General features: G+C 66.7%; 42 protein-coding genes (1 of these 42 cut by a window edge). 20 read left to right on the top strand and 22 right to left on the bottom strand.

All coding sequences use genetic code 11. The annotated features are described in order from the left end of the window. Positions 1-434 (bottom strand): outer membrane beta-barrel protein (locus AB4Y92_RS12280; RefSeq protein ID WP_441819895.1); only part of this gene is annotated, 434 nt, incomplete at its 3' end. Between the two features lie 246 nt (positions 435-680). After that, the gene (locus AB4Y92_RS12275) at positions 681-2,138 is read right to left on the bottom strand and encodes a bifunctional 2-methylcitrate dehydratase/aconitate hydratase (RefSeq protein ID WP_441819894.1); all 1,458 of its coding nucleotides are present in this window, start codon (positions 2,136-2,138) and stop codon (positions 681-683) included. A 232-nt stretch (positions 2,139-2,370) separates the two neighbouring features. On the opposite strand from AB4Y92_RS12275, the gene AB4Y92_RS12270 reads away from it, so the two are divergent. After that, a complete protein-coding gene (locus AB4Y92_RS12270; RefSeq protein WP_441819893.1) occupies positions 2,371-3,162 on the top strand; it encodes a DODA-type extradiol aromatic ring-opening family dioxygenase in 792 nt (263 codons plus the stop codon). 1,103 nt (positions 3,163-4,265) lie between these two features. Here the strand turns inward: AB4Y92_RS12270 and AB4Y92_RS12265 are convergent. Next, complete coding sequence (locus tag AB4Y92_RS12265; RefSeq protein WP_441819892.1) at positions 4,266-5,180, bottom strand: LysR family transcriptional regulator; 915 nt, start codon at positions 5,178-5,180, stop codon at positions 4,266-4,268. A gap of 100 nt (positions 5,181-5,280) precedes the next feature. Between AB4Y92_RS12265 and AB4Y92_RS12260 the strand changes: the two genes are divergently transcribed. Next, a complete protein-coding gene (locus tag AB4Y92_RS12260; protein ID WP_441819891.1) occupies positions 5,281-6,561 on the top strand; it encodes an MFS transporter in 1,281 nt (426 codons plus the stop codon). A 220-nt stretch (positions 6,562-6,781) separates the two neighbouring features. Here AB4Y92_RS12260 and AB4Y92_RS12255 read toward each other — a convergent pair whose 3' ends face one another. Then, the gene (locus AB4Y92_RS12255) at positions 6,782-7,687 is read right to left on the bottom strand and encodes a LysR substrate-binding domain-containing protein (protein ID WP_441819890.1); all 906 of its coding nucleotides are present in this window, start codon (positions 7,685-7,687) and stop codon (positions 6,782-6,784) included. A 131-nt stretch (positions 7,688-7,818) separates the two neighbouring features. On the opposite strand from AB4Y92_RS12255, the gene AB4Y92_RS12250 reads away from it, so the two are divergent. Together AB4Y92_RS12250 and AB4Y92_RS12245 are read left to right on the top strand one after the other, a co-directional pair. Further along, on the top strand, positions 7,819-9,066 hold the full coding sequence (locus tag AB4Y92_RS12250; RefSeq protein WP_441819889.1) for an SGNH/GDSL hydrolase family protein: 1,248 nt from the start codon (positions 7,819-7,821) through the stop codon (positions 9,064-9,066). Between the two features lie 108 nt (positions 9,067-9,174). Beyond that, positions 9,175-10,191: a zinc-binding alcohol dehydrogenase family protein gene (locus AB4Y92_RS12245; protein WP_441819888.1), complete on the top strand. Its 1,017-nt coding sequence runs from the start codon at positions 9,175-9,177 to the stop codon at positions 10,189-10,191. A gap of 254 nt (positions 10,192-10,445) precedes the next feature. Here the strand turns inward: AB4Y92_RS12245 and fusA (AB4Y92_RS12240) are convergent, their stop codons facing one another. The 4 genes from fusA (AB4Y92_RS12240) to AB4Y92_RS12225 form a co-directional block, all read right to left on the bottom strand. Beyond that, positions 10,446-12,494, bottom strand: a complete 2,049-nt coding sequence (fusA, locus tag AB4Y92_RS12240) for an elongation factor G (RefSeq protein ID WP_441819887.1) — start codon at positions 12,492-12,494, stop codon at positions 10,446-10,448. A 1,142-nt stretch (positions 12,495-13,636) separates the two neighbouring features. After that, a complete protein-coding gene (locus tag AB4Y92_RS12235) occupies positions 13,637-16,441 on the bottom strand; it encodes an AAA family ATPase (RefSeq protein ID WP_441819886.1) in 2,805 nt (934 codons plus the stop codon). Beyond that, entirely contained in the window at positions 16,434-17,420 is a 987-nt protein-coding gene (locus AB4Y92_RS12230) for a hypothetical protein (RefSeq protein ID WP_441819885.1), read from the bottom strand. Before AB4Y92_RS12230 ends, AB4Y92_RS12235 begins: the two co-directional genes overlap by 8 nt. Continuing rightward, the gene (locus AB4Y92_RS12225; protein WP_441819884.1) at positions 17,417-18,952 is read right to left on the bottom strand and encodes a hypothetical protein; all 1,536 of its coding nucleotides are present in this window, start codon (positions 18,950-18,952) and stop codon (positions 17,417-17,419) included. Before AB4Y92_RS12225 ends, AB4Y92_RS12230 begins: the two co-directional genes overlap by 4 nt. A gap of 214 nt (positions 18,953-19,166) precedes the next feature. Here AB4Y92_RS12225 and AB4Y92_RS12220 point away from each other — a divergent pair, with 214 nt between their 5' ends. The 3 genes from AB4Y92_RS12220 (at position 19,167) to AB4Y92_RS12210 (ending at position 23,238) form a co-directional block, all read left to right on the top strand. Next, entirely contained in the window at positions 19,167-21,272 is a 2,106-nt protein-coding gene (locus AB4Y92_RS12220; RefSeq protein ID WP_441819883.1) for an oxidoreductase, read from the top strand. Between the two features lie 715 nt (positions 21,273-21,987). After that, a complete protein-coding gene (locus AB4Y92_RS12215) occupies positions 21,988-22,446 on the top strand; it encodes a cell wall hydrolase (protein ID WP_057942040.1) in 459 nt (152 codons plus the stop codon). Between the two features lie 180 nt (positions 22,447-22,626). Next, positions 22,627-23,238: a glutathione S-transferase N-terminal domain-containing protein gene (locus tag AB4Y92_RS12210; protein ID WP_441819882.1), complete on the top strand. Its 612-nt coding sequence runs from the start codon at positions 22,627-22,629 to the stop codon at positions 23,236-23,238. Positions 23,239-23,359: 121 nt separating this feature from the next. Here AB4Y92_RS12210 and AB4Y92_RS12205 read toward each other — a convergent pair whose 3' ends face one another. From AB4Y92_RS12205 to AB4Y92_RS12170, 8 genes are all read right to left on the bottom strand, one after another. After that, on the bottom strand, positions 23,360-23,878 hold the full coding sequence (locus tag AB4Y92_RS12205) for a hypothetical protein (protein ID WP_441819881.1): 519 nt from the start codon (positions 23,876-23,878) through the stop codon (positions 23,360-23,362). Between the two features lie 295 nt (positions 23,879-24,173). Beyond that, on the bottom strand, positions 24,174-25,325 hold the full coding sequence (prpC, locus tag AB4Y92_RS12200; RefSeq protein ID WP_441819880.1) for a bifunctional 2-methylcitrate synthase/citrate synthase: 1,152 nt from the start codon (positions 25,323-25,325) through the stop codon (positions 24,174-24,176). 199 nt (positions 25,326-25,524) lie between these two features. After that, on the bottom strand, positions 25,525-26,412 hold the full coding sequence (gene prpB, locus AB4Y92_RS12195; RefSeq protein ID WP_441819879.1) for a methylisocitrate lyase: 888 nt from the start codon (positions 26,410-26,412) through the stop codon (positions 25,525-25,527). 265 nt (positions 26,413-26,677) lie between these two features. Beyond that, positions 26,678-27,760, bottom strand: coding sequence for a suppressor of fused domain protein (locus tag AB4Y92_RS12190; protein ID WP_441819878.1), 1,083 nt, complete (start codon positions 27,758-27,760; stop codon positions 26,678-26,680). A gap of 108 nt (positions 27,761-27,868) precedes the next feature. Next, positions 27,869-29,764: a propionate--CoA ligase gene (prpE, locus tag AB4Y92_RS12185; RefSeq protein ID WP_441819877.1), complete on the bottom strand. Its 1,896-nt coding sequence runs from the start codon at positions 29,762-29,764 to the stop codon at positions 27,869-27,871. A 277-nt stretch (positions 29,765-30,041) separates the two neighbouring features. Next, a complete protein-coding gene (locus AB4Y92_RS12180) occupies positions 30,042-30,728 on the bottom strand; it encodes a glycine zipper 2TM domain-containing protein (protein WP_441819876.1) in 687 nt (228 codons plus the stop codon). Positions 30,729-30,831: 103 nt separating this feature from the next. Further along, positions 30,832-31,548 carry an alpha/beta hydrolase gene (locus AB4Y92_RS12175; RefSeq protein ID WP_441819875.1) on the bottom strand — a complete coding sequence of 239 codons (717 nt, stop codon included), beginning with the start codon at positions 31,546-31,548 and terminating at the stop codon, positions 30,832-30,834. 166 nt (positions 31,549-31,714) lie between these two features. Beyond that, positions 31,715-32,146, bottom strand: coding sequence for an OsmC family protein (locus AB4Y92_RS12170; protein WP_441819874.1), 432 nt, complete (start codon positions 32,144-32,146; stop codon positions 31,715-31,717). Positions 32,147-32,567: 421 nt separating this feature from the next. On the opposite strand from AB4Y92_RS12170, the gene fusA (AB4Y92_RS12165) reads away from it, so the two are divergent. From fusA (AB4Y92_RS12165) to AB4Y92_RS12125, 9 genes are all read left to right on the top strand, one after another. Beyond that, positions 32,568-34,616: an elongation factor G gene (gene fusA, locus AB4Y92_RS12165; RefSeq protein ID WP_441819873.1), complete on the top strand. Its 2,049-nt coding sequence runs from the start codon at positions 32,568-32,570 to the stop codon at positions 34,614-34,616. A 19-nt stretch (positions 34,617-34,635) separates the two neighbouring features. Continuing rightward, positions 34,636-35,553 carry a hypothetical protein gene (locus AB4Y92_RS12160; RefSeq protein ID WP_441819872.1) on the top strand — a complete coding sequence of 306 codons (918 nt, stop codon included), beginning with the start codon at positions 34,636-34,638 and terminating at the stop codon, positions 35,551-35,553. 139 nt (positions 35,554-35,692) lie between these two features. Further along, on the top strand, positions 35,693-36,148 hold the full coding sequence (locus AB4Y92_RS12155) for a DUF4087 domain-containing protein (protein ID WP_441819871.1): 456 nt from the start codon (positions 35,693-35,695) through the stop codon (positions 36,146-36,148). Between the two features lie 31 nt (positions 36,149-36,179). Beyond that, entirely contained in the window at positions 36,180-37,451 is a 1,272-nt protein-coding gene (locus AB4Y92_RS12150) for a mechanosensitive ion channel family protein (RefSeq protein ID WP_441819870.1), read from the top strand. 88 nt (positions 37,452-37,539) lie between these two features. Beyond that, entirely contained in the window at positions 37,540-37,920 is a 381-nt protein-coding gene (locus AB4Y92_RS12145; RefSeq protein WP_441819869.1) for a thioredoxin family protein, read from the top strand. 289 nt (positions 37,921-38,209) lie between these two features. Then, on the top strand, positions 38,210-39,607 hold the full coding sequence (locus AB4Y92_RS12140; RefSeq protein ID WP_441819868.1) for a hypothetical protein: 1,398 nt from the start codon (positions 38,210-38,212) through the stop codon (positions 39,605-39,607). Between the two features lie 164 nt (positions 39,608-39,771). Next, positions 39,772-40,404 (top strand): LysE family translocator, encoded by a 633-nt coding sequence (locus AB4Y92_RS12135; protein WP_441819867.1) that lies wholly within the window; start codon positions 39,772-39,774, stop codon positions 40,402-40,404. A gap of 148 nt (positions 40,405-40,552) precedes the next feature. After that, a complete protein-coding gene (locus AB4Y92_RS12130; RefSeq protein WP_441819866.1) occupies positions 40,553-41,074 on the top strand; it encodes a hypothetical protein in 522 nt (173 codons plus the stop codon). A 192-nt stretch (positions 41,075-41,266) separates the two neighbouring features. Next, positions 41,267-41,974: a hypothetical protein gene (locus AB4Y92_RS12125; RefSeq protein ID WP_441819865.1), complete on the top strand. Its 708-nt coding sequence runs from the start codon at positions 41,267-41,269 to the stop codon at positions 41,972-41,974. Here AB4Y92_RS12125 and AB4Y92_RS12120 read toward each other — a convergent pair. The 6 genes from AB4Y92_RS12120 to AB4Y92_RS12095 all read right to left on the bottom strand — a co-directional run bounded on the left by AB4Y92_RS12120 (position 41,964) and on the right by AB4Y92_RS12095 (position 50,048). Then, complete coding sequence (locus tag AB4Y92_RS12120) at positions 41,964-43,196, bottom strand: type III PLP-dependent enzyme (protein WP_441819864.1); 1,233 nt, start codon at positions 43,194-43,196, stop codon at positions 41,964-41,966. The two genes, AB4Y92_RS12125 and AB4Y92_RS12120, sit on opposite strands and share 11 nt — an antisense overlap. Next, complete coding sequence (locus tag AB4Y92_RS12115) at positions 43,193-44,956, bottom strand: IucA/IucC family protein (protein WP_441819863.1); 1,764 nt, start codon at positions 44,954-44,956, stop codon at positions 43,193-43,195. The genes AB4Y92_RS12120 and AB4Y92_RS12115 overlap by 4 nt, the downstream gene beginning before the upstream one ends. Beyond that, a complete protein-coding gene (locus tag AB4Y92_RS12110; protein WP_441819901.1) occupies positions 44,934-46,112 on the bottom strand; it encodes an MFS transporter in 1,179 nt (392 codons plus the stop codon). Before AB4Y92_RS12110 ends, AB4Y92_RS12115 begins: the two co-directional genes overlap by 23 nt. Beyond that, positions 46,109-47,944 (bottom strand): IucA/IucC family protein, encoded by a 1,836-nt coding sequence (locus tag AB4Y92_RS12105; protein WP_441819862.1) that lies wholly within the window; start codon positions 47,942-47,944, stop codon positions 46,109-46,111. Before AB4Y92_RS12105 ends, AB4Y92_RS12110 begins: the two co-directional genes overlap by 4 nt. Further along, positions 47,941-49,146 carry an ATP-grasp domain-containing protein gene (locus tag AB4Y92_RS12100; RefSeq protein WP_441819861.1) on the bottom strand — a complete coding sequence of 402 codons (1,206 nt, stop codon included), beginning with the start codon at positions 49,144-49,146 and terminating at the stop codon, positions 47,941-47,943. The genes AB4Y92_RS12105 and AB4Y92_RS12100 overlap by 4 nt, the downstream gene beginning before the upstream one ends. Before the next feature lie 173 nt (positions 49,147-49,319). Then, positions 49,320-50,048: an HpcH/HpaI aldolase family protein gene (locus AB4Y92_RS12095; protein ID WP_441819860.1), complete on the bottom strand. Its 729-nt coding sequence runs from the start codon at positions 50,046-50,048 to the stop codon at positions 49,320-49,322. Positions 50,049-50,391: 343 nt separating this feature from the next. Here AB4Y92_RS12095 and AB4Y92_RS12090 point away from each other — a divergent pair, with 343 nt between their 5' ends. The 4 genes from AB4Y92_RS12090 to AB4Y92_RS12075 all read left to right on the top strand — a co-directional run. After that, positions 50,392-50,856 (top strand): PIN domain-containing protein, encoded by a 465-nt coding sequence (locus tag AB4Y92_RS12090; protein ID WP_441819859.1) that lies wholly within the window; start codon positions 50,392-50,394, stop codon positions 50,854-50,856. 45 nt (positions 50,857-50,901) lie between these two features. Beyond that, the gene (locus tag AB4Y92_RS12085; protein WP_441819858.1) at positions 50,902-51,729 is read left to right on the top strand and encodes an AraC family ligand binding domain-containing protein; all 828 of its coding nucleotides are present in this window, start codon (positions 50,902-50,904) and stop codon (positions 51,727-51,729) included. Positions 51,730-51,787: 58 nt separating this feature from the next. Beyond that, a complete protein-coding gene (locus tag AB4Y92_RS12080; RefSeq protein ID WP_441819857.1) occupies positions 51,788-52,762 on the top strand; it encodes a DMT family transporter in 975 nt (324 codons plus the stop codon). Positions 52,763-52,963: 201 nt separating this feature from the next. Beyond that, positions 52,964-53,045 carry the 5' end (the start) of a TonB-dependent receptor family protein gene (locus AB4Y92_RS12075; protein WP_441819856.1) on the top strand. Its footprint extends 1,982 nt past the window's final position, so 82 of the gene's 2,064 nt are visible here — the first part of the coding sequence; it begins with the start codon at positions 52,964-52,966; the stop codon falls past the right edge of the window.

Below are 53,045 nucleotides of genomic sequence, written 5' to 3'. Positions count from 1 at the left end.
CCCACGCCGACCTTGGCGGCGAGGTTGCCGTCCTTACGGTTGCCCGGCGACAGCAGCGACGGCAGGAGGTATTCCTCTTCCGAACGCTGATAGCCCAGGCCCATCAGGATGTAGGGGTTCCAGTTACGGCCGTCGGTCACGAAGTGGCGGCGCAGGTCCAGCGAGATGCCGTACTGGCTCCAGTTGGCGTCCTGGTTGTCGTCGAACTTCGGGTTCTGATAGTTCAGCTCACCGTCGAGCGACCAATTCTTGTTCAGGAACTTACCCAGGCCGATGGCGCCGAACGGAGCATTGCGGGTGCCGCGATCGTTGTCCTGGATGTTCATGCCGGCCGCGCCGGTGATGTACCAACGGTCGTCGAAATCCTGGGCGCTGGCGACCTGCGCAATGCTCAGGCCACCCAGCAAGGCGGCACAGAGGAGTTTCTTATTCATTGTTGTAGCTCCTGGTTCTAAAAATATGGAAACCGCGTCTGCGAGGTTTCTACCGTTCAGGACGGCTGCCTGGATGACGCCATCGAGCGAGAGATTAGGTTTGCCAACGTGAAAGCGGTGTTAACAACCGTCTAACATTCGATTCGGTTCCATGAATTCTGGGATCGGGTCGCAATCCATTCAGGTTCGAGAAGGCAGCCCGTTCAGCAACGAACTGCACTTCTCGGGTGCGGATAACCGGCCGGTTTACTTCGCCGGCTGGGCGAACAGGGCCATGAACTGGGTCACCGGCAGGGCTTCGAGCTCGGCCGGGTTGTTGGCCAGGGCCAGCAGGCGGTCGGCCTGGGCGGCCGGCAGCTTGGCGCGGACGGCGGCTTCGAACTTGGCCATCAGCACCGGGATGCCCTCGGCGCGGCGCTTGCGGTGGCCGATCGGGAAGTCGATGGACACCTTTTCGGTGGACGAGCCGTCCTTGAAGAACACCTGCACCGAGTTGCCGATGTAGCGCTTGTCGGGGTCGAAGTAGTCCTTGGTGAACTGCTCGTTCTCCTTGACCGTCATCTTGTCGCGCAGGGCGTCGATACGCGGGTCGGCGGCGATGGCGTCCACGTAGTCGTCGGCGGTCAGGCGGCCGAAGATCAGCGGCACGGCGACCATGTACTGCAGGCAGTGGTCGCGGTCGGCGTAGTTGGCCAGCGGGCCGGTCTTGTCGATGATGCGCACGCCGGCTTCCTGCGTTTCCAGTTCGACGCGCTCGATCTGGTCCAGCTTGTCCTTGACCTGATCGTGCAGCTTCATCGCGCACTCGACCGCGGTCTGGGCGTGGAACTCGGCCGGGAAGCTGATCTTGAACAGCACGTTCTCCATCACATAGCTGCCGAACGGGCGCTCGAACTCGAACTGCTTGCCCTTGAAGGCGATGTCGTAGAAGCCCCAGGTCTTGACCGACAGCGCGCTCGGGTAGCCGACGACGCCCTTGACGGCGTTGAGGGCGTGGGTGACGGCGCGGCGGCAGGCGTCGCCGGCGGCCCAGCTCTTGCGCGGGCCGGTGTTCGGCGCGTGGCGGTAGGTGCGCAGCACGCCGTTGTCGATCCACGAGTGCGACACGGCGGTCACGATCGCTTCCTTGTTGCCGCCCAGCATCTGGGTGGTGACGGCGGTCGAGGCCAGACGCACCAGGATCACGTGGTCCAGGCCGACCCGGTTGAACGAATTCTTGAGCGCGTAGCCGCCCTGGATTTCGTGCGCCTTGATCGCATGGCCGAGCACGTCGCGCACGGTCATGGCCTTGCCGCCTTCAGCCTCGGCCTTGCGGCCCAGGTAGTCGGCCACGCCGAGGATGGCGCCGAGGTTGTCGGACGGGTGGCCCCATTCGGCCGCCAGCCAAGTGTCGTTGAAGTCGAGCCAGCGGATCTGCACGCCGATGTTGTACGCGGCCTGGACCGGGTCGAGCTCATAGGAGGTGTACGGCACGCGCGCGCCGCCGGCCATCTGCGCGCCCGGAACCAGCGGGCCCAGGTGCTTGAGGCATTCCTTATGGTCCATCGCCAATGCGGCGCAGGCCAGCGAGTCCAGCAGCATGTAGCGGGCGGTGTCGAAGGCTTCCTTCGAATCGATCTGGTAATCGGCGACGTAGTCGGCGATATCGACCATCGGCTTGTCGGGATCGGGGCGGACGGTCGAACGGATGTCGAAGTGGCTCATGTGCACGGGGCCTGCGGACGGGTGAGTGAGCCCGCTATTTTGCCAGACCGCGGGCTCGCGGCGGGACGGCGGATTTCCGGTGCGCGCCTGCAGGCAAATTTCAGCTTGCGCGGCGCATCGCCCCCGAAACTCAACAATCGACCCACTTGTTGCGAATTAGTCGCAACAACAGAACGATCCTGCGCGCCGGCTCAACTTGGAAATCGTCCGGGCGAGGATCACCCTTCAGTGCATGGACATCCCCACCCGTCTTCCGACCCTGTTCCTTTCCCACGGCTCGCCGATGCTGGCGCTGGAGGATTCGCCCGCCGGGCGTTTCCTGGATTCGCTGGGCCAGCAATTGCCGTGGCCGCGCGCGATCGTGATCGCCTCGGCGCACTTCATGACCGACCGGCCGATGGTCGGCGGTCATCACAAGGCGCACACCGTGCACGACTTCGGCGGTTTTCCGCCGCCGCTGTACCAGATCCAGTACCCGGCGCCGGGCCAGCCGCGCCTGGCCGAACAGATCGCCGCGCGCCTGAGCGACGCCGGCCTCAACGCCAAGCTGCGCGACAACCACGGTCTGGATCATGGCGTGTGGGTGCCGTTGCGGCGCATGTATCCGCAGGCGGACATTCCGGTGGTGCCGGTATCGGTCATGCCGCACGGCACGGCCGCGCAGCACTTCGCCGTGGGCCAGGCTTTGGCCGCGTTGCGCGACGAAGGCGTGCTGGTGATCGGCTCGGGCGGATTCGTGCACAACCTGGGCGATCTGGACTGGAGCCAGCGCGACGCGCCGATGCCGCCGTGGGCGGCCGATTTCAGCGCGTGGATGCACGAGAAGCTGGCCGCGGGCGATCGCGAGGCCTTGCTCGACTGGCACGACCGGGCCCCGAACGCGCGTCATGCGCATCCGACCGTCGAGCATCTGATGCCGTTGTTCGTGGCGCTGGGCGCGGCGGGCGATGCGCCGACGGCGCGCACGATTCATCGTTCGCATGAGATGGGGTCGTTGGCGTTGGATGCGTTCGCGTTCGATTGAGGCGTAGTTGCCGTTGCCGTTGCCGTTGCCGTTGCCGAGATTTTGCCTCGGCTGTGCTTGCCTCGGCTGTGCTTGCCTCGGCTGTGCTTGCCTCGGCTGTGCTTGCCTCGGCTTTGCTTGCTTCGGCTTTGCTTTGCCTCGGCTTTGCTCTGCTTCCGCTTCCGCTTCGGCTTTGCTTTAGCCGTTGCTGGGCGCTGCTAGTAACTCGCGAGACCGATGGACACCCGAAGGGCGGCGCACATGGACGTGCGCCGGGTGCCACCTTGGGCAGGATGCCCAATGTGGCACCTGCCTGCGCAAGCCCCGCACTCGTGGCTTTTGACTCGAAACAGCCAAAGCGTTTTCTTTGGTTACTTTCTTTGTCGCTTTGGACAAAGAAAGTGACCCGCCGCTCCATGGCGGAAGCTTTAGGCGTTTGATCTTGCTTCTGCTTTGTTTCTGCTCTGCTTCTGCATTTTTTGCTCGTCATTCCCGCGAAAGCGGGAATCCAGCGACTTCAAGCGTTCTCGCACGAAAGGCCCTGGATTCCCGCGTTCGCGGGAATGACGGTAGGAGGGAGTGCGCAGGTCTGGTTGTTTCGATCAAGGATGCTGGGCTCTTAGGAGCCTCAAACAAGATCAGAAGCTTCAAACAAGATCAAACGCCATAAGCGAGATCAAACGCTAAACGCTTCCGCCATAGAGCGGCGGGTCACTTTCTTTGTCCAAAGCCACAAAGAAAGTAACCAAAGAAAGGGCTTTGGCTGTTTCGAATCAAGAGCCACGAGTGCGGTGCTTGCGCAGGCAGGTCCCACATTGGGCATCCTGCCCAAGGTGGGACCCGGCGCACGTCCATGTGCGCCGCCCTCCGGGTGTCCCTGGTCTCGCGAGTTACTAGCGGCGCCCAGCAACAACAAAGGCAAAGGCAGGGCAAAGCAAAATATTGGCAACAGCAACAGCAACTGCAAAAAAACAGCAGCAGCAACAACGACAGCAACAGCCGCAGTAGCGCACTCAAAAGCCGTGACTACTGCATGAGCAAGACCTATCGCTAGAGCGAAGGCGCGGGCGAACTAAGTTTTGGTCCACGCCCACGAAGCACGCGCTACCAACAACAGCGCCCCCTCACCTCCCCCGCTCCCACGGCGGCACCTCCCCAAACGACTCCGCCACGAAATCCACAAACGCCCGCACCCGCAACGGCACGAATCGCCGCTGCGGCATCACCGCGTTGATCGCCGTATCCGGCAACCGATAACCCGGCAACACCTCCACCAATCGCCCGGCACGCAAGTCTTCGTACACATGCCAGGCCGAGAAATGCGCGATCCCCAATCCCGCCAGCGCCGCATCGCGCAGCACTTCGCCGAAATTGCTCTCCAGCCGGCCGTTGACCCTCACCGTCGTCGCATGCCCCGCCGCATCGACCACGCGCCAGTACTCCATGCGGCCCTGCGCGCCGACCAGCAACAGGCATTCGTGATCGGCCAAGTCCTCCGGCACCCGCGGCGCGACGCGGTGGCGCAGGTATTCGGGCGAACATGCCAGCACGCGGCGGTTGTCGGCGAGCTTGCGCGCAACCAGGCTCGAATCGTCGAGCGGGCCGATCCGGATCGCCAGGTCCATGCCCGAGGCGATCAGGTCCAGGCGCTCGTCGTTGAGATTCACGCTCAGCCGCACCGCCGGATAGCGGCGCTGGAACTCGGGCAGCAACGGCGAGATGTACATGCGCCCGAACGAGGCCGAAGTGGTCACCCGCAACACCCCGGATGGCTCGCTGCCGGACTGGCGCAGGTCCGAGGTCAGCGCTTCCAGCTCCTCGATCAGGGCGCGGCCGCGTTCGGCCAAGGCCACGCCCTCGGCGGTGGCGTGCAACTGGCGGGTGGTCCGGTGCAGCAGGCGCACGCCCAGGTCGCGCTCCAGGCGCTTGAGGCGCTGGCTGGCGACCGCGACCGACAGGTCCAGGCTGCGCGCGGCAGCGCTGATCGAGCCCAGGTCTAGCACCCGCAGGAACAGATTCAGGTCGGCGATGCGGTCCATGGCATTTTCAACGAATCGTTGAGAGTGATTCGCCATCCTGCGGGTTTTTCCACAAGATGCAACGGCACAGACTGCCGCATCTTTCCACGGATGCGCCCCCATGCATGCCCCGTCTTCCTCCGCCTCCAACACCCCGGCCGTCCCCGAGACCGGACCGGGCGCGCGCAAAGGTCTGCCGATCGCGCTGTACGCGCTGACCGTCGGCGCCTTCGGCATCGGCACCACCGAGTTCGTGATCATGGGCCTGCTGCTGCAGGTCGCGGCCGACCTGCACATCGGCATCGCCGCGGCCGGGCTGCTGATCTCCGGCTACGCGCTGGGCGTGTTCGTCGGCGCGCCGGTGCTGACCGTCGCCACCGGACGCATGCCGCGCAAGGCCGTGCTGGTGGCGCTGATGCTGATCTTCACTGTCGGCAACATCGTCTGCGCGATCGCGCCGAACTACACCGTGCTGATGATCGCGCGGGTGATCACCTCGCTCGCGCACGGCACCTTCTTCGGCGTCGGCGCGGTGGTCGCGACCGGCCTGGTGCCGGCCGACAAGAAAGCCTCCGCGATCTCGATCATGTTCACCGGCCTGACCGTCGCCACCTTGCTCGGCGTCCCCGCCGGAGCGTGGCTGGGCCTGCACTACGGCTGGCGCTCGACGTTCTGGGCGGTGACCGTGATCGGCCTGATCGCGACCGTCGTCATCGCCACGCTGGTGCCGAAGGACAAGCGCAAGCCCGAGCCGGTGGCGCTGCGTCGCGAAGTGAAGGCGGTGGTGCATCCGCAGGTGCTGCTGGGCTTGTTGATGACGGTGCTGGGTTTCGCCGGCGTGTTTACCGTCTATACCTTCATCCAGCCGATTCTTACCCGCATCAGCGGCTTCAGCGAGGCGGCGGTGTCGCCGATTCTGTTGGTGTTCGGCGGCGGCATGATCCTGGGCAATCTGATCGGCGGGCGTCTGGCCGACAAGCGTCTGGCGCCGGCGTTGATCGGTACGCTGATCGCGTTGGCGGCGGTGCTGGGCGTGATGACTTTCGCCCTGCACCACCCGATCGCCGCGATCGCCTTCGTCGGCCTGCTCGGCGTGGCCGCGTTCGCGACGGTGCCGCCGCTGCAGCTGTGGGTGTTGCAGAAGACCGATCCGGCCGGGCAGAACCTGGCTTCCAGTTTGAATATCGGTGCGTTCAACTTGGGCAATGCGCTGGGTGCGTGGCTGGGCGGTGCGGTGATCGAACACGGCCCCGGGCTGGGCGCGGTGACCTGGGTCGCGGCTTTGGTGACGCTGTCGGGGCTGGTGCTGGCGGTTTGGGCGGCTAAGTTGGATGCGCCTAAGCGGGCTGCTGCGCGGGCTGTGCAGGAAGGCGAAGCGGCTGCGGTTTGCGCTGCAGGTTGAGTTCGACCTTCGACTGAAGCCCATTTCGATGCGAATCGCCGCCTCCGCTTTTGCTCGTCATTCCCGCGAACGCGGGAATCCAGTGACTTGCCTTGAACGTGCACGAAAGTCGCTGGATTCCCGCGTTCGCGGGAATGACGGCTTGGAAGGACGCAATGCGTTCGTGACGAATTTCGTGCGTGAAGGTTCCTCCGCCTTCTCGATAGCAATCCGCCCCACCTCACTCCACCGCAAAAAACCCCGGCAACTGCGGCAAGCGCTCGCGCAGAAATTCGACCAGCACCCGCGTGCGCAACGGCAGATAGCGCCGCGCCGGATACAGCAGATACGCCTCATGCGCCGACGCCTTCCACTGCGGCAACACCCAGGCCAACTCGCCGCTGTCGATCAGGTCCTGCACCAACCACGCCGGCGCCAGGCCCAGGCCCGCACCGATCAGGAAACTTTCGCGTATCCCCAGCGAGTTGTTGATCCGATAACGTCCGTTCGCCTGCAGCCGCTGCACTTCGCCGCCGGGCCCGTGCAATTCGAAACTCTCGCTGGCCCAGGCGAAACGCAGATAGTTGTGCGCCAGCACGTCGTCCGGCGCATCGATGCGCGGATGCGTCGCCAGATAACCGACCGAGGCCACCAACCCGCGCGGCGATACCGCCACGCGGCGCGCCACCACGTTCGGCGGCAGGTTGGCGCCGAGCCGCAGCGCCACGTCCATGCCTTCCTCGACCAGATCGACGAAGCGGTCGTTGAGGATCAGCTCGATCTCGATCTGCGGATACAGCGCGAGAAATTCCTGCACCAACCGATTCATCCGCAGCACACCCACGCTGACCGGCGCGCTGATCCGCAGCAAGCCGGCCGGCGTCTCGCTCAGGCCACGCGCATCGGCCACCGCTTCGCCGTATTCCTCGATCACCCGCCGCGCGCGTTCGTAGAAGCGCCGGCCCTGTTCGGTCGGCGCCAGATGGGTGGTGCTGCGCTGAAGCAGGCGCACGCCCAGTTCCTGCTCCAGCGCGGCCACGGTCTTGCTGATGGTCGGCTGGGTGCTGCCCTGCTCGCGCGCCACCGCCGACAGGCTGCCCAGCTCGACCGCGCGCACGAAGGTCTGCATGCCGCGAAGTGTGTCCATAAGGCTCCCGGGGATTCGCCGACTCATTCCAATATGGAATGGAGCATATGCGATTTCGCCTTCTACCGGGCCAATACAGAAGAACCTAGCTTGAGCGTCGTCGAATCCCCGACGCCTTCCGAATTCAGGCCATGACCACTCACTTGCCCAAACCCCTCGCCGCCGCCGCACTCGCGCTGACCCTGGCCGCCGCTCCGGCGCAGGCCGCCGGCCCTTCGCGCTGGGTCGGCACCTGGACCGCCAGCCCGCAGGCCGCGTTGCCGGCCGGCTTCGTCCTGCCCAACGGTGCGCCGGCGCAGCTGCGCGACCAGACCGTGCGCCAGGTCGCGCGGGTCAGCCTCGGCGGCAAGCAACTGCGCATCGAGCTGTCGAACGCCTACGGCGAGCAGCCGGTGACCATCGGCGCGGCGCACATCGCCCGCAGCGGCGGCGGCGCGCGTATCGAAGCCGGCAGCGATCGCGCGATCACCTTCGGCGGCCAACCGTCGGTGACGATCCAGCCCGGCGCGCCGGTGCTCAGCGATCCGATCGCGCTCGATGTCGCCGCGCTCGGCGAAGTCGCGGTCAGCCTGTACCTGCCGCAGACCACCGCGCTCAAGACCTTGCACTGGGAAGGCCGCCAGGACGCCTACCTCACCTCCGGCAATCGCGCCGCCGATGCGCAGCTGCAAGGCGAGACGATCCAGACCCGCCCCTTCCTCAGCGGCGTGTACGTGCAGGCACCGGCGGCGACGCGCAGCGTGGTCGTGCTCGGCGATTCGATCACCGACGGCGCCGCGTCCACGCCCAACCAGAACCGGCGCTGGCCGGACTTTCTCGCCGCACGTCTGGCCCAGCGCGATGTCGCCGTGCTCAACGCCGGCATTTCCGGCGGCCAGGTGCTCAACGACGGCATGGGCGTGAGCGCGCTGGCGCGCTTCGAGCGCGACGTGCTCGGGCAAAAGGCCGACACCGTCTTCGTCCTGCTCGGGATCAACGACATCGGCTGGCCCGGCAGCAGCTTCGAACCCAAGCGCGCGCCGATGAGCGCGCAGCGCCTGATCGCCGGCTATCGCCAGTTGATCGCGCGTGCGCGCCTGAATTCGCTGCGCATCGTCGGCGCCACGCTGACGCCGTTCGAAGGCGCGCTGGCCGATTCGCCGATCAGCGGCTACTACGACACCGACAAGGACAAGGTGCGCCAGAGCGTCAACGCCTGGATCCGCGACAGCGGCGAGTTCGACGCGGTGGTCGATTTCGACGCGATCACCCGCGACCCCGCGCATCCGGCGCGATTCCTGCCGGCCTACGACTCCGGCGATCACCTGCATCCGGGCGACGCCGGTTATCGCGCGATGGCCGAGGCCATCGACGAGGCGATGTTGTTCGCTCCGCGTTGACGCGCGGACCTGTCCGGTTTTCGCAGAACCCTTCGATTCTTTCCCGCACAATCCGGCATCGACGCGTCGATGCCGGCCCGACCTTCCCCACGCAGTCTGGAGTCCGTAATGAAAGCCGTAGCCCTCACCCGTTATCTTCCGATCGACGATCCGCAATCGCTGGTGGATGTCGAACTGCCCGCGCCGACCGCCGGCGGCCACGATCTGCTGGTGCGGGTCGAGGCGATCTCGGTCAATCCGGTCGACACCAAGGTGCGTTCGCCCAAGCCGCAGGTGGAAGCGCAGCCGCGCGTGCTGGGCTTTGACGCCGCCGGCATCGTCGAAGCGGTCGGCGAGAACGTCACCCGCTTCAAGGTCGGCGACCGCGTCTACTACGCCGGCGACATCACCCGTCCGGGCACCAACAGCGAACTGCATCTGGTCGATGAGCGCATCGTCGGCGCCGCGCCGGCTTCGCTGAGCGCGGCCCAGGCCGCGGCGCTGCCGCTGACCGCGATCACCGCCTGGGAGCTGCTGTTCCAGCGCATGCCGTTCGATGCGGACAACGGCGGCCGCGGCAAGTCGCTGTTGATCATTGCCGGCGCCGGCGGCGTGGGCTCGATCGCGATCCAGATCGCCAAGCGCGCCGGCTTCAGCGTGATCGCCACCGCCTCGCGCAGCGAAAGCGTCGAGTGGTGCAAGCAGATGGGCGCCGATCACGTGATCGATCACCGCCAGCCGCTGGCGCCGCAACTCAAGGCGTTGGGCTTCGAGCAGATCGATGCCGCCTTGAATCTGGCCGACACCGACCGCTACTGGGAAACGCTGGGCGAAGTGCTGGCGCCGCAGGGCCATGTCGGCCTGATCGTCGAACCCTCCGGCGCGCTCAAGATCGGCGACCCGTACAAGGCCAAGTGCATCGGCATCCACTGGGAAATGATGTTCTCCCGGCCGCGCTTCAAGACGCCGGACATGGTCGAGCAAGGCAAGATTCTCGATCGCGTGGCGCAGTTGATCGACGCGGGCGAGCTCAAGGGCACGCATACCGAAACCCTCGGCAAGATCGATGCGGCGAATATGCGCGAGACGCATCGGCGGTTGGAGTCGGGGGCTACGATCGGGAAGTTGGTGTTGGCTGGGTGGTGAGGTTGGGGCTGAGGCGTAGTTGACGGGAATGCTCTTTTGCTCGTCATTCCCGCGAAGGCGGGAATCCAGGGCTTCACCGCCGCATGACTCTGAAGTCTCTGGATTCCCGCCTTCGCGGGAATGACGAGAAAAAAAGCGAACGCGGGCAATGTGCAAACAAGCAATCCCGAAATAAGCAATCCCAAAAAAAAAGAGGGGCCGGCATGCCGGCCCCTCTCCCTTTCTGCGTACCGCACTTACCTACAGCATGAAACTTACGCGGCCTTCGGCGCACTGCGCGCCTGCTCGTAGCCGTTGAACACCATCGAGGCCGAAGCGCGGCCTTGGGTCAGCGACCGCAACGCGGTCGTGTAACCCGACAACTGCGCCAGCGGCGCGCGCGCGGTCACGTCCGTGCGCAGGCCCTTGTCCTCGATGCCCAGCACGCGGCCGGAGCGGCGTTGCAGATCGCCGACCACGTCGCCGACATTGCCGGCGGGCGTATCGATGACCAGCGCCATCACCGGCTCGAGCAGCGTCGTGCCGCTTTCCGCCAGCGCCGCCTTCAGCGCATCGCCCGCCGCGCGTTGGAACGCGAGTTCGGACGAATCCACCGCGTGGGTCTGGCCGTCGGTCAAGGTCACCGTCAAACCGACCACCGGATAACCCAACGGCCCTTCCGCCAACGCCAGACGCAAGCCCTTTTCGGTCGCGTTGACGAAGTTGCGCGGCACCACGCCGCCGGTCGTGCGATCGACGAACTCGAACTGCCCATCTTCGCGCGGCTCCACATCGATGACCACACGGGCGAACTGCCCCGTGCCGCCGTTCTGCTTGGACAGCTTGCCTTCGATCCCGCGCACCGCGCGGCTCGGGGTTTCCTGATAAGCCACGCGCGGCGAACCGGTGCGCACCTCGACGTTCCACTCCTGGCGCAGGCGCTCGACCATCACGTCCAGATGCAGTTCGCCCATGCCCCACACCAGGGTCTCGCCGGTTTCCGAATCGGTGCCGACGCGGAACGACGGGTCCTCCTGCGCCAGACTGGCCAAGCCCTGGCCCAGACGGATCAGATCGCCGGACTTGCCCGCGGTCAGACGCCACGACAACACCGCCGGCTGGGCCTGGATCGTGTCCAGCACCAAGCGCTCGCCCGGATCGCTCAGGCTCTCGCCGCTGACCGCATCCTTCCAACCCGGAATCGCGACGATTTCGCCCGCATAGGCGACATCGACGTCGTGCCCGCGATTGGCCTGGACCACGACCAGGCGGCCGACGCGCTGCGGCTTGTCGCGACGCGATGCCCACACCGTATCGCCGACCCGCAGCGTGCCCGAGTACAGGCGCACGAACGACAGCGCACCGTGTTCCTGGTGCACGATCTTGAACAGCAAGCCGGCCAGCGGCCCGGACGCATCCGGCGCGAGCGCGACTTCGCCGCGTTCGCTTTCGGCGTGCACCCACGGCCTATCCAGCGGCGAAGGCAGGTAATCGACGATCGCGTCCAACAGCGTTTCCACGCCCTTGTTCTTGAACGCCGAACCGCCGAGCACCGGCGTGCCCGCGCCCTTGAGCGTGCCGCGACGCAAGGCCGCCTTCAACAGCCCGGCATCGATGGCGCGCGCGTCGAGGAAGGCCTCGGCCAACTCGTCGTCGTGATCGGCGACCGCTTCGATCAGGCGCAAACGCAGCGGCTCGAACTCGCGCGCTTCGTCGTCGCTCCAGGGACGGCGGGACAAGTGATTGTCCTGGTCCCACAGCACGATGTCGCGGGCGACGTAATCGACCCAGCCTTGCAGCTCGTTTTCGATACCGACCGACTGGCCCAGCGGCCACGGCACCGCGTCGAGCTTCTCGCGCATCTGCGCGAGCGTGCGCTCGAACGAAGCGCCGACGCGGTCCATCTTGTTGACGAACGCGATCAGCGGCACGCCGTGCCGGCGCGCCTGGCGCCACACGGTTTCCGATTGCGGCTGCACGCCATCGACCGCGCTGAACACGGCGACGGCGCCATCTAGCACGCGCAGCGAACGCTCGACTTCGATCGCGAAATCGATGTGGCCGGGCGTGTCGATGATGGTCAGGCGATGCTCGCTATGGCCTTGCGGCGTCCAGCGCGTCTGCACGGCCGCGGCGCCGATGGTTATGCCGCGGTCTTTCTCGATGCTGGTGAAGTCGGTGGTGGTCGCGCCATCGTGGACTTCGCCCATGCGATGGATCGCGCCGGTTTTCCACAACAGGCGTTCGGTGAGCGTGGTTTTGCCCGCGTCTACGTGGGCGATGATGCCGAGGTTGCGCCAGCTGGAAGCAATGGTGGTGTTCATAAATAGATTCACGATGTTGCCAACAAAGGAAGGCCGCGCGTCCTCGGTTGGCGACAGGGCGCGCGGCTAGGTTTGGGTATCGGCCGCGGTATTCACGACACGTTCTCCTTGGGGTTGGTGCGACTTCGGCGAGTGGAATCCGGCCTTGGCGGCCGGGCTTTGGGAAACGTCAGGCAATAAAAAAGCACCCGTGCGGGTGCTCTGGTCTGGTGTGGCTGCGGCGGGTCGGATTACATCGACCGCGAACCGAAGATCACAGGAGGCAGGCGCACCCGGCCCGCGCTCTCGCGCGAGGCGTGCTGCGATATCAGTAGCGGGAAACGCTTCATGACGGATGCGGCCTGAAAGATCGGGTGGTTTTGCGTGTGCATAGAGTAAGGGCGATGCGGCAGGAGTCAACTAGGGATGGGCTGCTGTGGCTGGGATTTATCGTTCCAGCCGGTGCACGATCCCGTGGATGCTCCTTCCTGCGAACGCAAACACATCGCCCCCTTTGAAAAAGGGGGCAGGCGCCCGGCGCAATGTCGGTGTGCCCGCGAATTTACAGCGCGGGGGATTTGCTTTTCGTGCAGCGACGACGGCGGGTTGAGGCTAAAAGCAAATCCCCCCTAGCCCTCCTTTTTCAAAGGGGGGAAGCGTTCTGGCGGGTTCACGATCGGGTCGTCCTGTCTTCCTCCGCACCTCTTAGCGCAAACCCATCGCCCCCTTTGAAAAAGGGGGCGGGCGCCCGGCGCAATGTCGGTGTGCCCGCGAATTTACAGCGCGGGGGATTTGCTTTTCGTGCAGCGACGACGGTGGGTTGAGGCTAAAAGCAAATCCCCCCTAGCCCCCCTTTTTCAAAGGGGGGAAGCGTTCTGGCGGGTTCGCGATTGGATTGTCCTGTCTTCCCCACAGCTCTTAGCGCAAACACATCGCCCCCTTTGAAAAAGGGGGCGGGCGCCCGGCGCAATGTAGGTGTGCCCGCGAATCTACAGCGCGGGGGATTTGCTTTTTTGCTTGGAGGCGACGGCGGGCTGGAGCGAAAAGCGAATCCCCCCTGCCCCCCCCTTTTTCAAAGGGGGGAGGCGTTAGGGAGGATTTTGAGGACTGGTTGGTACAAAACTCCGGGGCGGCGACGCATCGCCGCGCCACAGCAAAGCGACTCACGCCGCCTTGCTGTCCTCGCGCTGCCGCTTCAACACCGCCACCGCTTCCGCCCACGGGCTGCCGCCGCGGCGCTTGCTGGTGGTCAGCACCAGGTCCGACGGATCGAACACGTTGAGGTTGTGCGTGATCGGCGTGGTCAGGATGTACTGCGCGTCGGTCGCGCGCAGGAAGCGCCCGACCTTTTCGATGTTGAATACGTCCAGATGCGCGAAGGGTTCGTCGATGAAAACGAAACCACCCGGCTGGTCCTCGTCGCGCAGCAACGCCACCAGCAGCAGCAGCGACTTCATCACCTGCTGGCCGCCCGAGGCCTCGCCGTCGTCCAGGCCGATCCAGCCCTTGCGGTCGAAATCGAAACGCACGGACAAACCGGCCTGGGCCAGGGCGACGTCGTTGTTGGCCAACTCCGGCATGTCGGCGTCAACGCCGATACCGGCCAGTTCGCCCAGCGCGGCGAGGTTCTTCTTGTAGCGACGCACGGTGGCGCGCAACACGTTGATGTAGGCGCCGCGCGCTTCCTCGGTCAGCCGCTTGGCGCGATCCAGATGCGCTTCGCGACGGCCGATCGAGCTTTCCAGTTCGTCGTGATCGGCGCCGATCTTGTCGCGCAGCGGAATGCACGATTCATCGGTGACGAAGCCGCCGCGCGAAAGGCGATCGTCGATGCGCTCGATCTCGCGACGCACCGCCGAGGCGCTTTCGTATTCCGCGCGCGCCGCCTGCAAGGCGACCGCGCTGCGCCAGCTCTCAGGCATCAGCGCGCGCTTGCGCCGATAATCGACGATGCGCTGGATCAGGCTCTGGCGCTCGCCGTTGATCTGCTGCGCGCGTTCGCGCAGCTCGCGCGCGAGCGCGTCGATCTGGCCCTGACGCTTGGCCGCGGCGATGCCTTCGGCCTTGTCCTGATCGGCGGCTTCGTCGATCTTCGCCCGTGCCTGCGCCAAGGCCGCGGCGGCTTGTCCGGCAGCTTCGGCCAGTTCCGGCAGGCGCGCCTGGGCATCTGCGAATTCGGCCGCGCGGGTGACCAACTCCTGAGTCGCGTCCAGCCCGAGCAGACGCGACTGATCGGCGTCCACGCGCTGATTGAGCTCCTGCAACTCGGCTTCGCGCGACTGCGCGCGCTGCGCGATCACCGCCTGTTCGGCGCGCAACTCGACCAGTTGCGACTGCCGCGCGCCGGTACCGAAGTGATGCTGGTTGCCGCCGATATGGCGGCCGCCGCGGCTTTCGCGCAGATAACCCTTCTGGGTGATCCAGTCCTGCCCGGCCGGCAGACGCGAGCCGTGTTCGATGTCGGTGACGCGGCGAATGCGATCGAGCTGGCGCGGCAACCAAGCGGGCGGATCGGCCGAGAATCGCACCACTTCCAGCAACGAGCCGGCGCTGGCCTTGGTGACAGGCGCGCGTTCGGCGACGATGAAATGGCGGTACTGCTGGCTTTCGCCGAGTTGCCACGCGGTGCGCGCCTGCTTGGGATTTTCCAGCACCAGCAGATGGCGATAAGGCGCCAGCACCGCTTCGACCGCGACCGACCACTGCGGATCGGTGATCTCGACCAGCTCGGTCAGCACGTGATGGGCGATGCCGGCCTGATCGAGTCCGGCGCGGAAGTCGCGTTCGAACGGTTCGACGATGCGGCCGCCGCCGCTGAGCGCGGCGGTCTGCGCGGAAATCTCGCCGGCGCGCTTGCGGTCGCGCTCGGCTTCCAGGCGCAGCTCGGCCTGACGGCGGCGCCCGTTCTCGACGCTGGCGCTGAGCGCTTCGACATCGACTTCGCCGCGCTGCGCCTGCAGCTTGGCCAGTTCGTCGCGGCGCTTGACCAGCATCTCGGCATCGCGCGCGGCGTCGCGGGCCTGGGTGAAGGCCTGTTCGCTAGCGCCGACCTGACGGCGCGCTTCACGGATCGCTTCGGCCAGCACGTCGCGGCCGCCGGAGGCGATCGCGTCCTCGCTGCGCATCTCCTCCAGCGCGCGTTCGCGCTCGCGCAGCGCGCGGCGCAGGCCGGTCAGGCGCGGCTTGGCGCCTTCGATGGCGTTGCGCTGATCGGCCAGTTCCACCTTCGGCGCGATCTCGCTTTCCAGGCGCTGGCGCTGATTGCGCAGCGCATTGCCTTCCTCGAACGAACGCACGTCGGCCTTGGCCGATTCCAGACGCAGGTGCAGACCGGCCAGATCCTGGCCCAGGTGCTGCAATTCCTTCTCGACATCGAACTGCTCGGTGCGCGCGCGCTGATAGTCGTCGAGCACAGCCTTGTCTTCGAACACGTCGAAGATCAACTGCAACAGATCGCGCGGCGAGTACTGGCAGAGTTTGTCCGTCGCGCCCTGCTCCAGGGTGAGCACGCGGCAGATCGCGCGGGTCAGGCCGGCCCCGGCCAGACGCACGCGATAGTCGCGCACGCCCAGCCAATCGCCGCCCTGCTCCAGCGTTTCCACCGGCACGTCGCCGCCGACGATCTGGTAGTCGCGGCTCCAGTCGCCGCCGCGCTTGCGGATGCGGCAGGCCAGCGTGACCAGATCGTCCTTGATCGGAAAGAACGGCCGGCCGCCGCGGCGGTCGGGGCGGTTGCTGACCACGCCGCGCAGCCATGCATACGGCTTGCCGTTATGGCGCAGATACGTCTTGTAGTCGCGTGCGGTGTCGCGGTCTTCGATCGCGAGCAGGGTGCGCAGCGCATCGAGCAAGGTGGTCTTGCCCGAACCGTTCGGGCCGACCACGGTGACGATGGACGCGTCCAGCGGCAGCTGGAAACGCTGCCAGTAGTCCCAGTGCACGACTTCCAGCGAGCGGAATTCAAACATCGGCCGCGGCCTCCTCGTGCTTGGCTTCGGTGTCCGGGGACGATTCCGGGGGTTCGGTGTGTTCGCCAGCGTCGCCGGCGTCGGCCAGTTGCGGCAACGGCTCGGCGGCGATGGCTTCGGCGTCGTGCGCATCGAGCGCGGCATCGGCCGACGCATCGGCGTCGTCGTCTTCCATCAGCGACTGCTCGAACGCCGCGGCATCGAAGTCGATGTAGCCGTCGTTTTCGATCGCCGCTTCGTGGGTGGCGTCGTCGATGGCCTCGGCGTCGTTCGCCGCCGCAACGCTCTCGCCGTTCTCGCCGGCTGCGGCTTCGGCCGCTTCGATCGCCGCCAGTTCCAGTGCGTGTTGACGCGCCTCGGCGACCACGTACGACAAGGCACCGTCCATCACCCGGCCGGCGATGCGTTCGTAGTCCAGGGCCAGATCCAGCATCGGCCCTTCATGGATGCGCTCCTTGCGCCGCAGGATGAAGCCCTGCCGCGCCAACGCGCCGAGATTGAACTGGATGCGGGTCTTGCCGCCGAGCTTGTCGCCGAAGTCGGCGAGCAAGGTGCGCTCGTTGATCGGCTCGACCACTTCCGCGCCGACCGGCACCGGCTTGAGTTCGGCGAACATCTGCTCCTGGTCCTGATCGCGGTCGGCCTGTTGCCGAGCGATCTGGCGCTGGCGCTTGGGCAGCACCAGCAGCGCCCACAGCACCACCAGCAGCGCGATCGCGTCGCGGTCGAGTTGCAGATTGGTCGAGGACCAGGCCTTGGCGCTGCCGAACACCGCCGACTCCTGCGGGCGCGCGATGCACACCGCGATGTTGGCGGCATAAGGATGTTCGAGCAGGCGCAGGCCCACCGACGCCAAGCGGCGGTCGAGGTCGTTGCGCAATTCGGCGTCGGTGAGCAGTTCGCGCACGGCGATGTCGTCGCGCGGCAGCCAGCGCTCGGCGATCAGCCGCGCGATCAATGAAGCGATAGGGTCGGTCATGGGGTTTCCGCGGTTGCCTTCGCCGCTTTCGCGCGCCGGGCCGGTTGCCCGGTGCCGCGCGCGGAGGCGGTCTTCTTATCGGTGTTCTTGTCGGTCTTGTCCGCTCGCGCGGCGCGTTTGCGCGCGCCGGACGCGGCGACGGCATCGTCGTCGCCGTCTTCGATCACCCGCTCCAGTTGGTCGGAGGCTTCGGCTTCGGCGATGTCGGCCTTGGAACGCTTGCGCGGCGCGCGCGCCTGCAAGCGCTCTTCTTCGCTCACCGTCTGCAGGCGGCTGCGGCTCATATAGGCCACGCCGGCGCGTTCGACGATTTCGAATTCGGGCTCGACATGCCAGGCCAGCGGCAAACGCGCCATCGAGGCGCTGACGCCTTCGCGGTTTTCCGCGCCGGGATCGCCGATCAGGCCGAGCAGCGACATGCGGTAGGCGCTCAGCGAGAAGCCGTCGCGCGGCACCAGTGCGCTCAACGCCGTCGCCTCGCCGTCGGCCGCGGCCAGCGCGGTGAGTTCGTCCAGCCAGTGTTCGGCGAACTGGAAATCGGTGGCCGCCGCCGGCGAGCCTTCGCTGCTGGGCGCGGCCATCGACGGCGGCAGCGACTGATCTTCGCGCGCTTCGCGTTCGCGTTCGACCAGTTCGTACTCGGCCACGTCCAGGGCGATCGGCGACAGCATGAAGGCCGGAATCGCCGAACGCGCGAGCACGTCGTCGGCGATGGCGGCGAGCGCGTCGATGTCCAGATCGCGCAGGAAGCGGTTCACATCCGAGGACGACAAACCGCTCGCGCCCAGATGCACGCGATGGCGGTCCAGCGTGCTCAGCGCGCGCTGGAACACCGAAGCCTGGCGCAGCATCGCGCTCTGCGCGCGGCCGATCTGCTGGGCGACGCGGTGGGTGTGGCTGTCGAGTTCCAGGTCGGAGGAAATTTCCTCGACGATCTGCGTGCCTTTCTCGATCCAGCGCCAGGCCTGCTGCAAGGTGCCGGCGGCGCGCAGGATGCGGTGTTCCGAGCCGCTGAGCACGGCCTGATCGAAGTCTTCGCGCAATTCGTTGAGGCGCGAGAGCAGATGCTGCAGGTCGTCCGGACGCACCCGCCCCACCGCCTGGCCGGCGGCGATCTGCGCGGTGACGTAGGCCAGCTCGTCGCCTTCGCGGTTGAACTGCAGCAACAGGCCGATCGCCGACAGCGCCTGACGGCCGGCCGGGCTGATGCGGTAGCGCTGGCTTTCGTTGTCCCACAGCAGCAGATCGTTGTCGCGCAGGCGCCCGATCACGGTGTCGAACTTGACCGGCTCCAGGTAGGCGAAGTGTTCGCGCAGTTCCTGCGGGGTCCAGTCCGGCGCCTGTCCGCGTTCGCCGATCGCGCGCAGCACCAGCAGCCGCACCATCACCGACTCCTCGCCGCCGTGGAACAGGGTGGAGAACGCGCGCAGCAGTTCGCGCGCGCCCAGCAGGGGCTGCAGGTCGGGCAGATCGGCGGCGACGATGTCGGCGCGCAGGTAGTCCTGGATGCTGGTTTCGGTGACTGGATCCATGGAGTACGGACTACGGGGGGTCGGGCATGTTCGGCGATGCGCCGCATCCGTGACAACCGTTGCGTTCGCCGCCGCCGCGTGCCTGTCTTCGCGCCGCCTTGATCCAGGCCGCCCCGGGCCCGGGCGAATCCGCGGTTCGGCGGAATATTGCCCTTGAATTGCCGCGCTTTTACCGGCATCGTGCGCAATCCATACGCCAGCGTATTCAGCCAGCATGTCCACGGCCGTCCCTTCCGGTTCGAACCCGCCCGCGTCCGCGGCCTCCGACGCCCTGCCCGGCGGTCCGCATCCCTTGTATCCGCACCTGTTCGCGCCGCTGGACCTGGGCTTTTGCACCCTGCCCAATCGCGTGCTGATGGGCTCGATGCACACCGGGCTGGAGGACAAGGCCGCCGACTTCCCCAAGCTGGCGGCGTATTTCGCCGAGCGCGCGGCCGGCGGCGTGGGCCTGATCGTTACCGGCGGCTTCGCCCCGAACATCGTCGGCTGGCTCAAGCCCTTCGGCGGCAAGCTCAGCTGGCCGTGGGAAGCGGGCAAGCACAAGCAGGTGACGCGCGCGGTGCACGAACATGGCGGGCGCATCTGCATGCAGATCCTGCACGCCGGCCGCTACGGCTATCACCCGCTGCAGGTGGCGCCGAGCAAGCTCAAGGCGCCGATCAACCCGTTCACCCCGCGCGCGCTGTCGGCCGGCGGGGTGGAGCGGCAGATCAAGGCTTTCGTCAATTCGGCGCGGCTGGCGCGCGAGGCCGGTTACGACGGCGTCGAGGTGATGGGCTCGGAAGGCTATCTGCTCAATCAGTTCACGGTGCCGCGCACGAATAAGCGCAAGGACGGCTGGGGCGGTGAGGCGCCGCAGCGGTTCCGCTTCAGTGTCGAGATCGTGCGCCGCATCCGCGAGGCCTGCGGCCCGGATTTCATCATTATCTACCGCCTGTCGATGATCGACCTGGTCGATGAAGGCTCGACCTGGAGCGAGGTGATCGCCCAGGCCCGCGCCATCGAAGCGGCCGGCGCCACTTTGATCAACACCGGCATCGGCTGGCACGAGGCGCGGGTGCCGACCATCGCCACCTCGGTCCCGCGCGGCGCCTTCACCGGCATCACCGCGCGGCTGAAACCCGAGGTGCGCATTCCGCTGGTCACCACCAACCGCATCAACATGCCCGATGTGGCCGAGCGCATCCTCGCCGACGGTGAAGCCGACATGGTGTCGATGGCGCGGCCGCTGCTGGCCGACGCGGACTGGGTGAACAAGGCGCGCAGGCAGCGCGCGGCCGACATCAACACCTGCATCGGCTGCAATCAGGCCTGCCTGGATCATGTGTTCGCGAACAAGCACGCCAGCTGCCTGGTCAATCCGCGCGCCTGCGCCGAGACCGAGCTGAACTACCTGCCGACCCAGGCGCCCAAGCGCGTGGCCGTGGTCGGCGCCGGCCCGGCCGGACTGGCCTGCGCCACGGTCGCGGCCGAACGCGGCCATAAGGTGACCTTGTTCGACAGCGCCGGGCGCATCGGCGGCCAGTTCAATCTGGCCAAGCGGATTCCGGGCAAGGAAGAGTTCTACGAGACCCTGCGCTACTTCGCCGGCCGGATCGAACAGACCGGCATCGACCTGCGCCTGAACACCACCGCCGACGCGGCGGCGCTGGCCGACTTCGACGAGATCGTGCTCGCCTCCGGGATCAAGCCGCGGCAGGTGGCGTTCCCGGGTTCGGATCACGCCAAGGTCTGCTCGTACCTGGACGTGCTGCAGGGCCGGGTAGTGCCGGGCAAGCGCGTGGCCATCATCGGCGCCGGCGGCATCGGTTTCGACGTGGCCGAATTCCTGGTCCACGACGGCCCCCACTCCGACGAACAGCCGCACTACCCCGACCCGGCGCGCTGGCGCGCCGAATGGGGCGTGGACCTGGATTACGGCGACAACCGCGGCGGCCTGAGCGAGCCGCGGCCCGAGCCGCCGGCGCGCCAGGTCTGGCTGCTGCAGCGCAGCCCCGGTAAGCCGGGCGCGAAGCTCGGCAAGACCACCGGCTGGATCCATCGCGCGACCTTGAAGGCCAAGCAGGTGCGCATGATCGGCGGGGTCGAATACCTGGGTTTGGATGAGGAGGGTTTCCGCATCCGTGTGGAAGGCAGCGAACAGGTGCTGCCGGTCGATCAGGTGGTGATCTGCGCCGGCCAGGAACCGTACAAGCCCCTGGCGGCGGCGCTCGCCGACAGCGGCAAGCCGGTGCACGTGATCGGCGGCGCCGACGTCGCGGCCGAACTCGACGCCAAGCGCGCGATCGCGCAGGGCAGCCGGCTCGCGGCCGCGCTGTAATCGGCCAGCGTTGGCGACGCGCGCGATCGCCGCGCGGCTTCTTCGCGGATGTGATCGCACGTTTTCGCCGACGCAGTCTTCGCGCGTTTGCGTTCGCGCATACATATATATGTGTGCGAGTTGCGTGCGTGCGCATGAGCGCACGTCGGCGCAAGCGCCACCGATGCAGCCGCCAACCCCACCTGTAGCCGTTGCGCGAACGCCGACCACGACATGCGGTGGAGCCCGCTCGGGCCGTTTGGTCCTGCTGCCCTGTTCAGATTTGCCGGAAGGGCAGCCAATCCCAGGACGATCGGAGTCCACTGCCGTCCGGAGACGCCAAAACGCGGACCATACGGTCCTGAACCAGCTGGCTCAAACCAGTCTGAGACAGGCTCGGCACGCTTCCTGCCGGGACAAAGCCCTGTAGAACCAAGTACCTAGCGCCTGTTCAGAATAAAAACTCCAACTAAATTAGAAACTTGGAAATAGACATTCAGGCACGGTTTGGTTAGCCGTCGCTACCTTGCGCCAACTTTTCCGCCGCCCCCTGCAGAGGCGGCACCCACCACCGCCCCGTAGCCCCATTTGGCTCGGATTCCGGTGACGGGGCAAAAGCGCGCCGTTAGAGCCGCTGCCCTCCCCAGTACGCCATGTCGGCCTCACCGCGGTCGCGCTCTCTCGTTCGAGAGATCGACGTCCCCTGTGCGTCCGACGCAACGGAGCAAGGAGTCATATGAAACTGGCTTGGATTTTGTGGCTCGCCTCCGTGCTGCCACCGCAAACCGCCGATTCGCTGTGTTTGAGCACCACCGTGTACCTGGAAGCCCGCGACCAGTCCCAGCGCGGCCAGCAAGCCGTCGCCGAGGTCGCCCTGCGCCGCCGCGACAGCGGCCTGTGGGGCGATACGGTCTGCGAGGTCGTCACCGCCAACAAGCAGTTCGCGCCGACCCTGGTTTCGCCGGGCACGCGTCTGAACAACTCCGAGGCCTGGGCCGAGTCGGTCAACGTGGCCTTGGCCGCCGAGCGCAACTGGGCCCTGCCGGCCGGTCAGCGCAAGGAAATCGTGCCGGGCGCGAGCCACTTCGCCGCGCACGCGATCGCGAGCCCGTCGTGGCGCAACGCGTATCAGGTCGCCACCATCGGCGATCACACCTTCTACAAGGTGCAAAAGCTCAAGTCGCGTCGCGGCTGAGTCGAATCCGGGAATCGGGAATGGAGAATCGTGAATCGGCGAACAGCCGCTTTTACGATTCCCGATTCTCCATTCCCGATTCCCGAGCTTCGTAACACTGCGTTGCAGCTCCCCGCTTGAGGATACGAAGCAGGTCGGTGATAGTCGCCGGCTTGTTTACTTATTCCTGAGGGGATACAGATGAAGCTCTACAGCAAGCCCGGCGCGTGTTCGACCGCGGACCACATCGCATTGCAGTGGACCGGCGGCGCGTTCGAAGTCGAAGTGATGAACAAGGACACGATGAAGGCTCCGGCCTTTCTCGCCATCAATCCGGCCGGCGCGGTGCCGGCGGTGGTCGATGGCGCGTTCGTGCTCACTCAGAACGCGGCGATCATGGGTTACATCGCCGACACCTTCCCGCAGGCGCAATTGACCGGCGACGGCAGCGCGCAACAGCACGCCGAAGCCGCGCGCTGGCTCGCGTTCGTCAATTCCGATCTGCACCCGGCGTATCTGCCGATCTTCGGGCCGGGCAAGTTCCATCCCGATCCCGCCCAGGCCGACACCGTGCGCCAGCACGCGCGCGAACGCGTGCGCGCGCTGTACGCCAGCGCCGATCAGCGCCTAGCCGATCGCCAATGGCTCGCCGGTTTCCGCAGCTACGCCGATCCATATCTCTACATCACCCTGCGCTGGGCCGACTCGGTCGGCATCGATCTGTCCAGCTACGCGCACCTGGCCGCGTTCAAGCGCCGCATGGAAGCCGACAGCGGCGTGCAGGCGGCGTTGAAGGCGGAAGGCTTGCTTTGATCGGCTCGTCGTTCTGATCGGACCGCAGTCGCGCGTCCGGTCATTCAAGCCCTCTTCCGGAAACGGCAGAGGGCTTTGAAAGATTCATCTATTACCGCGGCGACTACGCGCCAGCGAACGCTCAGCTTCCCGTAGCGAAGCGCGCCTCGATCTCCGCCGCGATATCGTCCTTGCGCACCTTCCCCAGCGCAGCGCTCAGATCCGGCAGCAATTCGGCGAGTTCCTCGCTGTTGCCGCAGCGCTCGATCTTCAACTGCAGGAAATAGCCGCGCAGGCCCAGATGCTCGCGCACGGTCTCGCTCATCAGGGTGTAGAGCGTGCGATAGCGCTCGGCCGCATCGGCCGGCACGGCGCCGTTGACCGCGGCTGGCAGCGCGACCGGGGCGGCCGGCGTGGGCGAATGCGCGAGGTGGGTCGCGGCGACCGCCGCCGAAGATGCGATCAAACCCATCGTTTCCAACTGTTCCAGCGCGTCGCCCGGCCCGTGCAGACTGGCGATGAGGTCGCGCAGATGACGCGCGCTGCGATCGCCATCGACGATCAGCAGGATCGATCGCAGCACCGTCGGCAGCTTGCGCGTGCGGTGCTGGATTTCATCGCGACCTTCATTGGTCTTGACCGGAACATCACTGTCGCGCATGGCCTTCCCTCGTGCTCGATCCGTCTCACGACGGAAGTTCCGGAACCCGGCAACGCGGCATCACTCACTTCGAAGATGCATTCGCGCGCTCGGCCAGCACCGACGACTCCGGCTGGCACCGGACTATGACACTCGATTCCGTGACGATTCTGTGTCCTGTTCGACGATAGTCGTATGCGGACGAACGTCAACCCACCAAGGTTGGATGCAACGAAAAAGGCCAGACGTTCGTCTGGCCTCGTTCGTGTCCGTATTGCGTTTTAAGCGCCGCCGCGCAGGGCCGCGGCGGGCGCGATCAGCGCTTGTCGATCGAAACGTACTGGCGATCTTCCGGGCCGGTGTAGTTGGCGCTCGGGCGGATGATCTTGCCGTCTTCGCGCTGTTCGATCACGTGCGCGCTCCAGCCGGTGGTGCGGGCGATCACGAACAGCGGGGTGAACATCGGCGTGGGGATGCCCATCATGTGGTAGGCCGAGGCCGAGTACCAATCCAGGTTCGGGAACATCTTCTTGCTGTCCCACATCAGGTTCTCGATGCGCTCGCTGACGTCGAACAGCACCTGGTTGCCGCCGTCCTTGCACAGCGCGCGCGAGATTTCCTTGATGATCGGATTGCGCGGGTCGCCGGTGGTGTAGACCGGATGGCCGAAGCCGATGACGATTTCCTTGCGCTCCACGCGGGCGCGGATGTCGGCCTCGGCCTCATCGGCGCTGTCGTAGCGCGAGATGATGTCCATGGCGACTTCGTTGGCGCCGCCGTGCTTGGGGCCGCGCAGCGCGCCGATCGCGCCGGTGAGGCACGAATGCATGTCCGAGCCGGTGCCGGCGATGACGCGCGCGGTGAAGGTGCTGGCGTTGAACTCGTGCTCGGCGTAGAGGATCAGCGACTTGTCCAGCGAATCGGCCAGCAGCTGGCTCGGCGGCTCGCCGTGCAGCAGGTGCAGGAAGTGCGCGGCGACCGAATCGTCGTTGGTCTCGCAATCGATGCGGCGGCCGTTGCGGGTGAAGTGCCACCAATACAGCAGCATCGAACCGAAGCTGGCGATCAGGCGGTCGGCGATGTCGCGCGCTTCGCTGGCCGGATGGCCTTCGCGCTCGGGCAGCACGGTGCCCAGCACCGAGCAGCCGGTGCGCAGCACGTCCATCGGATGGGCGTTGGCCGGGACCAGTTCCAGCGCGTCGGTGACGATCGCCGGCAGGCCGCGCAGGCGCTTGAGCTTGGTTTTGTAGGCCTTGAGCTGCGAAACGGTCGGCAGCACGCCGTGCACCAGCAGGTGCGAGACTTCCTCGAAGGTGGACTTGGTCGCCAGATCGTGGATGTCGTAGCCGCGGTAGTGCAGATCGTTGCCGCTGCGGCCGACGGTGCACAGCGCGGTATTGCCCGCGGCGGTGCCGCTGAGGGCGACGGATTTCTTCGGTTTGGGCAGGGTCTGTTGCGTGTCGCTCATGGTCCTTCCTCTAGATAGATTGTCTTCTATTCCTTATTCCCTCTCCCGCCTGCGGGAGAGGGCAAGGGTGAGGGCGCGCGAATTCCGGCTTGCGTCGCTGGCGTGAAGTTTCGCGCCCCCTCATCCGGCCCTTCGGGCCACCTTCTCCCGCGCCCCGAAGGAAGTCACCTTGGGTGGCACGCGGGAGAAGGGAATTCGGTCAACCGCTTTTCTTCGCGAACAAGGCGTCGAGCTTGCCTTCGAACGCGTGATACCCGATCCGGTCGTACAACTCCTCGCGCGTCTGCATGGTCTCGACCACGCTCTTCTGATGCCCGTCGCGACGGATCGACTGATACACGTTCTCGGCCGCCTTGTTCATCGCCCGGAACGCCGACAGCGGGAACAACTGGATCGCCACGCCGGCCGAGGCCAGTTCGTCGCGGGTGAACAACGGCGTCTGCCCGAATTCGGTGATGTTCGCCAACACCGGCACCTTCACCGCATCGACGAAACGGCGGTAGGTCGGCAAGTCGTAGGCGGCTTCGGCGAAGATGCCATCGGCGCCGGCTTCCACGCAGGCGATGGCGCGCTCGATCGCCGCGTCCACGCCGTCGACCGCGATCGCGTCGGTGCGCGCGATCAGGAAGAAATCCGCATCGGTCTTGGCGTCGGCCGCGGCCTTCACCCGATCGGCCATTTCGCCGGCCGAAACGATTTCCTTGCCCGGACGATGACCGCAGCGCTTGGCGCCGACCTGGTCTTCGATGTGGCACGCCGCCGCGCCGGCCTTGATCAGCGACTTCACCGTGCGCTCGATGTTGAACGCGCTCGGGCCGAAGCCGGTGTCGATGTCCACCAGCAGCGGCAGATCGCACACGTCGGTGATGCGGCGCACGTCGATCAGCACGTCTTCGAGCGTGTTGATGCCCAGATCCGGCAGGCCCAGCGAGCCCGCGGCGACGCCGCCGCCGGACAGGTAGATGGCGCGGTAGCCGGCGCGCTTGGCCAGCAGGGCGTGATTGGCGTTGATCGCGCCGATGACCTGCAACGGCGATTCTTCGGCGAGCGCGGCGCGGAACTTAGCGCCAGCGGAGGGTAAGGTCATCTTGAAGCTCCGGGTGGCCCGGTCGGGGCGATCCGGACATTTTAACCCGCGGCGCGGACCGGCCGATGACGCGGCCTGCCCGGGAGCCGGTGGCGGCCTAGGCTGCAAGCGCCTGAATGCGCAAAGTCGCGCGAAAAACGCGCATGGATGCGACCTCGATCGCGATGCCGGGCATCGCCCGCGTGGCCCGGACCGCCGCGCGACTGCGCAAGCCCGGCCGTGCCGGCGGCACTTGCGCGCAACGCGGCGCGCACCACCGCGCCGATCAGCCGATCACCTGCTCGACGCTGCCGTCCTGCGCGCGGATCTCGGTCTTTTGCACCTGCATCAGCAGGCTCGGGAAACCCTCGACCTCGTACTCGCCGGCCTGCGCGCGCAGCCGCGCGACCAGACTGCGCATCGCGCGATCGTCCAGACGCAGGTGCAGCGCGCCTTCGATGGCTTCCGCGCCATTGCGCACGGCCGGTTCGAAGGCGATCCGCGCATCCGGCCCGACCACGGTGAAGGCATGCCCGAACGGCAGGCGCAGGGGCAGCAAGGCCAGCAGTTCGCCGACCTGGCGCGCGCCGATCGACACCTGGGTCAGCGGCGGCCGCAGCAGACGCTTGCGCTGCTCCCAGCTCAGCTGATCGGTGTAGATCATGCCGACCGAGGAACCCTCGCGCGCGGAACCTTCCGCCAGCCGCGCGGCGACATCCGAATCGGCCAGCAGCGAGCCGCGTTCCAGATCGGTCACCCACAGCGGCAGGTAATCCTTGAACACGTCCAGCACCTTCAAGGTGGACCAGCGCTTCAGCGCGAATTCTTCCTCGTTGGTCAGGCCGATCACCTGCAGGAATTCGACCCGGCCGTTTTCGCTGTCGATCGGCGGCAGCTCCGGATCATGCGCGAAAGCGACCGAGCGGATCGCGCTGTCGCTGTCGGCGGCGATCGGGCCGTTGGCGTTGAGGTAGTGGCCGGCGTGGAAAGGATGGCCGCTGTCGAACACGTAGCGCGCCAGGTTCTGCAGGAAATTCAGCGCCCACGTCGGCGGTTCTTCGCTGTCGTCGGGATCGCTCAGGCGCATGGTCAGTTCGAAACCGTAGCCGCTGAGCTGCGGATCGTCGGATTGCTTCTCGTATAGCTCGCTGAAACCGTAGGTGACGAAGTGCCAATGCGGCACCGGCGTGATGCGTTTGTACGCGCTGATGCCCGGCAGCGGGTCGGCGCCGCCCAGGGCGAAGCCGATCAGGGTGCCGTAGTGCTTGGGCGCCTGCCGCGGATAGATCCGGTTCAGCGCGTGATTGATCGCGTCCCAGCCGGGGGCGCGATCCTCAGCGGTGGAGTGCTCGGTTTCGGAATGTCGCATCGCGTCCGCCTCGGATTTCGTCGGGCCAGCCATGCTCGCCAAGTGCGCAGATGCTAACGCTATTGCTGAAAAATTTTGTCAACGCGCGATTGAGTGATCAAAGGTGAATCATCCGCCCGCATCGGCACCGCGTTCGAGCGCGCGGCGCACTTCGTCCAGGGCCGCCGGATCGTCCAGCGTGGACAGATCGCCGGGATCGCGGTCTTCGGCCAGGGCCTGGATCGAACGCCGCAGCAATTTGCCCGATCGGGTCTTGGGCAGCGCATTGACCACGTACACCCGCGCCGGCCGCGCCACCGCGCCGAGCAACTGCACCACGCATTGCTGCATGCCGGCCGCGGCGAGCTTGGGGTCCTGCTCGCCGGACGGCTTCAAAGTGGCGAACACCACCGGCACCTGGCCCTTGAGTTCGTCGTGCACGCCGATCACCGCAGCTTCCGCGACGCTGGCGTAACTGGCAACGGACTCCTCGATCTCGCGCGTGCCCAGGCGGTGGCCGGCGACGTTGATGACGTCGTCGGTGCGGCCGAGGATGAAGGTGTAGCCGTCGTCGTCGCGGATCGCCCAGTCCAGCGAGCTGTACAGCAGTTCCTTGAAATGGCTGAAGTAGCTCGACAGGAAGCGGGCGTCGTCGTTCCACACCGTGGTCATGCAACCCGGCGGCAGCGGCGGCACGATCACCAGCACGCCTTTTTCGTTGGCGCCGACATCCTTGCCGGTGGCTTCGTCGATCACGCGCAAGTGATAGCCCGGCGTTGGCAAACCGGGCGAACCGAACTTGACCGGTTTCAGGTCCAGCCCCGGCATCAGCGCCAGCACCGGCCAGCCGGTTTCGGTCTGCCAGTAGTTGTCGATGATGGTCTTGCCGATGCCGTCGGTGATCCAGTGCGCGGTCGGTTCGTCCAGCGGCTCGCCAGCGAGGAACAGCCATTGCAGCTGCGACAGATCGTGTTTCTTCAACCACGACGGGTCTTGTTTCTTCAGCACGCGGATGCCGGTCGGCGAGGAGAACATGGTGCGCACGCGGTATTGCTCGCAGATGCGCCACCAGATGCCGGGATCGGGATTCGTCGGCAGGCCTTCGTACAACACCGAGGTGGCGCCGGCGATCAGCGGGCCGTAGACGTTGTAGGAGTGGCCGACCGCCCAGCCGACGTCGGAGGTGGAGAACATCACCTGGCCTGCGCGGATGTCGTAGATCGACCACATCGACAAGGCCAGCGCGACCGCATAGCCGCCGACATCGCGCTGCACGCCCTTGGGCTTGCCGGTGGTGCCGGAGGTATAAAGCAGATAGCTTGGCTCGTTGGACTCCAGCCATTGCACGTCGACTTCCACGCCGTCGTAGCGCTGGCGCAGCGCGGCGTAATCGACGTCGCGGCCTTCGACGATGGAGTGATCCGGATCGAGCCCGCGGCCGACGATCAACACGTGCGGCGGCGGCGTGGAGGCCTCGGCGCAGGCGGCATCGACCAGCGGCTTGTACGGGATGATCTTGCCGCCGCGCATGCCGGCGTCGGCGCAGATCAGCAGCTTGGGTTCGGCGTCGTCGATGCGCAGCGCCAGGTTGTGCGCGGCGAAACCGCCGAACACCACCGAATGCACCGCGCCGATGCGCGCACAGGCCAGCATCGCGAACACCGCTTCGGCCATGTTCGGCATGTAGATCACGACCCGGTCGCCGCGACCGACGTCGAGCGACTTCAGCGCCGCGGCGAAGGTGTTCACCTCGCGATGCAGCTCGCGGTAGCTCAGCTCGCGGGTTTGCCCGGTTTCGCTGGAGATCGCGACCAGGGCCAGTTGATCGCCGCGTTCGTCCAGGTGACGGTCGATGGCGTTGTAGCAAAGATTGGTTTCGCCGCCGGCGAACCAGCGCCGGAACGGCGGCCGGGAATAGTCCAGGATCTGCTGCGGCGGGATATGCCAATGGATCGCTTGGGCCTGCTCGGCCCAGAACGCTTCGGGCTGCTCGATCGAGCGGCGGTGAAACTCCTCATAGCGCATGCGACAGTCTCGACCAGGGCATCCGCCCGCAGGCTAGACCACGGGCGTATCGGATGCGTTACGACCATGGTCTAGGCGCGCGGCCGTTGCGCGGACGTGAAATGCGCGGCGCCGGTCTCGGGCGCAGCGGTGGCGGGTCAAGCGCAGCCAACGAGCCGCCACCAACGGAAAACGCCGGAGCCTCGCGGCCCCGGCGTTCACCGGCAAAGGCGGCGCACCGTTCCTTGCGCCGCCGGTTCGCCGATCCTGTTCGGCGTGTTCGATTGCAGCGCCAGACTCAGTCCGGACGCACGTCCACGCGCACGCGGATGCGGTCGCCCGGGTTGTGGTCGGTGCGGGTGCGATAGGTCTTGCCCGCGTATTCGTAGGTGACGTCGTAAGCGCTGACCGCGCGTTCGCCGCCGGTGGGGTAGTAGTTGCCGTTGCTCGACACCGGATCGCACACCCGCACCGAGCCGGTACGCGGCTGCTGGCTGCGCTTGTTCTGCTCATAGATGCTGCGGCCGGCCATGCCGCCGACCATCGAACCGATCGCCGAAGTCGCATAGCGCGCACTGCCGCCGCCGACCTTGCTGCCGAGCACCGCGCCGACGATGCCGCCGACCACGGTCGCGGCGGTGCGGCCGCCTTCGGTGCCGGCGCTGCGGCGCTCGCTGCCGTAGGAGTCGTAATAGGAGTCGCCGTTACCGTTGCCGTCGCCGTAGTAGGCGTCGCCCTGCACATAGGTCGGGCGCTCGTAGCAGCGCGGGCCGTTGACCGGCTGGGTGCTGTAGGTTTCGAACACCGGATCGACCCGGACCACCCGCGCAAAATCGATCTGTGAGCTGTAGCTGGCGTTGCTGGTGCTCTGCGGATAGGTGTTCTGCGGATAATTGTTTTGCGGGTAGCCGTAGGATTGCGCCGAGGCGGCGCCGGTGACGGCGGCCAGCGCCAGGCCCAGGGCGGTGACGAGCGAGCGGTTCATGGTGGACTCCCGGGCGCCGGGATGGCGCGAAGCGGATCGTCGGTCCGCAGCGGTCAACCCGGGCTGAATGCGGGCGGGCGCGACGGATGCGGGCTTGCAGCGTTTACCTCGCCGACAGCCAGTCGGCCGCCTGCGCGGCCGTCCGCGCCGCGTCGCGGCCCACCAAGGGGCCGACATGACTGCCGGGACCGACGATCAGATTGGCGCCGATCGCGGCGGCGAACCGGGCGGTGAGTTGCGGTTCCACGTCTTCGTCGCCCCGCGAGGCGATGCACAGCACCGGGCAGGCCGGCCGCGGCGCTTCGACGCCGGCCAGGGCGCGGCGCAGGACGGCGCCGGATTCGTCGCGCCAGCGGCGCTGGGCGTAGAGGATCGCGGCCTCGTCGGCGTCGGGCATGGCGTCGCGGGTCGTGGCCAGGCGCGCATGGCGGCGCCAGGCGATGAGGTCGGGCCATTCGCGCGCGGGGCGCGCCGCGGCGTCGGTGTCGGAAATCGCCGGCGACGCCCACGGCTGCGGCCGCAGCGGGTTGATCAGGACCATCGCGTCGGCCAGGTCGCCGCACAGCCAGGCCAGCAGGCCGCCTAGGCTGGCGCCGACCACCGCGCGCGGACGCGGCAAGGCCGCCAGCGCGGCGCGCATCTGCTCGCGGTAGTGGTCGAGCGTGGTCGCTTCGATGCCTTGCGGCGAAGGCTGCAGGTCGGGCGCCAGCGTGTCCACGCCGCGCGCGTGCAACACATCGCGCCACAGATTCCATTCCCAGCCGCCGGCACCGGCGCCGTGGATCAGCAGGGCGTGGCGGATCGGCGGCTGCGATGGCATGGGTGGGTGTCTGTCCTGAGCCCCTCGCCCGCTTCGCGGGAGAGGAGTTGGGGTGAGGGGCGCTTTGCGGATGCGGCGGCCATTGCTTATCGCGTGCCCTCATCCGCCCCCCGCCTTCGCGGGGGCAGGCTCTCCGGGCACCTTCTCCGCCAGCGGCAGAAGGGAGTCAGATGAGCTTCGCTTCCAGGCTCATCGGCACCGCGCTCAGCGCCTTCGACACTGGGCAGTTGGCCTTGGCGTCCTCGGCGATGGCCTGGAACTTGGCCGCGTCGATGCCCGGAACCTCGGCGGTCACCTTCAGCCGGATCTGCGACAGCGTCGGGCCGCCTTCCATCGACAGATCGACTTCGGCGCGGGTGTCGAGCTTGGCCGGCGGATGCCCGGCCTCGGTCAGCTTGGCCGACAAGGCCATGGTGAAGCAGCCGGCGTGGGCGGCGGCGATGAGTTCTTCCGGATTGGTGCCCTTCTCGTCGCCGAAGCGGCTGTTGAAGCCGTAGCGGGTGTTGTCGAGCAGTCCGCTCTGCGGCGTGCTCAGACGGCCCTGCCCGCTCTTGAGATCGCCTTCCCAATGCGCGGTGGCGTGACGCGAGATACCCATGTGTGGCTCCGGTGCGATGAGGGGAGGCATAGGGTAGCCGGCCTGACGTTAAGAGCAGGAGTGAGTTCTCAGGAGTGAGGAACCAGTGGAAGAAAGAAGCGTTCGTCTCGCTCCTGTGCGCTCGTTCCTGTCTTTGTGCCGCAACGCAACACATGCACTGCAAAGAGGCGAAGCCAGTCGGACACTCACTCCTCACTCCTCTAAACTCATTCCTGCTCCCTGCCGCACCGCAACACACCTAACCGCCAAGCAGCACACGCTTCCCAGCATCGGGCTTGACCCACCCCGCCGCCTGCGGGAGTCTGTGGATCCCGGCGACCCGCCGGCCCGCCATGACCGCCCGCCGAGCGCCACGCTCGGGCGCGCAGCGCGGACAGCCATGACGGCCTTCGCACCCTTACGTCCAGGGAGAAGTCCGCTCATGTCCTACAGCACAGAATCGATTCGCAATGTGGCCTTGGCAGGCCACCCCGGCGCCGGCAAAACCACGCTCTTCGAAGCCCTGCTGCAGGCCGGCGGCGCAGTCCAGACGGCAGGCAGCATCGAACGCGGCACCACGGTGTCCGATTTCGATCCGGTCGAAAAACAACGCGGCCACTCGCTCGACGCCGCCATCGCCAGCACCGATCACGCCGGCATCCACCTCAATCTGATCGACACTCCCGGTTATCCCGACTTCCGCGGCCCCACGCTGTCGGCCCTGGCGGCGGTGGAAACCGTCGCGGTGGTGGTGGACGCCGACACCGGCGTCGCCTACGGCACCCGGCGCATGATGGAACACGCCAAGGCGCGCGGCCTGTGCCGGGCGATCGTGATCAACAAGATCGACCACGAAGGCGCCGACGCCGCGCGCGTGCTCGAAGCGGTGCGCGACACCTTCGGCCCCGAATGCCTGCCCTTGAATCTGCCCGCCGACGGCGGCGGCAAAGTCGTGGACTGCTTCGGCGCCTCCTCCGGCGACAGCGACCTGGGCCCGGTCGGCGACTGGCATCAGAAGATCATCGACCAGGTCGTGGAGATCAACGAAACGGTGATGGAGCATTACCTCGACCTCGGCGAAGGCGGCCTGTCCGGCGAGGAACTGCACCAGGCCTTCGAGCAATGCCTGCGCGAAGGCCATCTGGTGCCGGTGCTGTTCTGCTCGGCGCGCAGCGGCGCGGGGGTCAAGGAATTGCTCGACGTCGCCGAACACTTATTCCCGCATCCGGGCGAAGCCAACGCGCCGCCGTTCTTCAAGGGCGTGGGCGAGGACGCCAAGCCGATACTGGCCGTGCCCAACGCCAAGGCGCACGTGATCGCGGATGTGTTCAAAATCGTCAACGATCCCTTCGTCGGCAAGCTTGGCGTGTTCCGCGTCTACCAGGGCACGGTCAGGAAAGACACGCAGTTGTTCGTGGACGACGGCAAGAAGCCGTTCAAGGTCGGGCATCTGTTCAAGCTCAAGGGCAAGGACCATGTCGAGATCGATCAGGCCATTCCCGGCGACATCGCCGCGGTGGCCAAGGTCGAGGAACTGCATTTCGACGCGGTGCTGCACGACAGCCACGATGAGGACCAGATCCATCTGGCGCCGCTGAATTTCCCGCGGCCGATGTTCGGCCTGGCGGTGGAAGCGGCGAGCAAGGGCCAGGAGCAGAAGCTCGCCACCGCCCTGCACAAGCTGTCCGAGGAAGATCCCTGCTTCCAGGTCGAGCACGAAACCGAGACCAACGAAACCGTGATCCGCGGCCTGTCGGACCTGCATCTGCGCATCAACATCGACCGGTTGAAGGACAAGTACGGCGTGGAAGTAAAAGCGCGCCCGCCGCGCATCGCCTATCGCGAAACCGTGGCCGGCCGCGCCGAAGGCCACTATCGCCACAAGAAACAGACCGGCGGCGCCGGCCAGTTCGGCGAAGTGTTCCTGCGCGTGGAACCCTTGCCGCGCGGCGGCGGTTTCGAATTCGTCGATGAGGTCAAGGGCGGCACGATTCCGGGCCAGTTCCTGCCGGCGGTGGAGAAAGGCGTGCGCCAGGTGCTGCACGACGGTGCGGTCGCCGGTTATCCGATCCAGGACGTGCGCGTGATCGTCTACGACGGCAAATACCACAGCGTGGACAGCAAGGAAGTCGCCTTCGTCGCCGCCGGCAAGAAGGCGTTCCTGGACGCGATCAACAAGGCGCGGCCGCAAGTTCTGGAGCCCATCGTCGAGCTGGAAGTCAACGCGCCCGAGCAGCACATGGGCGACATCAGCGGCGGGCTGGCCAGCAAGCGCGCGCGCATCAGCGGCACCGACAGCATTCGCGGCGGCGAGATCGTGGTGCGCGCGCAGGTGCCGCTGTCGGAGCTGGAAGGCTACGCCGCCGAACTCAAGTCGGTGACCGCCGGACGCGGCCGGTATTCGCTGGATTTCAGCCATTACGAACCGGTGCCCGGCAACGTCCAGCAGAAACTGGTGGAGGCCTACAAACCCAGGCACGAGGAAGACTGATACCGTTCGCGTTCGTCCATTGTCCTTCGTCCCCATGCCCAAGCTGCGCAGCGCCCGCGAACGCGCCGATCTGATCAACACCTATGCCAACCGGCTCAACCACCGCGGCGACGAAGCGCGCGCGCTGAACTGGTACGAGCAGGCGACCCAGGCCGATCCGGCCTGGGTCGTGCCCTGGTTCAACATCGGCCTGGTGCACAAGTACCGCGGCGAGTGGGCGCAGTCGCTGGCGGCCAACCGTCAGGCGCTGGAACGCGACGGCGGCCACGAAGGCGCGTGCTGGAACCTGGGCATCGCCGCGACCGCGCTGCACGATTGGCCCAGCGCGCGCGAGGCATGGCGGCGCTACGGCATTCCGTTGCCCGAGGGCGAAGGCCCGATCGAAATCGAGGGCAGCCTGGGCGCGGTGCGCATCGACCCGGAAGGCAACGCCGAAGTGGTGTGGTGCGATCGCATCGACCCGGCCCGCGGCCGCATCCGCAACGTGCCCTTCCCGGGCAGCGGCCATCGCTACGCCGACATCGTCCTGCACGACGGCGCGGCCAACGGCAAACGCCGGATCGGCGAGAACGAATACCTGGTGTTCGACGAACTGGAGCTGTGGCGGGCCTCGCCGTATTCCACCTTCGAAGCCTGGATCGCCACGCCGGCGCCGGAGCTGCTGGGCACGCTGGCCGAACGCATCCATCGCGGCGACGGGCAGATCGAAGACTGGACCAAGTCGGTGCGCTACATCTGCAAGGCGTGCTCGGAGGGCGATCCGGATCAGGCGCACGACCATCCGGTGGTCGACGACGGCAGCGATACGCGCTGGATCGGCCTGGCCGCGGTCGAAGAATCCATGGTGCGCGCGGCCATCGACGACTGGCTGGGCGAGCATCCCGAAGCGAGCCTGGTCGAATTCCGCCGCTCTCTTGCCGCCGGCGTCACGGATTGAACGCAGACAATCGGCTCGGGCCGCATCGCCGCTCAGGCCGATGACGGCCTGGACGGCCTGAAAGCCGGCCTCGATGCGTGGCGCTCACGGCGCGCACGAAGCCGCGTTACTACCATGGACATCGACGGAGGAATGCACGATGCCGACGCTCGCTCGATTCGAACGCAATCGCCATGAGCCGCGCCGGAGGCGGGCCGGTGTCGGGCGCCTGGGGGTTTTGCTGATGGTGTTGGTCGCGGCCTTGCCGGTTCTGGAAGCTATGGCGAAGGGGAAATCGGCTTCGGCGAAGGCCGCTGTCGAGAATCGCTGCGGTTGGTTCGTCAATCCCTCGCCGGCCAACGCCTGGCTGATCGACCGCGACGGCGAATGGATCATCGCCACCCAGGGCGGCGAGCAGGCCGAAGGCGACTGGCCGCCGCCGATCGCCGAGAAGCAATGGGTGTCTTACGGCGGCGGCAGCTACGGCCACGGTTGCGCGTGCATGCGCGTGCTGACCGATCGCAAGACCATGCAGGTCAAGCGCATCGTTTCCTCGACCGGCAAAACCCTGGCCCAGTGCCGGCGCGATCCCAAGCTGGCCGAACCGCGCGACTGATCGCGCCTGCCCTTCAACCCACACGATACCGATGGCTCTCGACCTCACTCTCCCGCCCGACCACGGCCCGCCGCTGGAGCACGACCCGGAACTGGCCGAGATCGTGTCCGACGCCTTGGACGTGGTGTCCAACCCGACCGATCTGATCGTGACCCTGCTGGTGCTGATAGCCGCGCTGATCATCGGCGTGCTGGCCACGCGCAAGCTCAAGCTGATGCTGGGCCACCATCGGCCGAACCTGCGCACACTGGTCGAGTACCTGTGCACGCCGCTGCTGATGCTGTTGACCCTGGGCCTGCTGAGCATGTTCGGCGGCACGCTCGACAATCCGCTGATCGGCCTGGCCGGCACCCTGATCGGCCTGTTCCTGATCATCCGCGTGCTCGGCATGGTGGTGGAGCTGCTGTTCCGGCCGACCATGCTGCTGAAGATCATGCTGCGGCTGGTGACGGTGGTGTCGTGGCTGGCGGTGGTGTTCGGCGTGTTCAAGGACCGCAGCAAGCTCATCGCCCAGATGTATTCGGCCAAGTTCGAATTCGGCGGCATCGCGCTGTCCAGCGAGGGCGTGCTGCGCGGACTGGTGGTCGGCGTGGTGATCGCGATCGTCGCGCTGTGGGGCGACAAGGCGGTCACCAACCTGCTGCGCCGCAGCCGCACCCTGCAGCCGAATTTCATCCTGGCGCTGTCGCGGATTTTCTCCGTCGCGGTATGGATCGGCGCGACCGCGGTGATCTTCTCGATCAGCGGTATCAACCTCACCGCGCTGGCCGCCTTCAGCGGCGCGCTCGGCATCGGCCTGGGGCTGGGCCTGCAAAGACTCGCCGCCAGCTACATCAGCGGCCTGATCGTGCTGTTCGAACAATCCGTGCGGGTCGGCGACAACATCTCCACCAACAACATCGTCGGCCGGGTCACCCGCATGACCGTGCGCTACACCATGATCCGCACCCGCGACGGCGTGGAAGCCATCGTCCCCAACGACAGCCTGACCAGCAACGTCATCGTCAATCAGTCCTGGTCCGACCGCAATCTGCGCCTGGTCTGCGCCATCCTGGTCAAGGGCGACGCCGACCTGGCCGTGGCGCGCAAACTGTTCGTCGATGCGATGGCCGCGCAGGATCGGGTGCTGCAACAACCGCCGCCGCATATGTACATCACCGGCGTCAACGACAAGGGCATCCAGCTCGACGGCCATTTCTGGATCAGCGATCCGGAGAACGGCCAGCACAACGTCATCTCGGATATCTACGACGCGACCTTGACGGCGTTCCGCAAGAACGGGATCGGGCTGGTGGCGCAGTAACCCTCCGCCCCGGCCGCGCGACACAGCGTGCCGATGAACGGTCCGGCGCCGCTGGCCAGCTTCGCCGCGCCGAGAGTAGGATGGCCGCGTGACCGAGACCACGCATCCGCGGTTTTTCTGGCAGTTTCCGATGAAGCTGGTGCGCGAAGCGCGGCTGGCCGAATTCCTGCCCGACGACGGCCAGCTGCGCATCCTGTTCCTGTGGGGCAAGGACTGCCCGAACTGCGATATCGCCAAGGGTCAGATGCTGCTGGCGCAAGAGCGCTTCAGCTGGCCGGACGTGGAGTGGCTGCACGATAATGTCTACGAAGATCCGACGATGGGCATCCATTTCGGCCTGCACGGCATTCCGGCGTTCCTGGTGTTCCGTGGAGCGAAGAAGCTCGGGCGGATCGGGCAGTGGCCGGGGACTGAGGCGTTCGTCGCGGCGATCGATAAGTTGCGTGGGGAAAGCTACGCGGCGGTGTGATGCGGCGTACGGGGTCTTTCGTGCGAGAACGCTTGAAGTCGCTGGATTCCCGCGTTCGCGGAAATGACGAGCAAAAAAGCACGGGACGCCTTGGCCGAAGTCTCGCACCGCGCGACATCGATCCACGAGAATAAGCGACGACGACGACGACGGCGGCAACGACCGCGCCCTCTCCTCTCCCGCCCCGATCATCGGTACCCTTTGCCCCGCGCAAACCGCGCATCGCATTTTCGCGGCCGCCCCGCGCGCGCCGCCCATCCCCCATGGAAAGAACCACTCAGGAGCAACAATGAAAAAGATCGGCATGGCCCTGGCGGGCCTGTTGGCGGCACTCGCCCCGCTCACGGCGAGTGCCGCGGAAGTGCAAAGCGGCGCCTTCATCTTCATGTCGGACGAAACCTGTCGCCCGGTGGCGCAGGCCAATTGCTATCTCAACAACGAACTGGAAGCCAGAAAGGTCGTCAACGCTCTGGCCGACCGCGGCGTCACCCGTTTCCTGCTGCCGCACACCCAGGATATTTCGCAGTTGGATCTCATCGCCCAGGTCATCAAGGACCGCGGCCTGAGCTTCTACACCTACGAAGGCTGGCATTGGTGGAGCGCCGATCCGGACAACTTCGGCTACCGCACCTGCGAGACCTATACCACCGGACGGATCGCGCCGCTGGTGGCGTTCAAGCGCAAGTACGGCGATGCGTTCGCCGGGCTGCATTTCCTCGACGAGCCGCCGCTGCCCGAACTGGGACGGATGAAGACGCTCGCCCAATGCGTGCGCGCCGATCCGGTCCTGGCGCAGATGAAGATTTTCATCAATCTGATCCCGATCTACGGCAACGACAACCGCTTCGCCGGGATCGAAAACGGCAAAGCGATGTCGCCCGATCAGTACGGCGTGGACTGCGCGTTGGGACGCATCACCAACCGCACCCTGACAGACAAGATGGTCTCGCGTTATTCCGAGTACGTGCGCGATATCGCGGAAAACGTCGCCCCCACCTACCTGGCCCTCAACCTGTATCCGTTCGACCAGCAGATGAAGGGCTGCCCGGCGGCGCGCGATCTGGTGCTGTCGGAGAACATGTCGATCATCTCCCATGCCGCGCGCATCCGCGGCCAGGTTCCGGTGATGTATTCGCAGAACTTCATGACCATTCCGCCGGCCGGCGACGACCAACCGCAGCACGCCAGCTTCAACGAATTGCGCTGGGCCGCCAGCTGGTTCTACGTGTTCGGCGGCCAGGGCACGGCGAACTTCGTCAGCCACGATTTCGACAACAGGATCGGCCTGCTCAACCGCAATAACGTTCCCAACCAACTGGCCGCCGAGCAGTCGGACCTGAACTCGTTCGCCGCGCCGTCGCAGCGCGAACTGAGCAAGCATCCGTTCAACGGTTTCGTCTCGCAGTTCCTCGGCGTCAACAACGGGCCGCTGATCGCCTCGGTGTCCAACGATCAGATCCTGGTCGGCCAGTACGGCAGCGTCGCCGACAACGAAGCGATGCTGTTCGTCGCCAAGCACGACCCGTATGCCAACGCGAATTCGCTGATCGTTCTCAGCAAGGCCTGGGCGAAAATCGAACGCTACGATTTCAACAGCGGGCTGTGGCTGACCGTGGCCGGCAACAGCAATCAGTTCAACGTCGCGCTCAGCGATTTCCCGGGCAGTCTGTACCGAATGAGCCCGTAATTCCGCCTGCATCGCACCCGGCGGCGGCCATCCGGCCGTCGCCGCCTTCGCGGAATGCGCTTTGCCGGCCGTGCGACGCGGGCGGCGGCCCTGCCCCGCCGGGCTTGGAGAAACCCTCGGCTCGGAGCAGACTTCGCTTCTTCGTCCGGATCGATTCCGCCGCCATGTTCGACACCGCCACCCTCGCCACCTATCTGCTCGCCGCCGCCATTCTGGTGTTCATCCCCGGGCCCGGCACCGCCTGGATCGTCGCCCAGAGCGCGGCCGGCGGCACCTCGCGCGGCGTGCAGGCGGCGTTCGGCCTGGAGACGGCGACGCTGATCCACGCCCTGGCCGCGGGCCTGGGCCTGTCGGCGTTGCTGGCGACTTCGGCGTTGGCGTTCGAAGTGCTCAAGTACGCCGGCGCGGCCTATCTGATCTGGCTCGGCATCAAGGCCTGGCGCAGCGGCGCGCCGGCGCAGGAAGCGGACGCGGCGCCGGCGCGCACGCAGGTTTCGGCGCGCGATGTGTATCTGCGCTCGGTGATGACCGGCGTGCTCAATCCCAAGGTCGCGCTGTTCTTCCTGGCGTTCCTGCCGCAGTTCGTGCATCCCGAGCGCGGCATGGTGTGGCTGCAGTTCCTGGTGCTCGGCGGGTTGTTGTCGATGATCGGCATGCTCAACAGCCTGATGCTGAGCTTCGCGGTCGGCCGCTTCGGTCGTCGCTTCAAGGCCGGCGGCGGCCGCTGGAAGGAACGCCTGACCGGCAGCGTGTTCATCGCCCTGGGCCTGCGCCTGGCGGTGCAGCAACGCAGCTGACGCGATCGCGGCGGCGCGGCCATCGATCGGTGACGCGCGGCGGTTTTTCCGCGCCGCCGGTCGGCGCGGCGTTCGCAAGCGCCGGCCCGAGCCGTTAGCATCGGCAGGCGGCTGCGAATCGCGCGGCGCCACACCCGGATCGGCACCGATGCGCATATTGATTCCCGCCCTGCTCGCGCTGACCTTCGTCGGCTGCTCCTGCCAACGCCAGAGCCAGACCGATGCCGACGCCGCGCCGGCGCCGGAGCAAGCCGCGACCACCGCATCCGGCCCCACCGCCGCGCAATTGCGCGCGCAGGCGCTGGAGCGGCAACGCCAGCAGGCTTATGTCGAAGCGGTCGATGTGCTGCATACGTATCTGCAGCAACTGGGCAGCGGCAAGCGCGAGGAAGCCGACAAGCACTGGGCCTATCAGCGCCAGCCGCGCGGTAATGAAGAATCCGATCTGCGATCGCTGAAGAACCTGCGCGCGGTGCGGATCGAAAACGAAACGCCCAAGCCGCTGGATCAGGAACCGGTGCCGGAACTGCTGGAGATTCCGGTGGATCTGCGGGTCACCCTGGAAAATGGCGAAGGCCGCCGTTACAAAGGCTGGTACCGGATGCGGCGCAACACGGTCGATCGGCATTGGGAACTGACCGCGGTGTCGATCGCGGTCGAGTTGAAGTAGCCGCGCGCCGACATCCGGCCCCAGCCGCCCGCATGCCGCCCCACGGCCCGCCCGCGGCTCAGCGCGCAGCCAGCTAGCTGAGCGCGCGCCCCGGCCCGACTTGCGGCACATCGCCTGGGCTGCGAGCGCGCCTATACACTCAGCACATGCGCTGCCGATCCGGCGCGGCGCGACCCGTTCGATGGATCACTCATGCGCTCACTTCATCCGCTGACCCTGCCGGCCGCCGCGCTGGCGATTTCGCTCGCCCTGGCCGCCTGCGGCGGCAAAGATCCGGCCGCGGGCGAGAACGCGCAAGGCGAATCCGGGCAATCGCTGCCCGCGCCGGAAGGCGGCCGCGGCGGCGTCACCGGCATGCCCGACAAGCCCGGCCCCGGTCAGGTTGGCGCACCCGCGCAAACGCCGCCGGCCGCTCCGGCGCTGGACGAAAACGGCAATCCGCTGCCGGTCGCCGGCGAGATCGCGCCGAACCCGGACCCCGCCGCGGTCGCGCCCGACGCCGCGCCCATCGACGCCAGCGCCGCCGAACCCACGCCGGAAGACGCGGTCGCGCTGATCCGCGATTACTACGCCGCCATCAACGGCAAGAATTTCGACCACGCCTACACGCTGTGGTCCGACGGTGGCCGCGCCAGCGGCCAGGACCCGCAGCAGTTCGCGAACGGCTTCGCCCAGACCGCCGGCGTATCGGTCGAAGTGATGCCGCCCGGCCGCGTCGATGCCGGCGCCGGCCAGCGCTATGTCGAAGTGCCGGTGGCGATCACCGCGACCCAGCGCGACGGCAGCCAGCGCAAATACGTCGGCGGTTACACGCTTCGCCGCACCGTCGTCGACGGCGCCAGCGCCGAACAGCGCGCCTGGCATATCGCCAGCGCCGATATCCGTGAGGTCAAGCAGTAAGCACAACCTCGCGCGCGTCGACGTTCGAGGTCGTCGTCGGCTCCACGCCGGGTTCGAGGAACACCATCCGCGGCGGCGGATGCATCAGGAAGTTCTGATGCGAAATATTCCAGGCATAAGCGCCGGCGAGCGGAAACACCAGGCAATCGCCCACCGCCAATGCCTCGACCGCCTGCCCGCGCGCCAACACGTCCTTGGGCGTGCACAACTGCCCGACCAGGGTGACCTTCTCCTGCAGCAGCGTCGGCGCGCCGTCGCCGCGCAGCACATGGAACGGATGGTCGTGGTTCTGCGCCGCCGGCGTGCGGAAGTGATGGGTGCCGCCGCGCGCGACAGCGAAATGCTCGCCATAGCTGCGCTTGATGTCGATCACTTCCATGACGTAGTAGCCGCAGGCGACGCTGACGAAGCGGCCGGGCTCGAAGCGGATGCGCAGGCCGTGCCGCTCGGGCAGCGACAGTTCGCGCAGGCCCTCGCAGAAGGCCTGCCAGTCGAACGAATTCGCGTGATCGGCGTAATCGATACCGAAACCGCCGCCGGCATTGACCGTGCGCACGTCCAGACCGTAGCGCTCGCGCCACAGCACCACAGTGCGGACATAGGCCTGCACTAACTCCAACTGCATGGCCACGTCGCGTTGATGCGACATCAAGTGGAAGTGGAAACCCTCCAGGCGCAGCTGCGGGTTCTCGCGCAGGCATTGCACCGCCTGCGGCAACGCATCCTCGTCGAGTCCGAACGGCGTCGGCTTGCCGCCCATCATCAGGCGGGTGTCGCGGATGCCGGGCACGGTGATGTTCATGCGCAAGAACACCTGCACGGTCCGGCCCGCCGACGCGGCGATACGCGCCAGCCGCTGCAGCTCGCCCAGGCTTTCGACATGCACGGTGCAATCGGGCAAGGACACCGCCTGGGCCAGCTCGCTGTCGAGCTTGCCCGGGCCGCCGAACAGCAGCGGCCGACCGGGCTGTTGTTCGTGCAGCCAGCGCAGCTCGCCGCCGGACGCGGCCTCGAAACCGTCTACCCACGGCGCCAGCGTTTGCAGCACCGGGGCTTCGGCATTGGCCTTGGCGGCGTAGTAGATTTCATAGCCTTGCGGCAGGCAGGACTTCATCCAGCGCGCATGCGCCTGCAGCGAAGCCAGATCGTAGACGTAGGCGCAGACGCCGTCGCCCGATTGCGCGCGCAGTTGCCTGATGGCGGCGGCGACGGCCGGAGTCATGCCGCTTCCTCGGCCGCGGCCCACACGCGGATCGGATTGGCCAACGCGGTGTAGTCCGAATCGCGATCGGCGCGCTTGAACACACGGGTGCGCAGATTGTTCTTGCTCGGCAGACAGTCGCCCTCGACCAATCCCTGCAACAAAGGCTGGCGGCCGAAGCGTTCCTGCCAATGCACGGCCAGCGCGCCGACGACGCTCCACAAGTGGTCTTCCAACGCGCTGTCGCCCGCGGCGATATGGAACATCGCTTCGGCCAGATTGTTGATCAGCGCGCAGTAGGCGACGCGGTTCCAGCCGAGTTCGCGCGAATACTGCACCGACTGGCGCGCGCGCTCGGACAATCCCTGCAGCCGCTCCGGCGGCCATTGTTCGGCGACCAGCTTGGTGCCTTCCAGATCGCGGATCCACACCCGCGCCGGCAAATCGTGGTTAAAGCCGATCAAGGTGTTCTGCAGATGCGGTTCGAGCACGATACCGTGCTTGAAAAACGCCAGCCATACGCCGTCGAGCAGGCATTTCGCATACGCCGCGAACCAGGTCTCGGCGGCGTGGTTGTAACCGCCGCCGTGATGGCGCGCATAACGCTCGACCAGTTCGCGGCAGACGCTGTTGCCGAGCCGGTCGCGGGTGAACAAGGCGCCGGCCACCTGCGGCCGATAACGTTCCAGCACCAGGGTCTGGAAGCTGTTGCGATAAAGAATGCCGAAGCTCTCGCCGAGTTCGCGCACGTTGGCTTCATCGCCTTCGCCCGCGGCGGCGAAGTCGAGCGTGGTCGCCGCCGGTTCCAGCAGCACATCGAAGCCGGCGGCACGGTTGCGCACGTCGTCCCAGGCGCCGGCCAGCAGGTCGGTCAGGGCGACCGCGCTTTCCAGTTCGTACCAGGCGTTCTTGCGCACGCAGTTGGTCAGGCGCACGTGGATCGACATCTTGAGGAAGTAATCCGCCTGCGGGTGATACATCGTGCGCACCGAGGACGTCGGCGCGAGCGCTTCGCCGAGCGGGCCGAGCGGTTCGATCAGGCCCTGCGCGCGGGCGCGCTGCCACACCGGATTGGCCAGGACGCGCTCGACCTCCCACGGATGGCAGGGATACAGATCGCTCTCGCCAGACAGTTTCGCGAGCACCTGGGTAACGTCGGCGCCGTGGCGCTGCAGCAGTCGCGGATCGACGCGGAACCAGTACAACGGGAACTCGGTGCGCGCTTCCGGCGAGCAAGCCAGGGCCTGGTCGATATCGATGCCCTCGCGGCTTTTCGGCGTGGGATGCAATGCGTGCCCCCAGACCATGCCCTGCTCGGCGTCGAGCATCGCGTTTCCGCTTTCACGCGCATCCGCCGCCAGCGCCAGCAGGCGCGCGTTGACGGCGATGCTGTTGTCGCATTGCGCCAGCAGCTCATGGTTGAAGCCGCATTCGTCCGCGAGCCGGTCCAGGAGGAAATGGATCAAGGTCGCCGCATCGGCCGATCGCCAGGGCTCGCCGGGCGACTTTAAATAGGGCGATCCGACATATTCGCAGCGACCCAGCCGGCTGCCGCGCTGCGCGCGCACCATCAAGCGATAACCGGCCTGGGCGAAGCGGATGCGGATCAACGCGCCTGCGCCTTGATCGAAACGCGCCGGCCGGTCCTGGCCGCGATAATCGAAATCCACTTCCCCGCGCGGCATGGCGAACTCGCGCAGATAGCAGTTCAACCAGCATTCGACGGCGTTGGCCTGGGCCTGGCCGTCGTACCACTGTTCATGCATCGTTTGTCGCGACATGACGTTGCCTCTGAGTCTGGAATCGGAACGTATAGACCGCCAGGGACAGCGCCAGAGCGCTGACCGCGGCGGCCACGAAGAAGGGCATGGACAAGCCATAGCGATGCACCAGGGCGCCGGCGCACACGCCGGCCAGGGCGCCGGCCCATTTGCCGCAGGCATCGAAGGTGCCGAACAGGCGGCCGGCCGGACGGCCACTGGCGCATTCGCTCAAGGCGCGGTTGATACCGCTGAAGGCCAACAGCATCCCGGCGCCGTACAACACCCGCACCGGCGCCAACCACGCGGCGCTGTGCAGCACGCCATGCGCGGCGCAGGCCAATGCGAGCAGGAACAAGCCGCCGAACAACCTGCGCTGCGACGGCGTCTGGCGCGAGCGCAACCACGGCATCGCCAGCAGATACACCAGGTGCGGCAGGCTGTAGAGCAGTCCGGCCATGCTGTCGTTGCCGACGCCCAGCCGCTCGCTGTAGGGAATGAAGTACGGGAAGGTCACGACCATCGCGAAGCAGAACAGGAACTGCACGCCATACAGGCCGAACAACTCGCGTCGATCGTCGGCGAACGCCACCGGCACCTGCCCCGCGCTCGCTTTGGGTTTGGCGGCGATGGTGTCGGTGGGCAGCCACCACGTGATCGCCAGCGCCAGCGCCGGCAGTGCGGCCAGATACAGATACAGCTGCAAGGTCTGGCCGGCGCCGGTTACCAATCCGAGCAACGGCGGCGCCGAAACCATCGCCAGGCGCGCGGAGAACTGCGTCCAATCCAGCGATCGCGACAGCGTCGCGCCTTGCGATTGCGTGGACAGATAGGCGTTGGCGGCGGCCATCGATCCGCCGCAGGTGCCCTGCACGATCAGTCCCAGCACGAACACCGCGAGATTCGGCGCGGTGCCGGCCAGGACGAAGCCGATCACCAACCCCACCTGCGCCCGCATCAACGACAGCTTGCGTCCGTAGGTATCGGAGAACCGGCCCCACGCGCTCGCCGTGAGCGCGGTGCAGATCGTCGGCAACACGTACAGCACGCCGACCAGCCAATCCGGCGCGCCGGGCGCGAGTTCGGCCAGCACCCGCGGCATGAAGATCGGCAGGCCCAGCGCGGTGAAAGCCGCCAGATAGTGCGCCGTCAGAACCGGGCCGAGGATGCGCATCAGGCCGCCTCGCTCGCGGGTTCCGGCGCGGTCTGCGGCGTGGGCACGACGCCCGCGTCGCCCTCAGCGGTCGCGAGCATGAAGTTCGGGCCGCTGTCGCCATAGAACTTGTTGATGTCGGCCGCACCCGTGGCCTTCTTGCTGTAAAGGCTGCCGGCACACAGCAGGTACTTGACCGGCAGGCGCGGCGCGCGCAGCAGCGCCCAGGCCGGCGCGGTATCGACGCCTTCGGCCTGCAAGCCTTGCAGCGCCGACGACAACGCCGCACGTAGCGTCTTGTACATCGCCGCGCGCAGCGTCGCATCGTCGGCCGCCACGCCCTCCAGCACTGCGACCAGGCACAGCTGCAAGGTGATCGTGCAGAACATCCGCGCCAACGCATCGTCGCCGCCGACCGCGATGCGCTCATCGCGCAACGGGCCATGGCGATCGACGTCGCTCAATCGGGAGCGCAGTCGCGATTGCAGCACTCGCGCCGAATCGTTGTCCTTCATCAGCAGGCGCGGCGGCGCATCGGCGCGATAGAGCAACACGGCGTTCTGCTGATTCGACTCCAGCGCCACGCCATAGCTCAGCCACAGGCGCAGATGCACCTCGCACAACAGCTGCGCGTAGCTCTGCCACCAGGCCAGCAGATCGCCGTCGTGGAAACGATCGGCCAGATGCTGCGCGAACGGCCGGCCGTCGGGCATCGCGCTGCACAGGGCGGCCACCGGCACCAGCGTGCTGCCGTCGAGGGATTGCGGGTATTCGCGCACCAGATAGGCCAGATGCTTGGCCTCATCGACGTGACCGCCGTGGGCTTCATCGACGTGCAGGAAGCGTCCGCGCAACACCGGATCGGCCGCGCCGATTTCGCTGAGCACGCGCTGGAACCAATACCCGTCGTACAACGTCGAGGGCTTGATCAGCCGCAGGTTGAGCGCGCCCAGGGTGCGCATCAGCAAGGGCAGCTTGATGTGGTGACGCGGGTGATCGACCGGCATGACGGTGCGCACCGACAGCGTCGGCCGCACGCGCAGATACGCCAGTGGCGCGCGCAAGGTATCGGGCGGCAGCGGAAACTCATCGAGCCGCGACCAGGTCAGCGGATGCACCGGCATGGCCGAATGCGTGGCTTCGAACGATTCCGCGAGTCCCAGCTCGCGCAGGCGCGGCCAGAATGCCGGCGGCGGCGTGGTCTGTGTGAGCGCTTGCTTGGGCACCGCCAGCCAGCGCAGTTCGAAGATCGGATCGAACTCGGGCGCGTAGGCACGCAGCGCTGCCTCGTCGAAACCGGACTTGGCGCGGGCGGTGGGATAGAAAGGATGGTCGCGGTAGCTGGCCAGCTGGTCGATGCGCAGCGCGCGCTCGGTCCAGCCTTCGCTGTCGAGCACGTTCGCCAGCGCCGGCGCATTGCGCTCGTAAGCCGTGCGCGCCAAGGCGCGGTGCTGCGCGGCGCAAGCCGCTTCTTCCGCGTAGGCACGGTGCAGGAGCACGGTTTCCTCGTCCATGTCCCGGCCGATCAGTTCCAGCCAGACATCGGCGCCGTGTTCCAGGACGGCACCGCCGCCGCTCTGCCTGACCCAGCCGTCGCTGATCGCACTCACGCTCTGCATGGCATCGCTGCGGCGGATCGGCAACCACAACACGCCGACGGGCAGATGATCGACGCGCCACCATAGTTGCGGCGGCTCGCTTTCGCCCCAGGCCCGGACGACATCGGCCGGCGCGGCCGCTTCGCCGCCGCGGCCGACGATGCCGCGTACGTCTTCGCGCAGGCAGCAGTCGATGATGCGCCAGGCGACGTAGGCGCGGTCGGCATCGGCATCGCGCAGGATCGAAGGCGCGATCATGCGCGGATTTCCCAGTGCAGTTGCGGCTCCACTACGGACAGCGCTTGCGCCAGATCCGCTTCGCTGTCGGCGATCACGCTCAACGCGCCGAGGTAATCCTTGTTGGATTGACTCAGGCGTACCTCTTCACCCTGCTTGCGCAGGCTGCGATACACGGCGTGGGATCGCGGCGATGCCTCGGTGCGATCCTCGCTGGCCTGTACCAGGCGGCCGGTGTTTTGCGCCACGTAATAGCGCACCAAACCCTGCTTGGGCGTCTGCCATGCCTGCAGATCCAGCGATTGCCCCAGGTGCAGGCGCAGCGCGTGTTCGAACCAGCGGCCGTCGAACAAGCGGTCGAGCATGAACTCGCGGCCGTCGCCGATGCTGCGGTAATTGATCTCGATCAGAACCGGACCGTTCTCGGTCAGCACGAATTCGCTGTGGCAGACGCCGAAGCCGACGCCGAAGGCCAGCACCTGCGCCAGGGCTTGTTCGCGATGGCGCAGGCCGACGGGGCCGTTCCAGGTCGCTTCCAGTTCGATGAAATGCGGCGGCTCGGACAGGCGCACGTCGAATCCGCCGACAGCACGGGTGTGGCGGCCGTCGCTGAGCGTTTCCAGGGTGAACAACGGCCCGCGCAGGAAGCTTTCCAGCAGCACGGTGCGGCCCGGGAACCGGCTCCAGTATTTTTGCCCGTAGGCCTGCAGCTCCTCGGCCGTGGCGCACAGCTGCACGTCCAGGCTGGCGACGCCTTCGCGCGGCTTGGCGACCACGGGGAAGCGCGCGTCCGCCGGCAACGGTTGGCCTTGCGTCCAACTGTGGAACCACGGCGTCGGCAGGCCCAGATCGCGCAGGCGCTTGCGCATGGCGGCCTTGTTCTTGGCGGCGTAGCACACGCGCCAGTCCTTGCCGGGCACGTCGAAGCCTTGCGCCACCAGCGCCGCGGAGGTCTGCAGGTGATCGCTGTTGGAGAAAACCGCCGCCGGTTGAATGCCCAGCGTGCGTAGCGCGTCGATCGCGCTCAGCGGGTTGAACACATCGCACTCGGTGATCTGCTGCGGCGCGAATTCGGGATTCGCGCTGAAGTATTCGAGATGGTCGAGGCGGCAATCGGTGAGCAGCACGACCGGAAGTCCCAGGCGCTGCGCGGCGGGAATGAATCCCTCCGTGACGGCGGGGTGGCGGACGTGGGTGAGGATCACCAAGGGATTAGCGTCCATTTATGCGGATCCTTGAGAGAGAAAAGTCAGAAAGTGAATTCGCGGCACGCGGTTCGAGCAGGTTGTTCAGCGCCAGCGAGCCTTCGAAAAGCAAAGTGAGGCCGATCACCACACCGAACCGGTGCTGTCTGGAATGCCTGATGACTACGAATTCCTTGCGCGGATGGGAGATGTCAGTTCTTGCGCAGCACGCTCAGGTGATTGCGCAATGCGGTCTGCAGAACGCCACGGTCCTCGCCGGCCAGCCACCACGTGATGTCCTGTTTCACCCAGTGCTCGCGCTGTTCGTCGTTGCGCGGGTTGGCGCAGAACGCAACGCCGGCCGCGCGGCATCGCTCGGCGATTCGCTGCAGCGCCGTCCATACGTCCGGATGCGTCGGATTCGGCCCCAGGCCGAGATCGAGCGCGAGATCCAGCGCGCCTTCCAGCACCATCGATATGCCCGGCACGGCCAGAATCTCGCTCAGCGCCGCCACGCCGGCGGCGCTTTCGATCATCGGTATCACGCGGATTTGGCGATTCGCGGTCTCGATGTATTCGTTCAGCCCGATCTGGCCGAAGCCGGTCACCCGGCCACCGGTGATTCCGCGCCGTCCCAGCGGAGGAAAACGCGCCGCGCTTACCGCGCGCATCGCCTCATCCACGGTTTCCAGACGCGGAATGACGATGCCTTTCGCGCCGGCATCCAGCACCCGCCCGATCAGCTTCACGTCCACTTCCGGCACCCGCACCCACGGCTCGCAGCCGCCGAGTTCGCAGGCGCGGATCGCATGCTGCAGTTGATCCGGAGACACCAGCAGATGCTCCAGATCCAGCACGATGAAGTCGTAACCCGCGCGTCCGATCATTTCGCACAGCAACGGCGCGGGCAGCGAATTGAGCAATCCGATGTAACGGCTCATGGCGGGGGCGGCAGAGCGAGTGTGGGCTGCATCATACCGTTAATGCGAATGAGTCGCAATTGCCGTTCGCCATCACGAAATAGCCTAATCGATTGAATACAGGCACTTTCTGGGCCGAAGATCTGGCAGATCCGGGCCTTTTCGAGCGGCAACGTGTAACGATTCGCGAGTAAGATGGCGACCCGTTTGTCGCCTGTATCTAATGAGTCGGCAGTAATGAAGGAAGCAATTCGACCGTGACGAACGCTGTCCCCAGCAAGGCTCGTGTACTCAGCGCCGCCGAACCGGCCCTGCCGTTCGCGCGCGCGGACGGATCTTTGATGCGCGCACTCAGCCACGACGCATGAACGCTTCTGCGCTGCGCATCGTCCTGGACAGCAACGTCTGCCTGGATCTGTTCGCCTTCCGCGATCCGGCGGCGGCACCGCTGCTGACGGCGCTGCGCGACGGCTCGCTGCATGCGGTCACCGATACCGCCTGCCGCGAGGAATGGCTGCGCATCCTCGACTATCCCAAGCTAGCGCTCGACCCGGCCACGCGCGCGGCCTGCCTGCGCGACTACGACGAATTGCTGCACGCGCATGCGCATTCGCCGCAGGACATCGACGGCGTCGCATTGCCGCGCTGCGCCGACGCCGACGATCAGAAATTCCTCGAACTGGCGCTGGCCGCGCGGGCGCGCTGGCTGTTGACGCGCGATCACGCCCTGATCGTGCTCGGCCGCCGCACCGCGCGCGAGGGCTGGTTCGAAATCATGACGCCGCGCACCTGGGTGGCGCTGCGCGCCTTGCGGCCCGAGGATCGCTGATCGGCGTCCCACGGCGCGGCCGCCGCCGCATGCCATACTCGCCCCATGCAAGGCGTGCCCGCCCAATTCGTCGATGCTTTCGATGCCGCGCAGTTCCGGCAGCCCGCGCATCGCCCGGGCGTCGAGTTGTACCGCGCGCATATCGTCCGCCACGCGTTCGAGCCGCACACTCACGAGGCCTATGGCCTGGGCGCGATCGAATCGGGGGTCGAACGCTTCCGTTACCGCGGCAGCGATCACCTCGCACCGCCGGACTCGCTGGTGCTGATGAATCCCGACGTGCTGCACACCGGCCGCGCCGAAACCGAAGGCGGCTGGCGCTATCGCATGGTCTATGTCGATCCCGACGCCGCCGCGCAAATCACCGGCGAAGCCGGCTGGTGGTTCGACGACGCGGTGCGCCACGATCCGATCCGCGCGCGCCGCATCAGCGCGCGGCTGGACTCGCTGTGGCATGCGCGCGATCCGCTGGAGTTCGACAGTCAGCTGTACGCGCTGCTGCTCGAATTCCGCGACCACGCCCGCGTCCCGCACCGCGTGCGCGACGAACCGGCCGCGCGATTCGCGCCAGTCATCGACTACCTGCGCGCGCATCTGGCCGATCGCCTCACCCTGGACGAACTGGCCGCGGTCGCCGGCCTGAGCCCGTTCCACTTCCTGCGCCGCTTCCGCGCCCAGCATCACGTCACTCCGCAGCAGATGCTGATGGCGTTGCGCCTGCACGAAGCCAAGCGCCTGCTCGCCGCCGGCGTCGCTCCCGCGCGCATCGCCGCCGACACCGGCCTCACCGATCAGGCGCATCTGACCCGCGCCTTCCCGCGCCGTTACGGCGTCACGCCCGCACGTTACCAAAAGCAGATCCGCGGCGGCTGAGCCGGCAAAGCGCAATCTGCTACAAGACGGCGCCGCGCCGTTGCGGCAAGCTGCGGCCATGTTGCTAGGAACCCTCTACGCCCTGCTCGCCGGCCTGATCTGGGGCCTGGTCTTCATCGGCCCGTTGCTGTTGCCGGAGTATCCGGCCGCGCTGCAATCGGTCGCCCGTTACCTCGCCTTCGGCCTGATCGCCCTACCGCTGGCGTGGCTGGATCGCAAGGCGCTGCGGCAACTGGCGCGCGCGGACTGGATCGAGGCGATGAAGCTGGCGGCGATCGGCAACCTGCTCTACTACCTGTGCCTGGCCAGCGCGATCCAGCGCGCCGGCGGGCCGTTGCCGACGATGATCATCGGCACCCTGCCGGTGGTGATCGCGATCAGCGCCAACCTGCGCAACGCGCGTCGCGACGGCCGCCTGCCGTGGGCGAGCCTGGCGCCGTCCCTGCTGTTGATCGCCGCCGGCATCGGCTGCGTGAACCAGGTGGAACTGCAGGCGCTGCGCGCCGACGCCAATGCCGACATCGGCCGCTACGCGCTCGGCGGTCTGCTCGCCTTCGGCGCGGTCGCGTGCTGGACCTGGTATCCGCTGCGCAACGCCGACTGGCTGCGCGCGCATCCGGGCCGCAGCCCGCGCACCTGGGCCACCGCGCAAGGCCTGGCTGTGCTGCCGTTGGCGTTGATCGGCTACATCGCCCTGTGGGCTTACATGGGCGCCAGCCACGACAGCTTCCCGATGCCCTTCGGTCCCAGGCCGGGATTCTTCATCGCGCTGATGGTCGCCATCGGCCTGCTGGCATCGTGGGTCGGCACCTTGTGCTGGAACGAAGCCAGCCAACGCTTGCCGACCGCGCTGGCCGGGCAGTTGATCGTGTTCGAAACCTTGTTCGCGCTGACCTACGCCTTCATCCTGCGCGGCCGATTCCCGCAGCCGCTGACCCTGATCGGCATCGCCTTGTTGATCGCCGGCGTCGTGTGGGCGTTGCGGGTGAAGCCGGTCGCCTTGCCCGATACCCAGGCCGGGTCCGCGCACTGAAGCCAGGGGCGCGATTCGATCGCGGCACGCGGCTCCCCGCGTTCGCGTCGATTACGAACGGCGCGAAAATCAAGCGGCACCACAAGAGCGTTACGCAAAATCGCGCGCGCGCCGGACAGCTCCGCCACTGCGGCGTTATGCCGCACCCTGAGCGATAACGCGCTCACTACCCTGTCCGGCTTCTCAAGCAAGGAAGCCGCCATGCGCGCCGTCACACTTCGCCCCGCCTTGCTCGCGTTCGCCGTCGTTTTCGTCTGCGCCGCTCACGCTCAATCACCTGCGC

It is taken from the genome of Lysobacter sp. TAB13, from assembly GCF_052113885.1.
GTDB lineage: Bacteria > Pseudomonadota > Gammaproteobacteria > Xanthomonadales > Xanthomonadaceae > Lysobacter > Lysobacter gummosus.
Note: the sequence above shows the minus strand (reverse complement) of the source record. Positions and strands in the feature narration are given on the sequence as shown.

Excerpts from the sequence above, each read along its gene's own strand:
- AB4Y92_RS12275 (WP_441819894.1), bottom strand. The coding sequence starts at position 2,138 with ATGAGCCACTTCGACATCCGTTCGACCGTCCGCCCCGATCCCGACAAG.
- AB4Y92_RS12270 (WP_441819893.1), top strand. The coding sequence starts at position 2,371 with ATGGACATCCCCACCCGTCTTCCGACCCTGTTCCTTTCCCACGGCTCG.
- AB4Y92_RS12265 (WP_441819892.1), bottom strand. The coding sequence starts at position 5,180 with ATGGACCGCATCGCCGACCTGAATCTGTTCCTGCGGGTGCTAGACCTG.
- AB4Y92_RS12260 (WP_441819891.1), top strand. The coding sequence starts at position 5,281 with ATGCATGCCCCGTCTTCCTCCGCCTCCAACACCCCGGCCGTCCCCGAG.
- AB4Y92_RS12255 (WP_441819890.1), bottom strand. The coding sequence starts at position 7,687 with ATGGACACACTTCGCGGCATGCAGACCTTCGTGCGCGCGGTCGAGCTG.
- AB4Y92_RS12250 (WP_441819889.1), top strand. The coding sequence starts at position 7,819 with ATGACCACTCACTTGCCCAAACCCCTCGCCGCCGCCGCACTCGCGCTG.
- AB4Y92_RS12245 (WP_441819888.1), top strand. The coding sequence starts at position 9,175 with ATGAAAGCCGTAGCCCTCACCCGTTATCTTCCGATCGACGATCCGCAA.
- fusA (WP_441819887.1), bottom strand. The coding sequence starts at position 12,494 with ATGAACACCACCATTGCTTCCAGCTGGCGCAACCTCGGCATCATCGCC.
- AB4Y92_RS12235 (WP_441819886.1), bottom strand. The coding sequence starts at position 16,441 with ATGTTTGAATTCCGCTCGCTGGAAGTCGTGCACTGGGACTACTGGCAG.
- AB4Y92_RS12230 (WP_441819885.1), bottom strand. The coding sequence starts at position 17,420 with ATGACCGACCCTATCGCTTCATTGATCGCGCGGCTGATCGCCGAGCGC.
- AB4Y92_RS12225 (WP_441819884.1), bottom strand. The coding sequence starts at position 18,952 with ATGGATCCAGTCACCGAAACCAGCATCCAGGACTACCTGCGCGCCGAC.
- AB4Y92_RS12220 (WP_441819883.1), top strand. The coding sequence starts at position 19,167 with ATGTCCACGGCCGTCCCTTCCGGTTCGAACCCGCCCGCGTCCGCGGCC.
- AB4Y92_RS12215 (WP_057942040.1), top strand. The coding sequence starts at position 21,988 with ATGAAACTGGCTTGGATTTTGTGGCTCGCCTCCGTGCTGCCACCGCAA.
- AB4Y92_RS12210 (WP_441819882.1), top strand. The coding sequence starts at position 22,627 with ATGAAGCTCTACAGCAAGCCCGGCGCGTGTTCGACCGCGGACCACATC.
- AB4Y92_RS12205 (WP_441819881.1), bottom strand. The coding sequence starts at position 23,878 with ATGCGCGACAGTGATGTTCCGGTCAAGACCAATGAAGGTCGCGATGAA.
- prpC (WP_441819880.1), bottom strand. The coding sequence starts at position 25,325 with ATGAGCGACACGCAACAGACCCTGCCCAAACCGAAGAAATCCGTCGCC.
- prpB (WP_441819879.1), bottom strand. The coding sequence starts at position 26,412 with ATGACCTTACCCTCCGCTGGCGCTAAGTTCCGCGCCGCGCTCGCCGAA.
- AB4Y92_RS12190 (WP_441819878.1), bottom strand. The coding sequence starts at position 27,760 with ATGCGACATTCCGAAACCGAGCACTCCACCGCTGAGGATCGCGCCCCC.
- prpE (WP_441819877.1), bottom strand. The coding sequence starts at position 29,764 with ATGCGCTATGAGGAGTTTCACCGCCGCTCGATCGAGCAGCCCGAAGCG.
- AB4Y92_RS12180 (WP_441819876.1), bottom strand. The coding sequence starts at position 30,728 with ATGAACCGCTCGCTCGTCACCGCCCTGGGCCTGGCGCTGGCCGCCGTC.
- AB4Y92_RS12175 (WP_441819875.1), bottom strand. The coding sequence starts at position 31,548 with ATGCCATCGCAGCCGCCGATCCGCCACGCCCTGCTGATCCACGGCGCC.
- AB4Y92_RS12170 (WP_441819874.1), bottom strand. The coding sequence starts at position 32,146 with ATGGGTATCTCGCGTCACGCCACCGCGCATTGGGAAGGCGATCTCAAG.
- fusA (WP_441819873.1), top strand. The coding sequence starts at position 32,568 with ATGTCCTACAGCACAGAATCGATTCGCAATGTGGCCTTGGCAGGCCAC.
- AB4Y92_RS12155 (WP_441819871.1), top strand. The coding sequence starts at position 35,693 with ATGCCGACGCTCGCTCGATTCGAACGCAATCGCCATGAGCCGCGCCGG.
- AB4Y92_RS12150 (WP_441819870.1), top strand. The coding sequence starts at position 36,180 with ATGGCTCTCGACCTCACTCTCCCGCCCGACCACGGCCCGCCGCTGGAG.
- AB4Y92_RS12140 (WP_441819868.1), top strand. The coding sequence starts at position 38,210 with ATGAAAAAGATCGGCATGGCCCTGGCGGGCCTGTTGGCGGCACTCGCC.
- AB4Y92_RS12135 (WP_441819867.1), top strand. The coding sequence starts at position 39,772 with ATGTTCGACACCGCCACCCTCGCCACCTATCTGCTCGCCGCCGCCATT.
- AB4Y92_RS12130 (WP_441819866.1), top strand. The coding sequence starts at position 40,553 with ATGCGCATATTGATTCCCGCCCTGCTCGCGCTGACCTTCGTCGGCTGC.
- AB4Y92_RS12125 (WP_441819865.1), top strand. The coding sequence starts at position 41,267 with ATGCGCTCACTTCATCCGCTGACCCTGCCGGCCGCCGCGCTGGCGATT.
- AB4Y92_RS12120 (WP_441819864.1), bottom strand. The coding sequence starts at position 43,196 with ATGACTCCGGCCGTCGCCGCCGCCATCAGGCAACTGCGCGCGCAATCG.
- AB4Y92_RS12115 (WP_441819863.1), bottom strand. The coding sequence starts at position 44,956 with ATGTCGCGACAAACGATGCATGAACAGTGGTACGACGGCCAGGCCCAG.
- AB4Y92_RS12105 (WP_441819862.1), bottom strand. The coding sequence starts at position 47,944 with ATGATCGCGCCTTCGATCCTGCGCGATGCCGATGCCGACCGCGCCTAC.
- AB4Y92_RS12100 (WP_441819861.1), bottom strand. The coding sequence starts at position 49,146 with ATGGACGCTAATCCCTTGGTGATCCTCACCCACGTCCGCCACCCCGCC.
- AB4Y92_RS12095 (WP_441819860.1), bottom strand. The coding sequence starts at position 50,048 with ATGAGCCGTTACATCGGATTGCTCAATTCGCTGCCCGCGCCGTTGCTG.
- AB4Y92_RS12090 (WP_441819859.1), top strand. The coding sequence starts at position 50,392 with ATGAACGCTTCTGCGCTGCGCATCGTCCTGGACAGCAACGTCTGCCTG.
- AB4Y92_RS12085 (WP_441819858.1), top strand. The coding sequence starts at position 50,902 with ATGCAAGGCGTGCCCGCCCAATTCGTCGATGCTTTCGATGCCGCGCAG.
- AB4Y92_RS12080 (WP_441819857.1), top strand. The coding sequence starts at position 51,788 with ATGTTGCTAGGAACCCTCTACGCCCTGCTCGCCGGCCTGATCTGGGGC.